General features: G+C 67.3%; 62 protein-coding genes and 1 tRNA gene (2 of these 63 only partly in view). 30 read left to right on the forward strand and 33 right to left on the reverse strand.

The genetic code is table 11. From position 1 onward, the window contains the following. Positions 1–297, forward strand: partial view of a TIGR00725 family protein gene (locus C5B91_RS06560; RefSeq protein ID WP_008093584.1) — the 3' portion only. The gene continues 153 nt to the left of window position 1, outside the view; 297 of the gene's 450 nt are visible here — the last part of the coding sequence; the start codon falls outside the window, past its left edge; it ends in the stop codon at positions 295–297. A gap of 18 nt (positions 298–315) precedes the next feature. Here C5B91_RS06560 and C5B91_RS06565 read toward each other — a convergent pair whose 3' ends face one another. The 3 genes from C5B91_RS06565 to dph2 form a co-directional block, all read right to left on the reverse strand. Next, on the reverse strand, positions 316–1,920 hold the full coding sequence (locus tag C5B91_RS06565; RefSeq protein WP_115819263.1) for a hypothetical protein: 1,605 nt from the start codon (positions 1,918–1,920) through the stop codon (positions 316–318). Between the two features lie 86 nt (positions 1,921–2,006). Continuing rightward, on the reverse strand, positions 2,007–2,570 hold the full coding sequence (locus tag C5B91_RS06570) for a hypothetical protein (RefSeq protein WP_115819264.1): 564 nt from the start codon (positions 2,568–2,570) through the stop codon (positions 2,007–2,009). Positions 2,571–2,726: 156 nt separating this feature from the next. Continuing rightward, positions 2,727–3,761 carry a diphthamide biosynthesis enzyme Dph2 gene (gene dph2, locus C5B91_RS06575; protein ID WP_004976731.1) on the reverse strand — a complete coding sequence of 345 codons (1,035 nt, stop codon included), beginning with the start codon at positions 3,759–3,761 and terminating at the stop codon, positions 2,727–2,729. A 165-nt stretch (positions 3,762–3,926) separates the two neighbouring features. Here dph2 and C5B91_RS06580 point away from each other — a divergent pair, with 165 nt between their 5' ends. The 4 genes from C5B91_RS06580 to C5B91_RS06595 all read left to right on the forward strand — a co-directional run bounded on the left by C5B91_RS06580 (position 3,927) and on the right by C5B91_RS06595 (position 6,367). Continuing rightward, positions 3,927–4,580, forward strand: a complete 654-nt coding sequence (locus C5B91_RS06580; RefSeq protein WP_008093591.1) for an alpha/beta hydrolase — start codon at positions 3,927–3,929, stop codon at positions 4,578–4,580. Between the two features lie 80 nt (positions 4,581–4,660). Further along, on the forward strand, positions 4,661–5,035 hold the full coding sequence (locus C5B91_RS06585; RefSeq protein ID WP_004976728.1) for a YlbF family regulator: 375 nt from the start codon (positions 4,661–4,663) through the stop codon (positions 5,033–5,035). 64 nt (positions 5,036–5,099) lie between these two features. Further along, complete coding sequence (locus tag C5B91_RS06590; protein ID WP_008093595.1) at positions 5,100–5,717, forward strand: division plane positioning ATPase MipZ; 618 nt, start codon at positions 5,100–5,102, stop codon at positions 5,715–5,717. 26 nt (positions 5,718–5,743) lie between these two features. Continuing rightward, on the forward strand, positions 5,744–6,367 hold the full coding sequence (locus C5B91_RS06595) for a hypothetical protein (RefSeq protein ID WP_008093597.1): 624 nt from the start codon (positions 5,744–5,746) through the stop codon (positions 6,365–6,367). 18 nt (positions 6,368–6,385) lie between these two features. On the opposite strand, the gene C5B91_RS06600 is transcribed toward C5B91_RS06595, so the two are convergent. Then, positions 6,386–6,652: a hypothetical protein gene (locus tag C5B91_RS06600; RefSeq protein ID WP_008093598.1), complete on the reverse strand. Its 267-nt coding sequence runs from the start codon at positions 6,650–6,652 to the stop codon at positions 6,386–6,388. 73 nt (positions 6,653–6,725) lie between these two features. Beyond that, positions 6,726–7,658, reverse strand: coding sequence for a peptidylprolyl isomerase (locus C5B91_RS06605; RefSeq protein ID WP_008093599.1), 933 nt, complete (start codon positions 7,656–7,658; stop codon positions 6,726–6,728). 155 nt (positions 7,659–7,813) lie between these two features. Here C5B91_RS06605 and C5B91_RS06610 point away from each other — a divergent pair, with 155 nt between their 5' ends. From C5B91_RS06610 to C5B91_RS06625, 4 genes are read left to right on the forward strand one after another with little or no spacing between them, the layout of a single operon-like run. Then, a complete protein-coding gene (locus C5B91_RS06610; protein WP_008093600.1) occupies positions 7,814–8,275 on the forward strand; it encodes a hypothetical protein in 462 nt (153 codons plus the stop codon). A 1-nt stretch (position 8,276) separates the two neighbouring features. Next, entirely contained in the window at positions 8,277–8,987 is a 711-nt protein-coding gene (locus tag C5B91_RS06615) for a hypothetical protein (RefSeq protein ID WP_115819265.1), read from the forward strand. After that, complete coding sequence (locus C5B91_RS06620; RefSeq protein WP_115819266.1) at positions 8,984–10,408, forward strand: hypothetical protein; 1,425 nt, start codon at positions 8,984–8,986, stop codon at positions 10,406–10,408. The genes C5B91_RS06615 and C5B91_RS06620 overlap by 4 nt, the downstream gene beginning before the upstream one ends. A gap of 20 nt (positions 10,409–10,428) precedes the next feature. Beyond that, positions 10,429–10,716 (forward strand): hypothetical protein, encoded by a 288-nt coding sequence (locus C5B91_RS06625; RefSeq protein ID WP_115819267.1) that lies wholly within the window; start codon positions 10,429–10,431, stop codon positions 10,714–10,716. 15 nt (positions 10,717–10,731) lie between these two features. On the opposite strand, the gene C5B91_RS06630 is transcribed toward C5B91_RS06625, so the two are convergent. The 6 genes from C5B91_RS06630 to C5B91_RS06660 form a co-directional block, all read right to left on the reverse strand. Further along, positions 10,732–10,944 (reverse strand): hypothetical protein, encoded by a 213-nt coding sequence (locus C5B91_RS06630; RefSeq protein WP_049968523.1) that lies wholly within the window; start codon positions 10,942–10,944, stop codon positions 10,732–10,734. 690 nt (positions 10,945–11,634) lie between these two features. Continuing rightward, the gene (locus tag C5B91_RS06640) at positions 11,635–11,868 is read right to left on the reverse strand and encodes a hypothetical protein (RefSeq protein WP_049968524.1); all 234 of its coding nucleotides are present in this window, start codon (positions 11,866–11,868) and stop codon (positions 11,635–11,637) included. Beyond that, positions 11,865–12,125 (reverse strand): cytochrome C oxidase subunit IV family protein, encoded by a 261-nt coding sequence (locus C5B91_RS06645; RefSeq protein ID WP_049968525.1) that lies wholly within the window; start codon positions 12,123–12,125, stop codon positions 11,865–11,867. The genes C5B91_RS06640 and C5B91_RS06645 overlap by 4 nt, the downstream gene beginning before the upstream one ends. 10 nt (positions 12,126–12,135) lie before the next feature. After that, positions 12,136–14,703, reverse strand: a complete 2,568-nt coding sequence (locus C5B91_RS06650; RefSeq protein ID WP_049968526.1) for a cbb3-type cytochrome c oxidase subunit I — start codon at positions 14,701–14,703, stop codon at positions 12,136–12,138. Beyond that, positions 14,700–15,476, reverse strand: a complete 777-nt coding sequence (gene coxB, locus C5B91_RS06655) for a cytochrome c oxidase subunit II (RefSeq protein ID WP_008093616.1) — start codon at positions 15,474–15,476, stop codon at positions 14,700–14,702. Before coxB ends, C5B91_RS06650 begins: the two co-directional genes overlap by 4 nt. A gap of 196 nt (positions 15,477–15,672) precedes the next feature. Continuing rightward, positions 15,673–16,188 carry a DUF6789 family protein gene (locus C5B91_RS06660; RefSeq protein ID WP_008093617.1) on the reverse strand — a complete coding sequence of 172 codons (516 nt, stop codon included), beginning with the start codon at positions 16,186–16,188 and terminating at the stop codon, positions 15,673–15,675. Positions 16,189–16,302: 114 nt separating this feature from the next. Here C5B91_RS06660 and cyaB point away from each other — a divergent pair, with 114 nt between their 5' ends. Together cyaB and C5B91_RS06670 are read left to right on the forward strand one after the other, a co-directional pair. Beyond that, positions 16,303–16,860 carry a class IV adenylate cyclase gene (gene cyaB / locus C5B91_RS06665; protein ID WP_008093618.1) on the forward strand — a complete coding sequence of 186 codons (558 nt, stop codon included), beginning with the start codon at positions 16,303–16,305 and terminating at the stop codon, positions 16,858–16,860. A gap of 127 nt (positions 16,861–16,987) precedes the next feature. Beyond that, positions 16,988–18,196, forward strand: coding sequence for a methionine adenosyltransferase (locus C5B91_RS06670; protein WP_008093619.1), 1,209 nt, complete (start codon positions 16,988–16,990; stop codon positions 18,194–18,196). A gap of 59 nt (positions 18,197–18,255) precedes the next feature. On the opposite strand, the gene ppk1 is transcribed toward C5B91_RS06670, so the two are convergent. Next, on the reverse strand, positions 18,256–20,733 hold the full coding sequence (gene ppk1 / locus C5B91_RS06675; RefSeq protein ID WP_115819268.1) for a polyphosphate kinase 1: 2,478 nt from the start codon (positions 20,731–20,733) through the stop codon (positions 18,256–18,258). Positions 20,734–20,987: 254 nt separating this feature from the next. On the opposite strand from ppk1, the gene thiI reads away from it, so the two are divergent. From thiI to C5B91_RS06690, 3 genes are all read left to right on the forward strand, one after another. After that, positions 20,988–22,163 carry a tRNA uracil 4-sulfurtransferase ThiI gene (gene thiI, locus C5B91_RS06680; RefSeq protein ID WP_115819269.1) on the forward strand — a complete coding sequence of 392 codons (1,176 nt, stop codon included), beginning with the start codon at positions 20,988–20,990 and terminating at the stop codon, positions 22,161–22,163. Between the two features lie 196 nt (positions 22,164–22,359). After that, positions 22,360–22,614 (forward strand): hypothetical protein, encoded by a 255-nt coding sequence (locus tag C5B91_RS06685; protein WP_008093625.1) that lies wholly within the window; start codon positions 22,360–22,362, stop codon positions 22,612–22,614. A gap of 42 nt (positions 22,615–22,656) precedes the next feature. Further along, positions 22,657–23,109: a DUF5804 family protein gene (locus tag C5B91_RS06690; RefSeq protein ID WP_008093626.1), complete on the forward strand. Its 453-nt coding sequence runs from the start codon at positions 22,657–22,659 to the stop codon at positions 23,107–23,109. A gap of 21 nt (positions 23,110–23,130) precedes the next feature. Here the strand turns inward: C5B91_RS06690 and C5B91_RS06695 are convergent, their stop codons facing one another. Further along, complete coding sequence (locus tag C5B91_RS06695; RefSeq protein ID WP_049968529.1) at positions 23,131–24,051, reverse strand: PLP-dependent cysteine synthase family protein; 921 nt, start codon at positions 24,049–24,051, stop codon at positions 23,131–23,133. 171 nt (positions 24,052–24,222) lie between these two features. Between C5B91_RS06695 and C5B91_RS06700 the strand changes: the two genes are divergently transcribed. Continuing rightward, positions 24,223–24,603 carry a thioredoxin family protein gene (locus C5B91_RS06700; protein WP_115819270.1) on the forward strand — a complete coding sequence of 127 codons (381 nt, stop codon included), beginning with the start codon at positions 24,223–24,225 and terminating at the stop codon, positions 24,601–24,603. A gap of 153 nt (positions 24,604–24,756) precedes the next feature. Then, positions 24,757–25,527: a hypothetical protein gene (locus C5B91_RS06705; RefSeq protein ID WP_049968531.1), complete on the forward strand. Its 771-nt coding sequence runs from the start codon at positions 24,757–24,759 to the stop codon at positions 25,525–25,527. A gap of 15 nt (positions 25,528–25,542) precedes the next feature. On the opposite strand, the gene C5B91_RS06710 is transcribed toward C5B91_RS06705, so the two are convergent. Further along, positions 25,543–27,672 carry a thioredoxin domain-containing protein gene (locus tag C5B91_RS06710; RefSeq protein ID WP_115819271.1) on the reverse strand — a complete coding sequence of 710 codons (2,130 nt, stop codon included), beginning with the start codon at positions 27,670–27,672 and terminating at the stop codon, positions 25,543–25,545. A gap of 177 nt (positions 27,673–27,849) precedes the next feature. Here C5B91_RS06710 and purD point away from each other — a divergent pair, with 177 nt between their 5' ends. Next, entirely contained in the window at positions 27,850–29,136 is a 1,287-nt protein-coding gene (gene purD / locus C5B91_RS06715) for a phosphoribosylamine--glycine ligase (RefSeq protein WP_004976657.1), read from the forward strand. Positions 29,137–29,226: 90 nt separating this feature from the next. Continuing rightward, on the forward strand, positions 29,227–29,769 hold the full coding sequence (locus C5B91_RS06720; RefSeq protein WP_049968533.1) for a DapH/DapD/GlmU-related protein: 543 nt from the start codon (positions 29,227–29,229) through the stop codon (positions 29,767–29,769). 30 nt (positions 29,770–29,799) lie between these two features. Here C5B91_RS06720 and C5B91_RS06725 read toward each other — a convergent pair whose 3' ends face one another. The 5 genes from C5B91_RS06725 to C5B91_RS06745 form a co-directional block, all read right to left on the reverse strand. Continuing rightward, the gene (locus tag C5B91_RS06725) at positions 29,800–30,831 is read right to left on the reverse strand and encodes a sensor histidine kinase (protein ID WP_049913452.1); all 1,032 of its coding nucleotides are present in this window, start codon (positions 30,829–30,831) and stop codon (positions 29,800–29,802) included. Between the two features lie 119 nt (positions 30,832–30,950). Beyond that, on the reverse strand, positions 30,951–31,568 hold the full coding sequence (locus C5B91_RS06730) for a hypothetical protein (RefSeq protein ID WP_115819272.1): 618 nt from the start codon (positions 31,566–31,568) through the stop codon (positions 30,951–30,953). A 202-nt stretch (positions 31,569–31,770) separates the two neighbouring features. After that, entirely contained in the window at positions 31,771–32,667 is an 897-nt protein-coding gene (locus C5B91_RS06735) for a mechanosensitive ion channel family protein (protein ID WP_008093641.1), read from the reverse strand. Between the two features lies 1 nt (position 32,668). Then, the gene (gene dacZ / locus C5B91_RS06740) at positions 32,669–33,478 is read right to left on the reverse strand and encodes a diadenylate cyclase (RefSeq protein ID WP_008093643.1); all 810 of its coding nucleotides are present in this window, start codon (positions 33,476–33,478) and stop codon (positions 32,669–32,671) included. 116 nt (positions 33,479–33,594) lie between these two features. Next, positions 33,595–33,957: a group 1 truncated hemoglobin gene (locus C5B91_RS06745; RefSeq protein WP_049968535.1), complete on the reverse strand. Its 363-nt coding sequence runs from the start codon at positions 33,955–33,957 to the stop codon at positions 33,595–33,597. 428 nt (positions 33,958–34,385) lie between these two features. On the opposite strand from C5B91_RS06745, the gene C5B91_RS06750 reads away from it, so the two are divergent. Continuing rightward, the gene (locus C5B91_RS06750; RefSeq protein WP_008093646.1) at positions 34,386–34,586 is read left to right on the forward strand and encodes a hypothetical protein; all 201 of its coding nucleotides are present in this window, start codon (positions 34,386–34,388) and stop codon (positions 34,584–34,586) included. Positions 34,587–34,799: 213 nt separating this feature from the next. Here C5B91_RS06750 and C5B91_RS06755 read toward each other — a convergent pair. Beyond that, positions 34,800–34,882 (reverse strand) — tRNA-Leu (locus C5B91_RS06755). Positions 34,883–34,988: 106 nt separating this feature from the next. On the opposite strand from C5B91_RS06755, the gene C5B91_RS06760 reads away from it, so the two are divergent. Further along, positions 34,989–35,297, forward strand: coding sequence for a transcription factor tfiib repeat-containing protein (locus C5B91_RS06760; protein ID WP_004976640.1), 309 nt, complete (start codon positions 34,989–34,991; stop codon positions 35,295–35,297). 4 nt (positions 35,298–35,301) lie between these two features. Here C5B91_RS06760 and C5B91_RS06765 read toward each other — a convergent pair whose 3' ends face one another. From C5B91_RS06765 to C5B91_RS06790, 6 genes are all read right to left on the reverse strand, one after another. Next, positions 35,302–35,508, reverse strand: coding sequence for a hypothetical protein (locus C5B91_RS06765; RefSeq protein WP_008093647.1), 207 nt, complete (start codon positions 35,506–35,508; stop codon positions 35,302–35,304). Positions 35,509–35,537: 29 nt separating this feature from the next. Beyond that, the gene (locus C5B91_RS06770; protein ID WP_008093648.1) at positions 35,538–36,038 is read right to left on the reverse strand and encodes a phosphopantetheine adenylyltransferase; all 501 of its coding nucleotides are present in this window, start codon (positions 36,036–36,038) and stop codon (positions 35,538–35,540) included. A gap of 122 nt (positions 36,039–36,160) precedes the next feature. Continuing rightward, positions 36,161–36,625, reverse strand: a complete 465-nt coding sequence (locus tag C5B91_RS06775) for a winged helix-turn-helix domain-containing protein (protein WP_004976627.1) — start codon at positions 36,623–36,625, stop codon at positions 36,161–36,163. A 67-nt stretch (positions 36,626–36,692) separates the two neighbouring features. Next, positions 36,693–37,769, reverse strand: coding sequence for a glutamate--cysteine ligase (locus C5B91_RS06780; protein WP_115819273.1), 1,077 nt, complete (start codon positions 37,767–37,769; stop codon positions 36,693–36,695). A gap of 157 nt (positions 37,770–37,926) precedes the next feature. Continuing rightward, a complete protein-coding gene (locus C5B91_RS06785) occupies positions 37,927–38,589 on the reverse strand; it encodes a fibrillarin-like rRNA/tRNA 2'-O-methyltransferase (protein ID WP_115819274.1) in 663 nt (220 codons plus the stop codon). Then, on the reverse strand, positions 38,586–39,428 hold the full coding sequence (locus C5B91_RS06790) for an NOP5/NOP56 family protein (protein ID WP_008093651.1): 843 nt from the start codon (positions 39,426–39,428) through the stop codon (positions 38,586–38,588). Before C5B91_RS06790 ends, C5B91_RS06785 begins: the two co-directional genes overlap by 4 nt. Positions 39,429–39,540: 112 nt before the next feature. Between C5B91_RS06790 and C5B91_RS23070 the strand changes: the two genes are divergently transcribed. The 8 genes from C5B91_RS23070 (at position 39,541) to C5B91_RS06825 (ending at position 43,920) form a co-directional block, all read left to right on the forward strand. Then, positions 39,541–39,675 (forward strand): rubrerythrin-like domain-containing protein, encoded by a 135-nt coding sequence (locus C5B91_RS23070; protein WP_115819275.1) that lies wholly within the window; start codon positions 39,541–39,543, stop codon positions 39,673–39,675. After that, on the forward strand, positions 39,672–40,094 hold the full coding sequence (locus C5B91_RS06800) for a hypothetical protein (RefSeq protein WP_049968538.1): 423 nt from the start codon (positions 39,672–39,674) through the stop codon (positions 40,092–40,094). Before C5B91_RS23070 ends, C5B91_RS06800 begins: the two co-directional genes overlap by 4 nt. 38 nt (positions 40,095–40,132) lie before the next feature. Beyond that, positions 40,133–40,504 carry a hypothetical protein gene (locus tag C5B91_RS06805; protein WP_049968539.1) on the forward strand — a complete coding sequence of 124 codons (372 nt, stop codon included), beginning with the start codon at positions 40,133–40,135 and terminating at the stop codon, positions 40,502–40,504. 117 nt (positions 40,505–40,621) lie between these two features. After that, a complete protein-coding gene (locus C5B91_RS06810; protein WP_008093654.1) occupies positions 40,622–41,248 on the forward strand; it encodes a DUF6517 family protein in 627 nt (208 codons plus the stop codon). A 47-nt stretch (positions 41,249–41,295) separates the two neighbouring features. Then, positions 41,296–41,451 (forward strand): hypothetical protein, encoded by a 156-nt coding sequence (locus C5B91_RS22340; protein ID WP_004976613.1) that lies wholly within the window; start codon positions 41,296–41,298, stop codon positions 41,449–41,451. Then, on the forward strand, positions 41,448–42,431 hold the full coding sequence (corA, locus tag C5B91_RS06815) for a magnesium/cobalt transporter CorA (RefSeq protein ID WP_008093655.1): 984 nt from the start codon (positions 41,448–41,450) through the stop codon (positions 42,429–42,431). The genes C5B91_RS22340 and corA overlap by 4 nt, the downstream gene beginning before the upstream one ends. 222 nt (positions 42,432–42,653) lie before the next feature. After that, positions 42,654–43,652, forward strand: a complete 999-nt coding sequence (locus C5B91_RS06820; protein ID WP_008093657.1) for a transcription initiation factor IIB family protein — start codon at positions 42,654–42,656, stop codon at positions 43,650–43,652. An 88-nt stretch (positions 43,653–43,740) separates the two neighbouring features. Further along, entirely contained in the window at positions 43,741–43,920 is a 180-nt protein-coding gene (locus C5B91_RS06825; protein ID WP_004976607.1) for a hypothetical protein, read from the forward strand. Between the two features lie 57 nt (positions 43,921–43,977). Here the strand turns inward: C5B91_RS06825 and C5B91_RS06830 are convergent, their stop codons facing one another. Then, a complete protein-coding gene (locus C5B91_RS06830) occupies positions 43,978–44,385 on the reverse strand; it encodes a translation initiation factor IF-2 subunit beta (protein WP_008093659.1) in 408 nt (135 codons plus the stop codon). 267 nt (positions 44,386–44,652) lie between these two features. On the opposite strand from C5B91_RS06830, the gene C5B91_RS06835 reads away from it, so the two are divergent. After that, the gene (locus tag C5B91_RS06835; RefSeq protein WP_008093660.1) at positions 44,653–44,889 is read left to right on the forward strand and encodes a UPF0058 family protein; all 237 of its coding nucleotides are present in this window, start codon (positions 44,653–44,655) and stop codon (positions 44,887–44,889) included. A 213-nt stretch (positions 44,890–45,102) separates the two neighbouring features. Here the strand turns inward: C5B91_RS06835 and C5B91_RS06840 are convergent, their stop codons facing one another. The 4 genes from C5B91_RS06840 to malQ all read right to left on the reverse strand — a co-directional run bounded on the left by C5B91_RS06840 (position 45,103) and on the right by malQ (position 49,144). Continuing rightward, positions 45,103–45,540, reverse strand: a complete 438-nt coding sequence (locus C5B91_RS06840; protein ID WP_115819276.1) for a DUF555 domain-containing protein — start codon at positions 45,538–45,540, stop codon at positions 45,103–45,105. Between the two features lie 62 nt (positions 45,541–45,602). Beyond that, the gene (locus tag C5B91_RS06845; RefSeq protein ID WP_008093662.1) at positions 45,603–46,517 is read right to left on the reverse strand and encodes a DNA-3-methyladenine glycosylase; all 915 of its coding nucleotides are present in this window, start codon (positions 46,515–46,517) and stop codon (positions 45,603–45,605) included. 128 nt (positions 46,518–46,645) lie between these two features. Further along, complete coding sequence (locus C5B91_RS06850) at positions 46,646–47,590, reverse strand: mechanosensitive ion channel family protein (RefSeq protein ID WP_008093663.1); 945 nt, start codon at positions 47,588–47,590, stop codon at positions 46,646–46,648. Between the two features lie 63 nt (positions 47,591–47,653). After that, positions 47,654–49,144 (reverse strand): 4-alpha-glucanotransferase, encoded by a 1,491-nt coding sequence (gene malQ / locus C5B91_RS06855; protein WP_049913455.1) that lies wholly within the window; start codon positions 49,142–49,144, stop codon positions 47,654–47,656. Positions 49,145–49,352: 208 nt separating this feature from the next. Between malQ and thrS the strand changes: the two genes are divergently transcribed. Further along, complete coding sequence (gene thrS, locus C5B91_RS06860) at positions 49,353–51,284, forward strand: threonine--tRNA ligase (protein WP_049968541.1); 1,932 nt, start codon at positions 49,353–49,355, stop codon at positions 51,282–51,284. 14 nt (positions 51,285–51,298) lie between these two features. On the opposite strand, the gene C5B91_RS06865 is transcribed toward thrS, so the two are convergent. Next, positions 51,299–52,738, reverse strand: a complete 1,440-nt coding sequence (locus tag C5B91_RS06865; RefSeq protein ID WP_115819277.1) for an alpha/beta hydrolase family protein — start codon at positions 52,736–52,738, stop codon at positions 51,299–51,301. A 170-nt stretch (positions 52,739–52,908) separates the two neighbouring features. Beyond that, positions 52,909–52,954, reverse strand: partial view of a pyridoxamine 5'-phosphate oxidase family protein gene (locus C5B91_RS06870; RefSeq protein WP_115819278.1) — the 3' end only. Its footprint extends 452 nt past the window's final position; the window shows 46 of its 498 coding nt (coding positions 453–498); its start codon lies off the right edge, out of view; its stop codon occupies positions 52,909–52,911.

Here is a 52,954-nt window from a genome sequence, read left to right on the forward strand (position 1 = left end):
GCCGGCGGCACGACCATCGGCGTCCTCCCGGGCGAGGACCGTGACGAGGCAAACCCCTACGTCGATATCGCCGTCGCGACCGGTCTCGGCCACGCGAGAAACGCGCTCGTCGCCATGAACGGAGACGCCGTCATCGCCATCGACGGCGGCGGCGGAACCCTCTCGGAAATCGGCTACGCCAACGTCTTCGACCGCCCCACGGCCGGGCTCAGAACCCAGCAGGTCGGCTCGCTCGGCGGGTTCGAACCGTGCGACTCGCCGGAGGATGCCGTGGCGTTCATCGAAGACGCGGTCTGAGAGCCCGGTCGCGCCGCGCTACGCGTCCGCGACGCCCTCGTCGCGTTCGACGCAATCGCGGAGCAGGTCGTCGACGACGCTCTCTCGGAACGACTCCCAGTCGGTCGTCGACGTCCAGAGCCGACCCGCGTCCGTGGGTTCGAGCGCGTCGCGGCCGCGTTCGCGCTCGCGCGTCGTGACGAACCCGTTCGCGGTGAGTCCCTCGACGGCCACGTCGAGGCGCGGGGCGAGCGCGTTCGAGAGCCGCTTTTCGAATCGGTCGCCGGTCACGCTATCCCGAGCGACGCCCACGCAGAACGAATCGAAGGCCGACCACGTCTCCTCGTCGCGCGCGCCGGCGACGATACCGTGGTGTTCGGCGCGCTCGCGGAGTTCGGCGGCGACCGCGCGACGCGTCCGCTGGCGGGAGCGCGGCGGTCCGCCGGCGAGGACAGACAGAATTGTGGCTTCGAGGTCGCCCAGCGGCGAGAGCGCGTGGCCGTCGAGTTCGAGGGTTGACTCGCCCGTCGCGTGGCCCGCCTCGTCGAGTTCCGAGAGGCTCGTCGCGGCCTCGGCGGCCCGTTCGGTGAGGGCCGCCGTCCGCTCGGCGACCGGGCCGGCGGCGGCCGAGAGCTGCGCCCGGGCGTCCAGATAGGCGTCGAGGTGCGCCTCGAAGCGGTCGAGCGACGCGAACAGCTCGATGGTCGCCCGGTCTTCGAACTTCCCGAAGCGCGCCTCACAGCTCGTTCGGAAGCGGGCGACCAGTTCGCTGGGGTTCTCCTCGACCGCCGCGAGCAGGCGGCTCTCGTCGTCGAGCCACGCGTCGAGCGCATCGAGCACTGCGTTCGGGTCGCGCGTGTCCTCGGGGTCCGGACGGGGTGCCTCGGACTCGACGAGGTCCGCGAGCTGCTCGCGAGCGCGCCCGACGTAGGAACTCATCGCGCCGAGCGGCGAGTCACCGTTGGAGCGCGCCCCGCGAGCGCCCGCGGTTCGGCCGGCGCGGGAGTTCGGACGTGACCGTCGGGACTCGCCGCTGGCCTCGGCGAGCGCGTCCCGCAGGTCCGACAGGGCGATTCGGAGCTGTCGGGCGACGGCGGCGGCCGCGGGGCCGTCGGCGACGCGGCGGAACTCGTCGAACGCGTCGGACGCGGCCTCGACGTCGGAAACGAGAGTCCGGAGGTCGTCGATGGCGGCGAGGTCGGGACGGTCGGTCGCGGGGACGGTCAGAAGCGAGACGGTCCCGCGTTCGAGCTCGCCGCCGTCGACGAGGGCGGTTCGCGCGGCGTAGAAGGCGGCGGCGACCTGCGGGGGCGCGCCGGCGAGGTTCACCCGCACGTCGCCGTCCACGGCGGCCTCGCGGAGCAGGTCGGTCGTCGCGGCGTACAGCTCCGCGAAAGAGCCGGTGAAGGGGAGCCGTGCTTCGTCGAGCGTTCCCCGACCGGCGAGCCGTTCGCTGACGACTTTCGCGGCGTGTGCGCTCGCTCGCGGCGCGCCGGGCGCGCAGTCGTCCGGGTCGCGACCCTGCTCGGGGTCGGCCTCGTCGCGGACCAGACGAACCCGGTCGGCGTCGACGTCGCCTGCTTCGAGCGGGGTGACGACCCGCTGCACGTCGAGTCCGAGGACGGAGAGGTGGGTCGTCGGCATCTGTCTGACCCATTCGCTACCGGTACCCTCAATGTTGTGGTGGCTCCTGAGAGCCGCCTGTCAGAATCAGAAGCGCCGGCGCGGCGTCAGACCCACGAGCGGATGAGGTTGCGCCCGACGACGCCGAGCCCGAGCGTGTCGACGACGAACAGGATGACGCCGCCGATGATGGGGACGAGCGACAGGACCGCCGCGATGAGCGCGCCGACCGCGACCGAGACGCCGAGCGGGGGCGACCCGCCGGAGGCGGTGCCAGTCACGAGCGAGCCGAGGAGGACGGTCGCGAGCGCACCGCCGACGATGCCGAGGAGGATGAACGCGAGGAACCCCGGAATCGCCACGAGGAGGCCGATGATGGTGATTGCGAGGAGGACGAGGACGATGAGGCCGCCGATGCCGATGCCGAGGCCCCAGAGGAACGACCCGCCGGGGTCGTCCCGAATCTCGGCGATGGCGTCTCTGGTGTACGCCGGGGCCGCGGCGACGAGGATGCCGCCGACGACGAGGTCGATGAAGAAGCTCACGCCAGCACGGAACACCGGCGAAAGCTGCTGTGCGGACTCGAGATTCTGCGCGGCGGCGGTTCCCGCGAGCGCGAGGACGCCGAGCAGGCTCAGGAGGGCGGTTCGTGACGTTCGTGGAGGGACCATACGTATCCGTGGAATGGCGACCCGTATAGGTATTCTGGACGGACTGTCAGGAGATCGGACACGTCCGAAGCGAGGTGGAAGAGTCGAAACAGGACGCTCGTCTCGGCGGCGTCGCGAGAGCCACGCGGGGGCGGGGCGCTCACCGGGAGTCTCGGGCTACCAGGTGCCGTGGAACGTGTCGAACTCCAGAGAGTCGAGCGGTTCGTCGCCGACGGCGATGCGGTACTCCTGCGGCGTCAGCATCGGCTTGTGGAACCGCGGGCCGTCGTCGGTTGTGATGCGCGGACAGCCGGTGTTGACGAACGCGTCCATATCGAAGTTCCGGAGCCTGTCGGGCGTCACCTCGTCCATCGTGATGAGGTAGGCGTTCTCGTTGTCCTCCAGAATCTTCTCGGCGATTTCCATGCGACCCTGGCCGATTTTCGTACAGAAGATGACGCCCCACTTCTCGGCGTCCATCGCCTTGTGGACCGAGGCGTACCGCTGTTTCATGAACTTCCGCGTGTCGGCGATGGTGACGACGTTGTTCACGGGGTCGGCGATGACGACATTCTTGTCGGGGTGTTCCATCGCGAGGCCGAGCGGGTGGAACTTGCCGCCGCCGACGTAGAGCACGTCGTCCGCCGGGATGTCCGCGGAGGCGTAGTTGCAGCCGAGGACCTGTCCCTCGTAGGTGAGGCGGTCGTCGCCCTTGCGGGTCTGGACGGTGTAGCCGCGCTCTTCGAGCCAGTCGCACATGTCCTCGAAGCGGTTCATGTGCTGGGCGGTGGTGACGAGACCGACCTCGTCGCCCTCGATGTCGTCGAGCGCGTCCTCCATGATGGGGAAGGGGTCGACGTTGGAGAACAGCGGGACGTAGATGATTTTGTCCGACTCCTTCATCGGCGAGTGGCCGAAGTGGACGAACACGTCGGTCCGCCGCATGAGGTAGGTGTCGAGGTCGCACGCGCCGTAACACGGCTGGCCGGAGAGCATGAACGTCACGTCGTCGTCGCAGAGCTGTCGGAGGTCGTCGGCGACCGCCGGGCCGCGGCGCTTCAGTCCCTCGGGGAACTGGAGGCCGACGCGCTTGGCGTCGCGCTCCTCGATGGCTTCGACGATCTGTTCGAGCTCGTAGTCCCACTCCCGGTCGTGCTTGAGCGACATCCCGGTGTTTCGAAGGTCTCCCTCCGAGGTGGCGTCCTGACTCATTGCCCCATCGTTGCGGACGGAGCCGTTTAACCACCGCGCTTCCCCACGAATGAGCGTCACACACCCGCACGCACGCTGAATCGAACCGCGGCGTCGACGGCGGCGTCACCCGGTTACCCCGTTGTCACTCGGGGATTCAAGACTCGACGCGGCCTACCGCCGTCCATGTCCGACATCCCCCTCGAACACGTCCACGTCGAACCGTCGGAACCGGGCGACGGCCCGGCTCCCGCCGTCGTCCTGCTCCACGGCCGCGGCTCGAACGAACAGGACCTCCTCTCTATCGCACAGGAGTTCCCCGACCACGTCCACGTCGTGAGTCTCCGCGCGCCCGACCGCCTGCAGGGCGGCTACACGTGGTACGAACTCGACCTCTCAGAGGGCGGCCTCCACCAGAGCCAGCCCCACGCCGAGCAGTTCGAGCGCTCGCGAAACCTCGTCCGCGAGGCTATCGCCGGGGCGGTCGAGGCGTACGACATCGACCCCGACCGAATCGGCCTCCTCGGGTTCAGCCAGGGCGCGATTACCAGCCTCTCGCTCCTCCTCGACGACCCCGACGACTACGCGTGGGTCGTCGCGCTCCACGGCTACCTCGCGGATTCCCACGCCGACCTCGAACCCGACGGCATCGCCGGCAAGCCGGTGTTCGTCGGCGGCGGATCGATGGATCAAATCATCCCGTCCTCGCGGGTCGAACGCGCGGCCGAGCGCCTCCGCGAGCTCGGCGTGGACGTGACCGCGAACCTCTACGGCGCGCCCCACGGCGTCAGCCCGGACGAACTGCAGGACGTGGTCGCGTTCGTCGAGTCCCACGTCTGAGCCCTCCGCGGGGGCGACCGCTCGCCCCCTCTCCTTCCCCGTTCGGCAGGTTGAAACCGCTCGCACCCCAACGCGCGGCTATGAGCACGCAGACGACGCGGCTCGAAGAACTCGGGCGCGAACTCGGCGAGGCCATCGCCGACCATCCGAAGTACGAAGCCTACGAGGAGGCGAAGGCCGCCGTCGAAGCCGACGACGACGTGCAGGAACTCATCACGGAGTTCAACCAGCTCCGCGAGGAGTTCAACGTGGCCCGACAGATGGGCGAAGCGACCCAGGAGGGGCTCCGGAAGGTCCAAGCGGCCCAAGAAGAACTCCACTCCGAGCCCGTGATGGAGGAGTACCTCCTCGCGCAGGCCGAACTCGTCGGCGAGTTGGAGAAGATTAACGAGGCCATCTCGGAGCCGCTTGCGGTCGACTTCGGCGGCGAGGCCGGCGGCTGCTGTAACGACTGAGGCCAACTCGACGCGGCTCGTTTTCGCCGCAGGTTCAAGTACCAAGCCGGGGCCAGCCCCGGCTATGTTGGCAATCGCGGGCGGCAAGGGCGGCAGCGGCAAGACCACCACGACCCTCGGACTGGCGAGCGCGCTCGACGGCCCGGTGCTCGCCGTCGACGCCGACAGGGACATGCCGAACCTCCACGCGATGGCCGGCGTGGAGCGCCGAGTGGACGCCGTCTCGGGCAAATCGGTGTGCGAACCCTCGGTTCGGTCGCATCCGACCGACTCGACCGTTTCCGTGCTCCCGGCACCCACCGGAACCGACGACGAGGCCTTCGAGCGGTGGCTTCGGACCGCCGCGGACGACGAACGTCGCGCGGTCGTCGACTGCCCAGCGGGTGCTGGTCCCGACGCCGCCGTCCCGCTCCGCGTCGCCGACGCCGTGGTCATCGTGTCGCCGCTGTGCGCGCCGGCGCTCCGCGACGCCGCCAAGACGGCCGCGATGGCGCGGGCGCTCGGCACCCCCGTCGTCGGGTGTGTCATCTCGCGGTCACGAATGGCTCCAGAGGCGGTGTCCGACCTCGTGGGCGCGCCGGTGCTCGGGACCGTTCCGGAGGAGTCGTCGCCAGTTCTCACCCGTCCGACAGTTCGGGCCGCGTACCGTCGAATCGCCGACAGGATACCGGGGAAGAAGTAATATGAGCGACTTCCTTACACTGGGGTATGTCTCGACTGGCGACGGGAATCGACGTGCTCGACCGCCAACTCGGCGGGGGCATTCCCGCGGGGAGCATCGTTCTCCTCGCCGCCGACCCGGCCAGCCAGTCCGAACTGTTCTTACACGAACTGACGACCACGCGGGGGACGCTGTGGCTGACGACGATTCGTTCGGCCGAGGCCGTCACCGACGCGCTCGAACGGAACTCCGGTCCGACCGGAAACCCCACCGTGCGCGACGTGGGCGGCGACGCGCCGCTCGACACGGCGAGCAGTCTGGTCCGCGACCTCCCGGAGGGCGCGAACCTCGTCATCGACGTGGTGGACGTACTCGAACGAAGCGAGGGCGCTCGCTACCGGAAGTTCCTCAACGACCTGCAGACGCACATGGTCAACACCCGCGGACTGACCGTCCTCCACGGGCTGAAAGGCGAGTCGGTCCCGGACAACCGTGACCTGACCGAACACATGGCCGACGTGGTGTTCGACTTGGACACGAAGATAGACGGCTCGGAAATCGTCAACCGGCTCGCAGTCCCCAAGTTCCGCGGCGGCCGCGCGCTCAACGAAACCATCAAGCTCCGGCTGGCGGAGCGCGTCACCGTCGACACCAGCCGCGACATCGCCTGAGCGAGCTCGAGTCGCCGCTCAGAGCGCGAAGAACCCGAACGTGCCGAGCGTGACGGCCGCGATGAGCGACATCCACGTCCGGGCGGACAGCGCCGCGCCACGGGAAAAGACGTAGGCGAAGTACGGTGCGAGCGGGGAGAGACGGTAGACGAACGGCACCTCGATTCCGGCGCCGTACTTGAGCGAGAGCGTCAATGCGACGGTACAGAGCCCGGCGACAAGTGCGACTTTCACGTCTGTGAGGTCGCGGAACTCGGCCGTCGCGTCGTCGTCTGACGAAGCCATAGCTACGAGGCGGTCGGAAGGCGAGTATCAAGAAGCCGCCGATTCGCCGAGACGGCGAGGGCGGCGGACTCGCTTACTCTTCGTCGGCGTCGAGTTCTGCGGCGAGTTCGTCGGCGTCGATGTCGACGTCCTCGATGGCCTCTTCGATGTCGGCGCCGCCCGCGCCGCCCATCATACCGCCGAGGCCGCCCATGCCGCCCATGCCGCCCTCGATGGTCTCCTGAACGATGACGCGGTCGATGTCCAGCCGCTGCATGATGTCCTGCGCAATCTGCTGCTTGGAGAACATCCACTGCTGGTTCATCGTCATCTGGGGCGTCGCCTCGATGTAGAGCGTGTCCTTCTCGACGGTGACGGTCTCCGTCTCGGGCTCGGCGTCCTCATCCTCGTCGTCGTCGGACTCGACGACCTGCTCCTCTTCGACCTCGTCCGTCTGAATCCAGACTTCGGGGGCCTGCTGGAGGTACATGCCGAGGAGGCCGGAGGCCTGCTCCTCGCGGTCGTCGACGAGTTCGAGCACTTCGTACTCGTATTCGAGGTCCTCGCCGGCGAGGGGGTGGTTGAAGTTGACGCGGGCGCGACCGCCGATGATGGTCTCCAGACGGCCCTGGTCGCCGTCGATGGTGACCTGTGCGCCGGGGTAGCGGTCGTCCTCGTCGATCTTGTTGGCGCTGACCGTGCGCACTTCGTCCTCGTCGTACTCGCCGAAGGCGTCGGCCGACGGAATCTCGACGGTGCCTTCATCGCCTGCCTCGGCACCGATGAGAGCGTCGTCAACCTCGGGGAAGACGTGACCGGCACCGACGATGACGACGCGGGGCTCGAACTCGTAGCCCTCGACGTCGATCTCGGCCTCTTCGGCCACTTCTTTGTCCGTCGTGTCGACGACGTCGCCGTCCTCGATCGTTCGCACCGTGTACGCGAGGCGGACGAAGTCGCCGTCCTGAATACCGGACTCGACCTCTTCATCGACCTGCTCGGCCTCCGCCTGCTGTTCGTCGCTCATACACGCTACGTGACTCGTGCGACCCTTAAGAATCACGTTTCGCCGCCGCGACGCGTTCGAGGCGGCCGACACCCGGGAACTCGACCCCGAGGGCCGCTGTGGGGTCGAATCGCTTATATCATTGTCAATAGTTATAGAAAACGAGGCGTGTTCACATGGCACAGACTGGCTTGTTCCTCGGGTTCGTCCTCGGCGTCGTACTGCTGGCGCTCACCGTGTTTCTGACCGGTCGCGGCTGGCGACACTACTCCGTCACGAACGTACCGGTGCCGACCGGCGGCCGGTCGTCGGGAGGCACGAGCGAGAGCACCGCCCGTCGCTGGGCGGACGACCCGACGGTCCTGTCGCTCGTGTTTCTCCTCGCGGCGCTCGGCTTCGGCGCGGTGGCGGTCCTCTTCGTCGGCGGAAGCGCCATCCCCGAGAGCGTGACGAGCGCCGCGGGGCCGGTCCTCGTCGCCGGGACGCTCACCGTCGTCGTCGCGTACCTCTTCTACGGGACGTACCACGCCGCGCGGGGGCGCGGACTGACGCGGTCGCAGGCGACGCTCCTCGGGTCGTGGGTGCTCGGCCTGCTGTTCGTCGTCGGCGTCGCGCTCAGGCTGGTGGGCCTCCTCTGAGATGGCGACCTCGTACGCGGGGCGGCTCGACCCCCGACACGTGCCCCGGTTGTGGTGGCTCGCGACGCTCTGCTGGGCCGAGGCGCTCGCCCTCGGGGCGTACTTCTACGCCGCGCCGGAACGCGTCGAGAGTCTCCGGTACCTGTTCTACCCGTTCGTCTGGATAACCGTCGGCGCGGCGGCCGTTCTCTGGACCGACCCACCGCGGGCGAGCGGCCGGGCGCGGCTCGTCGCCGGCGCGGTCGCCGTCGCCTACTTCTTCGTCCTCGCGTCGCTGGCCGGGTTGGTGTCCGTTGACTTCGCCGCGCTCCTCGGCGGGAGCCACGGACACGCCGCGACCGCGCACCACCCGACCGGCTGGCAGTTCTCGCTCGCCGCGCCGGGGTGGGGGCCGCGGGTCGGCTACGCCGGCGAGGTCGTCTCCGCGACGTTCGTCCCGTACCGCGTCGCCGGCTACCTCGCGCTCGCGTACCTCGTCTACGCCGCCGTCCTCGACGCGGCGAAGAGCGCGCTCTCCGGGGCGCTCGGGCTCGTCTCGTGCGTCGGCTGTACCTTCCCGCTCGTCGGCGGTCTCGTTGCGGGCGCGGCCGGCGGCACCGGCGTCGTGAGCGCGCTCCGGGCGCTCTCGGTCGACATCTCGACGCTGGTGTTCGTCGCCGCCGCGGCCCTGCTCGCGTTCGGACCGTCGCTTGCGGAGCGGGCGCGACGATGAGCGAGCGCGACGGCCCTGGGGTCGGTGTCGCGGGTCGACGCGGTGCCGTCTGGACAGTCGCGCTGGCGGTCGCGTCGCTCATCTTTTCGGCTCCCGCGCTCGCGCACGCCGGCTCGCTGGCCGGGTCGCTCCGCTCGGTTCCGGCCCCGTTCTGGCTCGTCGTCGTCTCCGGCGGCGGCGTCGTCTGCGTCTCGTTTCTGCTGTCGGCGTTCGTCACCGACGACGAGACGCTCAACGCCTTCGAGCGGGTCGGCGTCCGAATCGGAGGACTCGCCGGGGGCGTCCCAACCGCGGCGGTCGCATTCAAACTACTCGGCGTCGCCGTGCTCGTCCTCGTCGTCGCCTTCGGGCTGTTCGGGCCGCCCGTCGGCATCGCCAACCTCGGCGTCCTGCTCGTCTGGGTCGGCTGGTGGGCCGGATTCACGATGGTCACCTACCTCGTCGGGAACGCGTGGCCGCTGGTGAACCCGTGGCGGACGCTCGGCGCGGCGCTTCGAGGTCGATTCGGGGAGACGTGGGGGCTGCCGCGGTCGTACCCCAACCGACTCGGGTCGTGGCCGAGCGTGGCCGGCCTGCTCGGACTCGTCTGGCTGGAGGTCGTCAGCCCGCTCGCGGCGGACCCGCAGGCGCTCGCGACCGTAGTCGTCGCGTACAGCCTGCTTACTGTCGGCGGCGCGGTCGTCTACGGCGACGCGTGGTTCCGCCGAGCCGACCCCGTCGCTCGGGTGTTCCGGCTGTACGGCCTGCTCGCTCCGGTCCAGCGGGGCGACGACGGCGGCCTCTCGGTTTCGGTTCCCGGCGCGGGGCTGGCGCGTACCCGCGAGCGACTGGGAGCCGACGACGTGGCGTTCGTCGTCGCGCTCCTCTGGGTGACGACGTTCGACGGCCTCGTCGTCACCGTCGCGTGGGCCCGCGTCCTCAACGCCGCGGGCCCGGCCCCCGCGTGGCTCGCGAACCTCGTCGGAATCGTCGCGGGCTACCTCGTCTTCCTCGGCGGCTACCGACTGGCGGCGCGGGCCGCCCGCCGAACCGCCGACACGTACGTGACCGTCGGCTTCGTCGCCGGTTGGTTCGCGCCCGCGTTGGTCCCCATCGCCGCCGGCTACCACCTCGCGCACTTCCTCGGCTACGTCGTCGGACTCGCGCCCGCGCTGGTCGCGGTCGCGGCCTCGCCGCTGTCGCCGCCTGCGAACCCCTCGGTGCTGGCCGTTCCGGCGTGGTTCGGCGGCCTCCAGTTGGCGTTCGTCGTCCTCGGTCACCTGCTTTCGGTGTGGGTGGCCCACGCCCGCGCGTTCGACCTCTTTCCGGGTCGCCTACAACCGCTCCGGAGCGAGTACCCCTTCGTCGCCGTCACGGTCTGCTACACGATGGCGAGCCTGTGGGTCGTCGCCCAACCGACGGTCGGAGGTGTTGCAGGGTGAGTCGCAGAGTGAGTCGCGGCATGGGTCGCAGAGAATCGGTCGTCGTCCCCGAAACCACCGTTCCCGACGACGAGACCGCGGCGGCGACGTGTCCCTACTGTGACCGCCCGTTCCGACGGGAACGGCTCCGAGACCTCCACGTCGGCGACGCCCACGAAGGGCTGAGCGACGACGAAACCGCGGCGTACGAGGCCGCGGTCGAGGCAGCGGACGAAGACCTGTTCGTCTATCACCTGAAGGTCGCGGGCGCACTCGGCGTGGTCTTCACGGCGCTGTTCCTGCTCGCGGTCGTCGGTTTCAGCCTGTGACGGGGCGCGAGTGGGTCAGGCGTGGTCGCCGCTGCCGTGTTCTCCCTCGTTGGGGTCGGGAAGGCGCATCACGACGCCGGTGAGCACGCCGACGCCCGCCAGCGCGACGACGCCGCCGACCACGACGAACGATTCGCTCGCGCCGACGGCCTCGGAGACGAGGAGGACCGTGAGACCGAGAACGACGGCCCCGAAGGCGGCCACGAGTGCGACAGTAGTCCGATTCATGTGTACTGTTACCACACCGAAGTCAAAGAAGGTACGTGCAAGGCGGCGGAGGTAAAGAGACGCTGTTGGAGTCCTCAGTTACTGATAGTTTTCTGCGGCCGTGCTGAATACAGAGCGCGAATCGGTCAGAGCCATCGACACCGTTCGGCACAGATATGAAAATCCCTGCTGCAGGTGGGAGAATGCAGTCCGTATTTATCCTTCGCGGGAAACTACACGCCCGATGCCCTCCATCATCGACCAAACTGTGTTCAGTGAGCCGTCTGGAAGGACACAGGCGTTCGTATTGTTTGCTAGCTCGCTCGTTATGTTAAGTATCTATATCTACTATAATATTCTACGCGGTGTTCCCGACATCAGTTCGCTTGTTATGGCGGTTGGATTCGCTCTGTCTGGACTTGCTGAGTCCCTCCCAACGGAGCGCCGACACATGGCAGGCGGATTGCGTGTCGTCGCGATTCTCGTGTTGATTGGGTTACTCAGTCTCACTATCTTCGCTCCCGAAGTAATTCTCGGGCCACAGTAGGGCTCCGTGTTCACTTTGAACACGTACTGACACGCTGGTTTGTTTTCCTCAGTGTGAAAGAAATGAAGCTGATGTGCTGAACTCACCCTCTGTCTGTGTCACACGGGTTCTATCAGTTTCTAACGAGTTCGACAGAGCCACAGAAAGAGACGAATAGCGCCCAGTCAGGCCGCGTTCTCGCCGGTCGTTGCGGCGGCGACGACGAGCGCGAAGACGGCCACCGCGAGCGCGAGGCCGGGGCCGACGACGAGCGGGTCGGTGAGTCTGCCGGGGGTGACGCGGGTCATCATGACGGTCACGCCGACGCCGACGGGGACCGAAAACAGAAGCGCGTAGCCGACCGCGACGAGGGTTTCGCGGGAGCGCCAGCGGGGGTGGGAGTCGGCTCGCACGGTCACAGGAGCGAGTACGACGCCGCGAGCGTGAGCGCCAGCGCGGCCACGAGGCCGATGCCGACCAGATACGTCAGCGAGCGCGGCTCGAACCGGAGGTGCTGGAAGTACGCCGCGACCAGCACCGCCTTCGCGGCCGACAGGACCATGATGACGCCGAAGGCCAGCCAGTAACTCAGCCCGGCGAACTCGACCAGCACCTGGACGGTCGCCGAGACGAACAACACCACGTAAATCACCGTGTAGAGTTTCGTTGATACCATTGCTGTCACCTCACAGGATGTAGAACAGCGGGAACAGGAACAGCCAGACGATGTCGACGAAGTGCCAGTAGAGGCCGAAGTACTCCACCGAGCGGCTGTCTTCGAGGTACGCGCCCCGCCAGGCGCGCGCGGTCAGGTACAGTGCGACGACGAGCCCCGCGATGACGTGAGCGGCGTGGAGGCCCGTCGTGAGGAAGAACGTCGAGGCGCGGACGTTCGTCGAGAGCCACAGCCCCTCGTGGAACAGGTGCTGCCACTCCAGCCCCTTGTTGACGAGGAAGCCGATGCCGAGGACGAACGTGGCCCCGAGGCTCGTCACGAGGCCCCACTTGTGTTTCTTCTCGGCCGCGACGAGCGCGAGTACGACCGTGAAACTGCTCGTGAGCAGGATGTAGGTGTTCACGAGCCCCGGAATCGGGTCGGACGGAATCGGCTCCCAGCCGGTCCAGCCGAAGGCGACCCGGGTGAACACGTAGGCCCCGAGGAAGCCCCCGAACAGCACCACGTCGGATGCGAGGAATATCCACATCCCGACCTTGCCGTTGTCGATGCCGGCGAAGGGCCACGCCTCGCCCTCCTCGAAGACCGGCCCGCGGAACGGTTCGAGCCCCATGGCGACGAGCGACCCGAGGGTGACGACGCCGCCCGCGACCGTCGTGGTCGCGTAGGCGGCCCCGACCATCCCCTCGGGGAACGCGGCGTCTTGGAGCGGCGAGAGGCCGAGGAGGACGAGGAACGCGCCGGCCGAGAGGACGAACGGCCAGATGCTCGCGTGACTCGGACCCTCGACTTCGGTCGCATCGGCAGTCGGCAGTTCCGCGTCCGCCGTGACCGCTCTCGTCGCCGACGCGGTGACGCCGCCGTCGGAGACGGCCGCACCGGTCGGCCCGCCGGAACGCTCCTCGCTCGGCGCGACCTCGCCGTCGTCGATGAATTCGAGGTGACCGTCGCGGTAGGTCGGCGTCCCGTCGAAGTTCTCAAGCGGCGGCGGCGACGGGACGGCCCACTCGGCTGTGGTCGCGTACTCCCACGGGTTGTCGGGCGCGGGGTCGCCGACGAAGGCGCTCTTGAACAGGTTGTAGAACATGATGAGGAACGACAGCCCGAGAACGAACCCACCGACGGTAGCGAGCTGGTGCCACGGCGCGAGTTCGGGCGCGTAGTCGAACACGCGACGGGGCGTCTCCCACGCGACGAAAAGCGGGAAGTACAGCAGGTTGAAGCCGACGAAGTAGACGGCGAAGTGGAGTTTGCCGAGGAACTCGTCGTACATCCGGCCGGTCATCTTCGGGAACCAGTAGTAGAGGCCGCCGACGAGGGCCGTCACCCCGCCGACCATCACGTAGTGGAAGTGGGCGACGACCCAGTAGGTGCCGCGGAACTCGTAGTCGAGGACGACCGCGCCGAGGAAGACGCCGGTGATGCCGCCGATGATGAACAACAGGAGCGCCCCGAAGACGAACAGGAACGGCGTCGTGAAGCGTATCTTCCCCTTCAGCATCGTGTAGATGAGCGCGAACACCATCAGGTCGAACGGCAGGGAGATGCCGATGGTGGTGATCATGAACAAGGTCTTGACTTGGAGGTTGATGCTCGTCAGGAACATGTGGTGCATCCAGACGGCGAAGCTCTGGATGGCGACGAGCACCATCGCGAGGATGAACCACTTGCGGCCGACGATGCGGCGGCCGGTGAACGTCTGGAACACCTCCGCCATGACGCCGAGCGCCGGGAAGAAGACGATGTACACCTCGGGGTGGCCGAAGAACCAAAACAGGTGCGTCCACAGGAGCGCCCCCGCCGGCGACTCCATGGCGAAGTAGGTCGTCCCGAGCAGGCGGTCCGACGAGAGCACCAAGAGCGCCGCCAGAAGCGCCGCGAAGGCGAACAGCATCATCCACGCCGTCAGGAGAATCGTCCAGCTAAACAGCGGGACGTTCCGAAGCGTCAGCCCCTCGGCGCGCATTCGGTGCATCGTCGTCAGGAAGTTGACCGACGAGACGGTGACCGAGGCGACGAACAGCACGAGCGCCAAGACGGCCGTCGACGCCCCCACGTCCGGCGTGAACGTCGGGACGTTCAGCGGGGCGTACATCGTCCACCCGCCGGAAAACGTCCCTCCTTGGAAGAACGAGACGCCGAACAGGATGCCCGAAAACAGATAGAGCCAGTACGACAGCGCGTTGAGCCGCGGGAACGCGAGGTCCTTCGCGCCGAGTTGGAGCGGGACGACGTAGTTGGCGAAGCCGAACGCGAACGGCGAGAGGAACCAGAACACCATCAACAGCCCGTGGGCCGAGACGGCCTGATTGTACGCGACAGGCGCGAGAATCCCCTCGCCGAGCGCCCGCGGGGCGAGCAGTTGGATGCGCATCAGCCACGCGAGGACGCCGCCGAGCACGAGGAAGAAAAGCGACGTGACGATGTAGAGGATGCCGACGTCCTTGTGGTTCGTCGTGACGAACCAGCGCTTGATGCTCCCCGTGCCGGGGAAGTCGTGACCGTGGTCGTCGCCGCCGCGGGCGACCTCGTGGCCCCCGTCGGCCGCGGCGTCCCCTCCGGGAGACGCGTCGCTCATGGGACCACCGCCGGCCGGAGACTCGATTTCGCGGCGACCGATTCATCAGTGCTCGACTCGCTCGCGGTCGCGTTATCCGCGGTCGTGTTCGCGTACCACGCCTCGTACTCGTCGGGTGGCATCACGACGACCTCGGCGGACATGTAGGAGTGGCCCGCCCCGCAGAGTTCGTAACACTGGGCGGTGTAGGTTCCGGGCTCGTCGGCGGTGAACCACGTCTCGGTCTCCTGACCGGGGATGGCGTCGGACTTGACGCGTAACTCCGTGATGCCGAAGTTGTGGAACACGTCCGCGGTGGTAATCGTCAGTTGGACGGGCCGGTCAGCGGGGACCCGGAGCACGCCGTCGGTGGTGTGGCCGTTCGGATAGGTAAAGCGCCAGCCGAACTGGTAGCCCTCGACCTCGACGTCGAGCGACTCGGCGTCGGAGGGGCCCTCCTCGACGTACAGGAGCGTCAGGTACGTCCACGAGACCAGCGAGACGACGATTATCATGCTCATGAAAAACGAAGTGAACAGCTTTCGCCCGCCGCCGCTCCCCGACGGGAGTTCCCCGAGGACGAGGCGGTCCTCGTCGTCGATGTGACCGTTTCCGGAGCCGGAGCGATACTTGTACGCGTTGTAGAGCATGTACCCCACGACGACGACCCCGACGAGCGTCCCCAAGAGCAGGAACACCTCGAAGATGCTTTCGAAGACGAACGTGCGCGTCCCTCGCGGGACTAACCCCGACTGGAGCGGGAACGCGGCCGCCGGTACGAGTTCCGTGACCATTGATAACACCACCCAAATAGTATAATTAACGTTCGTGATGATTATTGTTTCGGAGAAGTCAGTGGTGACCGGCCTCGAGCGGACGTTTCCGGTCGCTCACGGGGAAAGGCAGTAAGAACAAAACAGGTGGAGTTCGGTGCGCGGTCGACAGCGGGCGACGACAGCCCACGATGACCCGACCGCCGGTGACGCCCGTTCAGACCTCGTGTTGCGGGATTCCCGCGAACAGGTCGAGGAGGTAGCCGAGCGAGAGGCCGTACACCCAGTGGGCCAGAAGCGAGAACACGAGGAACGAGAGGATGACGAACGCGTCGGCCTGCGGCCAAAACGCCGGGACGAACCCGACCCAGTAGAGCGTCGCGAACGACACGCCGCGGAGGTACTCCGGCGACTCCGGCGGGAGGAACGCCCCGACGACGACGAACGTCACCGGGAGGACGATGACCCCGCCGATGCCGAAGAGGAAGGCCCCGAGAGCGAGCGTCGGTTCGTAGCCGAAGAACGCCGCCATCCCGGCGAATCGCGTAATCGGCTCGGTCGTGAAGAGACCGAGCAGTTCGGGGATGGCGACGAGGACGGGCAGCATCAACACCGTCCCGACGAACCCGCTCGCCATCGCAGTGAGGATGACGCGACCCGTGATTTCGTAGTCGGCGGCCTCGCCGACGCGCTGTTCTACTGCGGTGGCCGGGTTCGGCGTCTCTTGGCTCATACTCCCGTCGTACTACGCGGTCTTGCATGATAAAAGGTAACAAATACCTCGATACTGAGGGGTCGCCGCCGCGAGTCACCGAGGTTTTTGCCCCCCGGACGCGCCGGTCGAAGCATGTACGAAGTCGAGGTCAAGGTCCGCGCGGACCACGACGCGGTTCGCGAGCGACTCGACGCGACCGAAGCCGAGCAGGTCAACCGCGTCGCCCAGACGGACACCTACTACGACGCCCCGCACAGGGACTTCGCCGAGACCGACGAGGCGCTTCGACTCCGGCGCGAGTCGCGCTACGAGGGCGGCGACCTCGCCGACGAGGAGACCGTCGTCACCTACAAGGGACCGCTCGTCGACGAGTCGTCGAAGACCCGCCGGGAGTACGAGACGGGCGTCGAGGACGGCGAGACGATGGACGCCATCTGCGAGGCCGTCGGCTTCGACCCCGCCGCGACCGTCGAGAAGGACCGCGAGCGGTTCGCCCTCGACGGCTACACCGTCTCGCTCGATTCGGTGGCGGGACTCGGCGAGTTCGTGGAAGTCGAAGTCGAGGTCGAATCCGGCCTCGACGACGCCCGCGAGGGGGCGTTCGCCGTCCTCCGCGACCTCGGTCTCGACCCCGACGACCAGATTCGGACCTCCTACCTCGGGATGCTGCTGGGCGCGCCCGAGGAGTAGTCGGGTCGTCGGCTCCCGCAGGCGTCCGTTCTCTCGGCAGATACTGCCCGAGCATACTCTCAGGTAATACGAGTGTGGCCAAAGGTTTCCGCAAGTTATAGAACCGCCCGCCGGGTACGTCCCGCCAATGAGCGACCGAAATATCCGCCTCGAATCCGCCGACAAGCGCGCGGTCGAGGACCAGGAGGTCGAAATCGTCGAGCGAAAGGGCATCGGGCACCCTGACTCCATCTCCGACGGTATCGCCGAGAGCGTCTCCCGCGCCCTCTCGAACCTCTATCTCGACCGCGTCGGTAAGGTGCTTCACTACAACACCGACGAGACCCAGCTCGTCGCCGGCACGGCCGCGCCCGCCTTCGGCGGCGGCGAGGTCATCGAACCCATCTATCTCCTCATCGTCGGCCGCGCCACGAAGGAGTACGACGGCGAGAAGATTCCCGTCGATTCGACGGCGCTCCGGGCCGCCCGCGAGTACCTCAACGAGAACATCCCCGGGCTCGACGTGGGCACGGACATCATCGTCGACGTGAAGCTCGGCGAGGGCTCCGGCGACCTCCAGGACGTGTTCGGCGAGGAGACCCAACAGGTCCCCATGGCGAACGACACGAGCTTCGGCGTCGGCCACGCCCCCCTGACCGAGACGGAACAGATCGTCCTCGAAGCCGAGCGCGCCCTCAACGGCGCGGCCTACGGCGACGACCACCCCGAACTCGGACAGGACATCAAGCTCATGGGCAAGCGCGAGGGCGACGTCATCGACGTGACCGTCGCCGCCGCCATGGTCGACAAACACATCGAGGACATCGACGACTACGTCGCCGCCGTCGACGGCGTCCGCGAGTTCGTCTCCGACCTCGCCACCGACTACACCGACCGCGAGGTCAACGTCGAGGTCAACACCGCCGACGACTACGAGGAAGGCTCTATCTACCTCACCACGACCGGCACGTCCGCCGAACAGGGCGACGACGGCTCCGTCGGCCGCGGCAACCGCGCCAACGGCCTCATCACGCCGAACCGCCCGATGAGCATGGAAGCGACCTCCGGCAAGAACCCCGTCAACCACATCGGGAAGATTTACAACCTGCTTTCGACCCACATCGCCGAGACGGTCGTCGCCGAGGTCGACGGCATCCGCGACCTGCAGGTCCGCCTGCTCTCGCAGATCGGCCGCCCCATCGACGAGCCGCACGTCGCCGACGCGAAAGTCATCACGGACGAGGGCGTCACCGTCGCCGACATCGAAGACGAGGTCGTCGCCATCGTCGACCGCGAACTCGCGAACGTGACCGACATCACCCGTCGGACCATCGAAGGCGAACTCAGCACGTTCTGAGGCGGCGACTCACAGGGGCGCGAAAACAGGACACCGCTTCGCCCGCGAGGGCGGTGCGATTATTCCTCGCCGTAGTACTTCTCGACCAGTCGCGCGGCCGCCTCGGCCGTCTTCCGGTAGTCGCGGTCGCCGTCCGGCGTCCGAACCGCGTACTCGTAGTGCCGACTGCTCGGCACGTACCACTTCTCGGGGAAGTCGTCGAGGACGTGCTGCGGGTCGCCGTTCTTCGCCGCGCCCGCGCCCGCCTCGACGACGGGTTCGGTGTCCTCGCCCTCATCCTCGTCCGCATCCTCAGTCGCCGCGCCGTCTCGGGGAGCCATCACCGACGGGTCGGACTCCACGAGGAGCGTCTCGGGCACGTCGGGGTGGGACGCCGAGATACCGCGGTGGACGCCGGGCGTGTTCGACGCCGCGAGCGTCTGCTCCATCAGAATCTTCTGCATGCTAATCTCGTGGCCGTCGCCCGGGTCGCGCTGGTCGTAGGTGCCGTCGGCGTGCATCTCCCACGCCTTCCGGTTGTCGGCGAAGCCGAGTTCCAGGATGAACCGCAACTGCTCGCGGATATCGGTGTCCTCGACGGGCGCGACGGCCTCGACGCGCTTGTCGAGGTTGCGGGTCATCCAGTCGGCGGAGCCGATGTAGTAGTCCGGGTCGCCCGCGTTCTCGAAGTAGAAGATGCGGGAGTGTTCGAGGAAGCGGTCCACGACGCTCCGGACCGTGACGGTCTCCGAGACGCCCTCCAGACCGGGGCGGAGCCGACAGATGTCGCGGACGAGCAGGTCGATGTCGACGCCCGCCATCGAGGCCTCGTACAGTTCCTCGACGATGCCGGGGTCTTCGAGCGCGTTCATCTTGGCGACGATGCGGGCGTCGCGGCCGGCGCGGGCGTGTTCGGCCTCCCGGCGGATGCACTTCGTGAACTCGTTTCGCATCGTCACGGGCGCGATGAGGAGCTTCCGGAACTCCTCGTCCAACGAGGGGCCGGTGAAGAAGTTGAACACCTTCACGAGGTCCTGTCCGATGTCGCGGTCGGCGGTGAGGACGCCGAGGTCGACGTAGCCCTTCGCGGTCCCGGAGTGGTAGTTGCCGGTGGCGACGTGGGAGTAGAGGCGGACGCCGTCTTCCTCCTCGCGGACGACGAGCGCCGTCTTCGTGTGCGTCTTCAGCCCGATGGTGCCGTAGGCGACGTGGATGCCTTCCTCTTCGAGGCGGCGGACCCATTCGAGGTTGTTCTGCTCGTCGAACCGCGCTTTGAGTTCGACCATCGCCGCGACCTGCTTGCCGTTGTCGGCGGCGTCGATGAGCGCCTCGATGATTTTCGAGTCCGACGCCGTCCGGTAGATTGCGGCCTTGATGGCCAGCACGTTGGGGTCGTTGGCGGCCTCGTCGAGGAACTCTTGGACGGTGTCGCCGAACGAGTGGTACGGATGGTGCAACAGCACGTCCTTGCGGCGAATCTCGTCGAAGATGGTATCGCCGTCCTCGGCGGCTGTCTCGGGGGGAGACGCGCCCGAGCCGATGCCCGCGTCGGTCGCGTCGAGGTCCGAAAACCGCGGGTGCGGCTGCGGCGTCCACGACTCCAGCGAGAGGTCCGGGCGGTCGAGGTCCGTGAGGTCCATCAGCTCGCGGTAGTCGAGCGGCCCGCGGAGTTCGAACACCTCGCGGTCGTCGAGGTCCAACTGCTCGACGAGGAGGTCCCGCGCGGCGTCGGGCACGTCGGCCTCGATTTCGAGGCGGACGACGGTGGCGAAGCGGCGCTGTTCGAGCACCTCCTCTATCATGTCGATGAGGTCCTCCGCGACCTCCTCGTTCCGGCGAACCTCGGCGTTCCGGGTCAGCTTGAACACCGCGGTGTCGACGACCTCGACGTTCGGGAACAGGAGGTCGAGGTTGGCGCGGATGACCTCCTCTAAGAGGACGTACCGAAGCTCGTCGCCGTCGGTCTCGACTTCGACGAGTCGCGGGCGGTTCTGCGGAATCTTCACGCGCGTGAACGTCTGGTCGCCGTCGTCGTCGCGGGTGACGACCGCGAGCGAAAGCGAGAGGTTCGAGATGAACGGGAAGGGGTGCGCCGGGTCGAACGACAGCGGGGTGAGCGTCGGCAACACCGAGAGTTCGAAGTAGTCGCGCATCTCCGCCCGCTGGTCGGGCGTCAGCTCGTCGTAGTCGCAGACGCGGATTCCCGCGTCGGCGAGCGCCGGCCGAATCTCCTCGCGGTAGCACGCCGCCTGTCGCTCGAACATGGGGCGGGCCTTGTCGATGGCCTCCTCCCACTGCTCGCGGGGCGTCCGGCCGTCGGTCGTCCGCTCCGTCACGCCGGCGTCTATCTGCTGTTTCAGCCCGCCGACGCGCTTCATGAAGAACTCGTCTAAGTTCTTCGTGAAGATGGAGAGAAAGCGGACCCGTTCGAGAAGCGGGTTCCGTTCGTCGAGCGCTTCGTTGAGCACGCGGGACTGGAACTCCAGTTCGCTCAGCTCGCGGTTAAGATAGTACTGCGGGGCTGCGAGGTCGATATCGGCTGGCGACTCGTCGGTCATTGGCATCGAATGGGCATCGAAGTGGCGGCAGTTGTTCGTCGAGAGCGGCCGCGGGGCGGTCGGCGGTTGTACGAGAGGGAAACGGGGTGAAATCTATTAAGGGGTTTATATTGTTTCGCCGTCTGTCTACGGTTCAGTAAATTGTACTATGTACAGATATATAACACTAATAGCGACGGAGGGAGTCGCGTCGAGTCGGGCGCGGACGCCCCGCGAAACGAGACGCTGAAGGGTTCCCGCGGAGAACGTCGACCGTGAATCAGACGGCGCACGTCGTCCTCGTCGGCTACGGCGAGGTGGGCACGAAGAGTTCGAGCGTCCGGGCGAAGATGGAGGCTAAACTGCGGACGAACCTCCAAGCGGTCCTCGACGACCGCTCGCTCTCGGGCCGCGTCGAGCGGGAGTGGTCCCGCCTGCTCGTCCGCGACGCGGCCGACGCCGACGCCGTCGCGGCCGCCTGCGCCGAGGTGCCGGGCGTCGTCTGGGCGCGGCCCTGCGTCGCCTGCGACCCCACTCTCGACGACATCGTCACGGTCTGCCGAACCCTCGCGTCCGACCACCCCGACGGGGCGAGCTTCGCCGTCGACGCCGACCGCGTCGGCGACGCCGACCAACACGAGTTCACCAGTTCCGACCTCGAACGCGAGGCCGGGAGCGCCGTCGTCGACGCGACCGGCGCGCCCGTCGACCTCGACGACCCCGACCGAACCTACCGAATCGAGTGCCGCGAGGAGACGGCCTATCTCTCCGTGCGGCGGTTCGACGGGCCCGGCGGACTCCCGCTCGGGACGCAGGGGCGAGCCGTCTCCCTCGTCTCCGGCGGCATCGACTCGCCGGTGGCGACGTGGGAGCTGATGCGCCGCGGCTGCGAAATCGTCCCCGTCTACGTCGACCTGGGCGACTACGGCGGTGCGGACCACCGCGCGCGAGCCATCGAGACGGTGCGGACCATCGCCCGCCGCGCCCCGAACACGGACATGCGGGTCCACGTCGTCCCCGCCGGCGACGTGGTCGAGCGGCTGATGGAGACCGTCGAGGACACCCGGATGCTCTCGCTTCGGCGCGCGATGCTCGCCGTCGCCGCCGAGGTCGCCACCGACGAGCACGCCCACTCAATCGTGACCGGGGAGTCGCTCGGTCAGAAGTCGAGCCAGACCGGCGAGAACCTCGCCGTCACCGAGGCCGCGGTCGACTACCCCGTCCACCGCCCGCTTTTGACCCGCGACAAGACCGATATCGTCGCGGCCGCCCGCGACCTCGGCACCTACGACGACTCGACGCTCCCGGTCGGTTGCGAGCGCGTCGCCCCAAGTTTCCCCGAGACGAACGCCTCGCTGTCGGCCGTCGAGGCCGCGGAGCCCGACGGCCTGTTCGACCTCGCGGTCGAGGCCGCCCGCGAGCGGGTCGTCGTGTCGCCCGACGGCGAGTGAGCGCGGGAGCGCGGAGTGGAGGCCGAGCGCACATTCTGAACCCGGTTGTCACCAGCCTCACCGAGACACGATACCGACGCACACACGGACCGTGCAAACGACCAACATAGTCACGATTCTTCAAACGTTTAGATTCGTTTCGAATGAACAATTGCACAAAAATGGCTTTATTTACCGTGAGCGCTAGGGTTCTCTCATGTCGAAAACATCGCATCCCGGTCACGGCCATCCCGGCCCCGAGTGGCGCGTCAGCCACCGGGCGTCGCGGACCGACTGGAGCGACACCGTCGAACGGTGCGCGGCCTGCCGCGCCCGCGTCGACATGAGCGAAGCCCACTACCAGGTCCTCCTCGAGCGAGACATCGATCAGCCCGGTAAGATAACCCTCGAACGCGAGCGCGTCGTCTTTTGCGACGAGTCCTGCGCCGCCGAGTGGGAATCGACCGCCTGAGTACCGGAACCGCTTTACCGAGTCCGGACCCTCCCTCTCGACGTGACGCAGGTCTGTATCGTCGGCGCGGAGGACGTCCACCTCCAGTACGAACTGCTGTCGCGCGACACCGCCCGCGCGGCGCTTTCGACCTACGACATCGCAGAACCGTTCGACAACTCGCTTTCGGTCGATACGGTCAGTCTCGGCGCAGCCGTCTCGCTTCTCAACGATCTCAACTGGTATCTCGTCCGGTTCGCCGACTTCTCGCTGGTCCGCGAGCCCTCCGTCTCGGCCGACGAGTGGCTCTCTCGCGACCTCGCCCGACAGATTCGAGACGGGAAGGTCCAGCCGGAAGACACCGGCGACCACCTCGCCATCTACGGCGTCGAAGACGGTCGCCTCGTCGAGCCGATGTACGTGACGCGCGTCGACGGCTCGGTTCCCGACTACGACCTCAGAGACGTGGAGCGGACGCTCGTCGTCAGAGTCGCGGAAGACGAGTTCGGTCGGTGAGAGCCGGCCGTCGAGAGACCGCTATTCCTCGGCGTCGAACATCCCGGTCGACATGTAGCGCTCGCCGGAGTCCCAGAAGACCGTCACGACGAGCGGTCGGTCTTCCTCGTCCGCGTCGGGGTCAGCGAGTCGCTCGGCGACGCGCTTGGCCGCGAGGAGCGACGCGCCCGACGACTGACCGACGAGGATGCCTTCCTCGCGGGCGAGGCGGCGACACTCGGCCTCGGCCTCGGCGAGTTCGACGATTTCCACGTCGTCGATGAGGTCGGTGTCGAGGTTGGGGCTGACGAAGCCCGGCCCCATCCCCTGGAAGTCGTTGTTTCCGACCTCGTGGCCCGAGAGGACGGCGCTCTCGGCGGGTTCGACGCCGACGACGCGCATCGAGGGGAACTCCTCGACGAGGCGGCGGCCGTTGCCCGAAATCGTGCCGCCGGTGCCGATGCCGGCGACGAGGGCGTCGATGCGGCGGTCGCCCACCTGTTCGAGAATCTCCTCGGCGGTCGTTCGGTAGTGCGCCTCCGGGTTCGCCGGGTTCTCGAACTGCCGGAGCTGGTACATGCCCTCGGCTTCGAGTTCGTCGGCGCGGTCCTTCGCGGCGGAGATATCGCCCTCGACGAGTTCGATGGTCGCCCCGTAGGCGCGCATGATTTCGCGGCGCTCGGGCGACATCGAGTCCGGCATGACGATAGTCAGGTCGTAGCCCTTCGCCGCCGCGACGACGGCGAGTCCGATACCGGTGTTCCCGGACGTGGGTTCGACGAGGTGGTCGCCCGGCGAGATGTCGCCCGCCTCCTCGGCCGCCTCGACCATCGCCAGCGCGGGGCGGTCCTTCGCCGACCCGCCCGGGTTCTTCGACTCTATCTTCGCCGCGATTGTCGACCCCTCGGGAGAGTCGACGCGGACCAGCGGCGACCCGATAGCGTCGAGGATACTGTCGTCCATCGACCCTCCGTTGACGGTGCGACACTAAACGACTGGCGGAGGCGGACGATACGGCCACCGTCTCGGGGGCGAACGGGACCGTCCACCGAACCGTCGCGCCACCGCCGAGCGCGGGCGGCGAGCCCCGCCGCGAGCGCACCCGTTAAATCCGCTCGCCCGGTACACCGGCGCATGGCCGAAGCCGAGACGCTCGAAACGATGCAACCGAACCCCGCGTGGGACGCGGCCTCTTACCCCGACGTGGTCGACGCCCTCGCGGCCGAAGAGTACACGTTCAAGGTCTGGGGCGGCGACTGGTGCGGCGACTGCCGCGGACAGCTTCCCGACTTCGCGGCGGCCCTCGACGCCGCCGGCGTCCCCGCCGAGCGAATCGACCACTACCCCGTCGAAAAGGCCGACGACGGCTCGAAAGTCGGCCCGCTCGTCGAGGAGTACGACATCGAACTCATCCCGACGGTCGTCGTCGAACTCGACGGCGAAGAGGTCGCCCGCTTCGTGGAGGAAGCGGACGTTCCGATTGCGGTCTACCTCGCGGACCAGCTCTCGAACTGAGCGCCGGCTCCGATTGTTCGTTTTCTCGAACCCACCCAATTCGCCCACGCAGTCGAATCCCCCGAGTCAATCGAATCCCGCCGAAACCGTGATAGGACACCCGCGGGTACGGCGATGCGATGCGACGAGCGCAGCTGTCTCGGGAGTCAACAGATGTCTGAGAAGCGCAGCGGAGACCGCGGTGAGCGCCCGGACAACGGGGAAGAATCACGGCGCTATCACCTCGACAGCGACGACTACCGCCGCGACCTCGTCCCGGTGTTCGCCGAGGCCGTCCCCGTCGCAAGCGCGGTTCGGGCGGAACTCGACGAGAGATGCCTCAACGGGGAGTACGGAGAAGACGGCATCGAGCGATGCTCCAGTGCGCTCGCGGCAGTCGACGCGCTCGACCCCGAGCGCCCGGACGGCGGAACCCGCGTCTTCTCTCTCGACCGCGACGGCGAGGATGCGCTGTTCGCGCTTCTCGACGCCGCGACGACGATGGTCGGAGAGCACTTCGTGTTTCGCCTCGCGCTCCTCGACGACCGCGGCGACGACCTGCTCACGACGATTCCCCACGAGTCGATGCTCTGGGGCGAGTCGCCGCCGCTCCCCGAGGCGGTCGTGGCGTCGATTCAGGAACTGCTCGCCGACCGGGTCGGTGTGTTCGTGGCGTCGCTGGTCCACGAGCGCTGGGAGACCGACGACCACGCCTACCGCTTCGACACCACGGCAATCGTGCAATCGACGCTGGACGGGCGGCGGAGTCGGACCCACTGTTCCGCGCTCTCGGCGCGGCGTCTCGACATCGTCGACGAAACGACGCTCGTCTTCGACACGCCGACGGGTGAGAAAGTCGTCCCGTGCGTGACCCGCGAGCGCGCCGAGCGAGTCGCAAAAACGGTTCGGTCGTTGCGGCGGCGGTACGACGGAACGCGGCTCTGAGTCGGAAGCGCCGTCTCAGTCGTCTTCGGCCGCACCTGCGGGTTCGCCCGCCGTGAACCACGCCAGCGCCTCGTCGAGGTCGTGGGTCGGCGCGGAGCAGGTGAAGTTCTCGCAGGCGTAGACGGTGGGTTCGCCGTCGGCCATCTCGCGGCCGGCCCAGATTGGCGGGGCCTCGTCAAGTCCGAGTTCGTCCAGCCACGCGTCGAGTTCCTCGTCGGTGCCGGGGCGACGGGAGACGACGAGGCCGGGGAGGTACCGCGAGGCGAGCGTCTCGCGCCACTCGTCGGAGACCTCGTCGGCCGCGATGGTGAGTTCGGGGACGCCGCTGGCGGCCTTCTCGGCGGCGAGCGCGAGCGAGACGTGTTCGAGCGGACTGCCGCGGACGCGGTTGGCGAACGAGCCGAGGACCGCGTCCGCGACGTCGCCGAAGTCGGCGTCCGGCGCGAACTGTTCGAGGTCCAAGAACAGCGACGTGGCGACGCCGAGGCTCGACGGCGTGGACTGGTCGGTCGGCTCCTGCGGCCGGGTGACGAGCGACTCGCCGCTCTCGGGGGTGAAGTAGAGCGTGCCCGCGTCGGCGTCGTAGAACTCGCGGCGGGTCGCCCGCGCGAGGTCGAGCGCGAACGAGAGCGGGGCGAGGTCGCCGGTGGCCTGATAGAGGTCGAACGCGCCGCGCGCGAGGAAGGCGTAGTCTTCGAGGTAGCCGTCGCCTTTCACCTCGCCGTTCATCACGCGCCGCGAGAGCGTCTCGGTCTCGTCGTCCCAGAGGCGCTCGCGCACGAAGTCGAGGGCGCGGCGGGCGTCGGAAGCGAGCGAGTCGTCTTCGAGGACGACCGACCCCTGCGCGAACGCCGAAATCATCAGGCCGTTCCAGCCGGCGAGCACCTTCTCGTCGCGGGCGGGGCGCTCGCGCCCCTCCCGGGCGGCGAACAGGGCTTTCCGGGCCTTTTCGAGGCGGTCTTCCACCTCGGGTTCGTCGAGGTCGTACTCGTCGGCGAGTTCGGCGGTCGTCGCCGAGACGTTCAGGACGGTCGTCTTGTTCTCGAAGTTGCCGCCGGGCGTGACGCCGTAGCGGTCGCAAAAGAGGTCGGCGTCGAGTTCGGGGAGGAGGTCGCGCACGTCGTCGGGCGTCCAGACGTAGAAGGTGCCCTCCTCGCCGCCGGACTGGGCGTCGAGGGTGGCGAAGAAGCCGCCGTCGTCGTGGGTGAGTTCGCGGCGGACGAACTCGAACGTCTCGGCGGCGACGGTCGCATAGGACTCGTTGCCGGTGAGTCGGGCGGCGTCGAGGTACCGCGAGGCGAGGCCGGCCTGGTCGTACAACATCTTCTCGAAGTGCGGGACAGTCCACTCGCGGTCGACGCAGTAGCGGTGGAAGCCGCCGCCGAGGTGGTCGCGGAGGCCGCCGTTGGCCATCGCGTCGAGGCTCTGCCGCGCCACGTCGAGCGCTTCGCGGCGACCGGAGACGGCGTAGCCGCGGAGTAGAGCGTCGATACGTCCGGGTTGGGGGAACTTCGGCCCGTCGCCACCGAAGCCGCCGTGGTCGCGGTCCGCACCGCGGAGAGCCGCCTGCACAGTGCTGTCGAGGACGTCCGAGCCGGGGGCTTCGCCGGGTACGTCGGGCGTCTCCTCCAGTCGGTCGGTGATGGCGCTCGTCCACTGCTCGGCGCGGTTTGCTATCTCGTCGCGGTCGGTCCGCCACGACTCGGCGAAACTCTCGACGAGGTCGCGGAAGCCGGGCGCGCCGCGGCGGGGCTCCGGCGGGAAGTACGTGCCGACGAAGAAGGGCTTGCCCTCGGGCGTGAGCCAGACGGAAAGCGGCCAGCCGCCGCCGCCGGTGACGAGCTGACAGATGGTCTGGTAGATGCGGTCGAGGTCGGGGCGCTCCTCGCGGTCGACTTTCACCGGGACGAAGTGCTCGTTGAGCACCTCGGCGATGTCGGGGTCCGAGAAGCTCTCGTCGGCCATGACGTGACACCAGTGGCACGCCGAGTAGCCGACCGAGAGGAAGATGGGCTTGTCCGCCTCGCGGGCGGCGTCGAGCGCCGTCTCGTCCCACGGTTGCCAGTTGACCGGATTGTCCGCGTGCTGGCGGAGGTACGGGCTCTGCTCCTCGTCGAGTCGGTTGCGTCCCACCGGGTCGGACATGCGTCGCAGTCGGCGCTCCGGGAACTAAAGCGGCGTGGAGACGGCCGACGCGGCCGACTCGGGGTGCGGGTGGGACAGCGGGTCTCCCTCGTTGGCGACCGTGAATAACCACAATCGTGCCTATTTCGCCGCCGATAAAGAGCAATCTTTACACTCCCGTGCGCAGGGTATGCGACCATGAGCGAGACCGTCCTTCTCGTCGGCGGCGGCGGCCGCGAGCACGCGATTGCCCGCGCGCTGGCCCCCGACTGCGACCTGTACGCCTGCGCCAGCAACCGAAACCCCGGCATCGCCGCCCTCGCCGAGGACTTCGAGACGATTTCGGAGACCGCCGCCGAGGACATCGTCGCCTACGCCGAGTCGGTCGGCGCGACGCTCGCGGTCGTCGGCCCCGAGTCCGGCCTTGCGGCGGGCGTCTCCGACGCCCTCGACGACGCCGGCGTCTACACGTTCGGCCCGCAGGCGGCCGAAGCGCGCATCGAGACGGACAAGGCGTTCCAGCGGCAGTTCATGCGCGACGAGGAGATTCCGGGCAACCCCGACTTCGCCACCTTCGACGACATGGAGGCCGCCTGCGACTACATCGACGACTACGACGGCGACCTCGCGGTCAAGCCCGCGGGCCTCACCGGCGGCAAGGGCGTGAAGGTCATCGGCGACCAGGTGACGCCCGAGGAGGCGAAGGCGTACCTCCGTGACTCGGACTACGAGCGCGTCGTCCTCGAAGAGCGCCTCGTCGGCGAGGAGTTCACGATTCAGGCGTTCGTCGCCAACGGCGAGTTCCGCGTCAGCCCCGCCGTGCAGGATCACAAGCGCGCCTACGAGGGCGACGAGGGGCCGAACACCGGCGGCATGGGAAGCTACACCGACGTGACGCCGTCCCTGCCGTTCATGGCCGACGGCGACTACGAGGCCGCCGTCGAGGTCATCGAGGCCGTCGTCGAGGCGCTCCCCGACTACAAGGGTATCCTCTACGGCCAGTTCATGCTCACGACCGAGGGCCCGAAGGTCATCGAGTTCAACGCCCGCTTCGGCGACCCCGAGGCGATGAACACCCTGCCGGTCCTCGAAACGCCCTTCATCGACGTACTCACGGCCGCCCGCGAGGGCGAATCACTACCCGAACTCGACTTCGCCGAGGCCGCGACGGTCTGTAAGTACGCCGTCCCCGAGGGCTACCCGACGGACCCCGAAGCCGGCGCGGAAATCACGGTCGAAGTGGACGAGGACGCCGGCGCGCTGCTGTTCTACGCGAGCGTCGACGACCGCGAGGACGGCCTCTACACGACGACCTCCCGGTCGTTCGCCGTGGTCGGCGTCGCCGACAGCATCGCCGAAGCGGAGGAGCTCGCGGAGGATGCGCTCGCCGACGCCGGCGAGGGCTTCCACATCCGCCACGACATCGGCACGGCGGCGCTCGTCCAGCGCCGCATCGACCACATGGCCGAACTCCGCGGCGAGTAAGCGGCAACCGACCCGGCGAGACCGATGTTCTAGTTCTCTCGTCGCCGCCGCGGCGAGGGCGCTTTTACCTCCGCGGCCCAATCGACGGACGTGACCGACGACGATGCCGCACCGGCGGACAGCGACGCCCGCCGACACGACCGAATCCAGCACCACCCGACGCCCGGCCCGCGGAACTCGCTGCAGTACTGGACCGACGCCAAGCCCGTCTGGCGCGTGATGCTCAACTACGTGTTCGTCCTCGTCGCCCGCATCGCGCCGTCGCTCCGGGTCAGAAACTGGGCGCTCCGGCGCATCGGCGTCACCGTCGGGGCGGGCGTCTCGTGGGGCCTCGAAGCGACCCCCGACGTGTTCTGGCCGGAACTCATCACCATCGAAGACGACGCAATCATCGGCTACGACTCGGTCATCCTCTGTCACGAGTTCCTGCAGGACGAGTACCGGACCGGCGAGGTCGTCGTCGGCGAGCGCGCCATGATAGGCGCGAAGGCGACCATCCTGCCGGGCGTCCGCATCGGCGAAGGCGCGCAGGTCGCGGCGAACTCGCTCGTCACGCGTGACGTGCCCGCGGGAGAGACGGTCGCCGGCGTGCCCGCGAGACCCATGTCCGGCGACGAGACTGACGGAGCGTAATCGGTCGTCGTCGCGGCCCGCGGCCCGCGGTCAGTCGTCCACCGTGGACTGTTCCTGCAGACGGACGCAGAAGACCGCGCCCTCGCCGTCCTCGCGGTCTTCGACCCAGATGGTGCCGTTGTACGACGAGATGACGTTGTCGGCGAAAAAGAGGCTGATACCCGTGCCGTGGTGCAGTTGGTCGTACTCCTCGCGGCCGAAGATGAGGTCCCGGTGCTCCTCGGGGACCCCCGGGCCGTTGTCGGCGACGCGGACGATGACGAAGCCGCCGTCGCGGTCGGCCGAGACTTCGACCCGCGGCGTCTCCTTGTCGTTGTGCATGACCGCGTTTTCGAGCAGACACTCGATGGCCTCGCCGAGGAGGTCGTCGCCGATGACCTCGACCTCGGGGAACGACCCGAACTCGAACTCGGCGTCCGGGAACTCTATCATGGCGTCGACGATTTTGTTGTTCAACACCACGTCGAGGCGGACCGGGTGGTTGGACACGTCGTGGGAGCGTTCGAGGTGCTCGCGGAGGTCGCGGGCGCGCTCGGACTTGTGGACGATTTCGAGGACCTTCTCCTGGACGAGGTCGAGTTCCTCCAGCGCCTGCTCGTCGTCGATTCGGCTGGCGACCTGCTGGGTGTAGCCGTAGACGACGTTGAGTTCGTTCCGGAGGTCGTGCCGGAGGAGGCGGTTGAGCACCTCCGAGGCGTTCTCGTAGCGGCGCTGTTTGGTCGTGTCGACGAAGAAGGCGAGAAACCCCTCCACGTCGCCGTCGACGACCATCGGGCTGGCGAACCCCTGTCCGTAGACGACCTGCTGGTCTTTCCGCCGCGCCATGAACTCCCCGGACCACGTCTCGCCGGCGATCATCTGCTCGACGATTTCGTAGTATATCTCCTCGTCGGCGGCGATGAGTCCGACCGACTCGCCGACGATGTCGTCGTAGTCGTAGCCGAGGAACTCCAATCCGGCGTCGTTAATGTCACGAAAAGCGAAATTCGTATCCGCAATCAACATGGGGATATCCGCACTTCGGAAAGCCTCGCGATACAGTTCCGGGTCGGTATCCTCCATGTTCGGTCTGCAGAGATAATTCTACCACCAATACTTATTTTCGGCGGTCGTTTCACCACCGAAAATGTATCAGTTGTATTTCACTAACGGTGTTCGTTTATGCCTGGTTTATGACCTCTTTATGACTCATCTCTGAGGTCGAACAGCCGTTGGTAATAGTGTGCGACGATGTCGATTGCGGAAGAAACATCTCGCTCGGGGCTCTCTCGGACCCACTCGTCGTGACGGGTGACGCCGACGACGAAATACTGTGCAAGGTTATCGACGGTTTCGCCGTCGGCCGAGGGGGCCATCCGTGCGACTTTGATGCGGTGGGCCCGCCGAGCGACGGTCTCCCAGCCGTCGACCTCCTGTCCGTGGAGTCGCCAAAATCGGGTGTGGAGCGTCGCGTATTCCGGGTTTATGTCGAGTTCGTCACAGACGGTACCGAGGAGTTCTCGAACGTCCCGCCACCGCGGGTCGTCGTTTATCGCGTCCGGCTCGGAGTCGTCGGGAACGGACGAGACGAACGCTCCGGAAGGGACGTCGTGTTCGAAGCAGGCCTCGAAGGCGTCTCGGTTTTCGATTTCGTCCTGGAGGAAGAGCGCGCGCATGAACAGTTCGCCGGCGCGCTCGGCGCGCTCGGCGGGAACGTCGGGAAACTCGGCGACGAACGCCTCGGACATATGATGTACCGCACGCTCCGCGGCGGTCATCGCGGCGTCGAAGTCGCAGCTGAGAAGATGTGTCTCCCGCATATCCTGAAAGTGAAACCCTCGAAGTAGCGTCTCTGCAACCTCAAACGCTCGGGTTGAGGGGGCAGTAACGTCGAGGGTGGGGAGGTTCTCCGTCATCGTCTTCAGGGGGAGCCGATATGAGACAATCTTCGGACCACTTCTAAACTGTTATGGTAACGGTATGACAAAATTTCCGAAAACATCAGTCGTCGAGATTGTTTACCTATCGAACACGGCCGACGCCCTTGTCGAGGACACGGGCATTCGGGATGACGAACTCAGTGTCCTCGGATTCGACGTGGGTGACGAACATATCGAGTTCCTGAACGACGCCGCTGACCTCGCCGACGACGATTTCATCGCCGATGCTGTACGGTTGGGTGAAAAGGAGGTACGTCCCCGCCGCGCCCGAGCGGAGTAGGTCGCGGAACGCGACGGCACTGAGCACGATGAGCCCCAGCATGTACGACGCGAGGAGGACGATGAGCGCGAGCGTGGCGACGCCGACCTGCGAGAGCGCGACCAGCGTGGCGAGAAAGAAGACGGTGTATTTGGCGAGCGACGGGAGGACGTTCACCTGCGGGAGTTTGACCGCGCGGAACCGCTCGGCGACGAGGAGTTCGACCTTGTCGCCGACGACGACGCCGATGATGAGGACCAAGATGGCGATGAACAGTTGCGGCAGGATGGCGATAACGAGCCCCCAGAAGCGGTCTGCGTAGTTGACCCCGGCGAACGAGAGAGCGGCGAAGACGCTGATGCCGAGGACGAAATACCGCGTCAGCCACGACAGGATTTCGACCGTCGATGTCTCGAAGTCGCGGGCGGTCCGCTCGAAGGCGGTTCCCTCGATGGCCTCGGGGACGCCGACGCTGATGAGGAGTCGACGGACGAGCGTCCCCGCGACGTACGCGAGCACCAACCCGAGAAACAGGATAGCGAGCACGCCGAGAAACCGGAGCCCGACTATCCGGACGATGTCGTCGACGGCGCCGCCGACCGTCTGAAGCGGGGCGGCAGACTCGAACGTGAATACGGGCGCGGACGCGGATGCTGCTGTGGACGCTGGCTCGGGACCGGCCGACGAGTGGACGAGGGACGCCGAAACGGGCCCCGGCATCTCAGTACGCCTCCGGGTCGATTTCGAGAATCATCTTGCCGCCTTTGAACGCCCGGACGAGTCCGTCGGACTCCGAGAGAACGATGGCGGTGGCGTTGGTGTCGCGGGTGATGGCGCCGCCGGCCATGTGCCGCGCGCCCAGCCCCTTCGGGATGTCGACGCCCTCCGCCGAGGGTTCGAGGTAGCGGTACGCCGAGACGATTTTCCCCGAGTCGGAGATGACGAACGCGCCGTCGAGCCGCGAGAACTCCTTGAGCATCACGTTGACGATGGGGTCGCCGACGTAGACGTGGGACTTCTCGAAGGGGTTGTACGAAAGCGGCCGCGACTTGTTCATCACCTTCCCCGCGTCGCCGACGATGAACAACGCGCCGACGGGTTCGCCCTTCTGCCCCTTCTTACCCAGTTCGATGGCTACCTCGAACACGTCGCGGATGACGCCAGGGTCCGCCCGGGAGTTCGCAAAGAGGTCGTAGATTCCCGACCGCATGTTCTCCTCGACGCGAACCCGGACGAGCGAGTCGAGGTCGCCGCCGAAGACACCGACGTTGCAGGCGATGGTATCTCCCGCTTCGACGATACTCTGTTCCATCGCGCCCTCGACGCCAAAGCGGATGCGGTCCTTGACGTTCTGGAACTGGAGGGGCAGCTCCACGAACGTCTCGGCTTCGACCGTGTTCTCCGGCGCGATGACCACCGTCGGAACGTCCGTCTCAGCGAACTGCTCGTAGTGGGAGTGACTCGGCGTGAACAGAAACAGCCCATCGACGTCCGCCACGAGGTCGCCCAATAACTCGGATAACGCCGCCATTGGTGGAGAGACACACCGGGTGAGAAAAAGGGTTGTGTCGCGTCTGACGCGTGGCGTGCGCGATTCGGCCGGTCGAAACCGGCGACTGATTCTCCCCGAATGGAGCCGAACGGAGCTTACTGCCCCAGAATCGGGGCTCTGAGCGCGGCGACTTCGTCGAGAATCGCATCGGCGTCTTCCGGGGCGACGCCGTTTTCGTCGAGCGCGGCCGCGAGGTGTTCGGCGATGGCGTCGAAGTCCTCGCCCGAGAGGTCGAGGTGGTCGTGGGCCGCCCGCATGTCGGCCCCGTCGTACTCGACGGGACCGCCCGCGACGGCGCTGATGAACTTGACCTGATGGGCGCGCTGTTCGACCATGTCGATGTCGTCGAAGTAGTGCGCGACCGAGTCGTCGGCGAGGACGCGGTCGTAGAAGTCCGAGACGACTGCTTCGACGGCCTCGTGGCCGCCGAGGCGAGCGTAGAGTGACTGCGCAGGCATTCGTCGGGGAGTTGGACGGCTCGGTGGTAATATTTCCTCCGAACGTATTCGGGGTGTTTAAGCGTGGAGTACGGGACTGCGGCGGGATGAGAGGGCGTTCTGTTTGAATCCCCCGCGTGTGGGTGGCCCCACAAGAGGTTTGACAGCCTGTTGTGATGTTGGTGATTAGAGAGATGCGTAACTCGACCTCTGTCGTGCTAACGGCTCTTCTGATTATTCTCGCGGGGTGCTCGGGAATCGGAGCCCGCGACACGACGACAGCCGAAACGACGTCTCCGTCCGCGGCGACCACACAGTCTCCGACTGAGTCGACCTCGACGCCCGAGCGGACGGGGGCGCTCACCGACCGGACACCCAAGACCCGACTGTCACTCTATCCAGAGGCCGGGTTTACAGGGCGCGTTGCTGTCGCAGTCGGCGGTGAAGAGGTGTTCAATGAGACGCTCTCCGACGACGGTGGAAACGGCGGCCTCGACCTGACCGACCAGTTGCAGCCGACCCGCCAGACGGTCTCCGTCGCGGTGAACGGAACGGTGCAGTGGGAACGGCCGGTCGGTACCACGGAGTCGTTCGAACTCACCGTCCTTGAAAACGGGAGTATCGAGGTCCGCGAGCACACAATTCGATGACGAAGGCTCGGGCCCCGGAGTGGCGGTCTATCTGCTGTTTTCGAACTCCCCACTCCCCCCACTCGCCACGGTCTCAACGCTATCAGCGACGACGAGTTTCAACAGAAAGCGCGCGGGACAGGGTTCGAACCGGACCGAGACTCGCCGCGCTCGTCTCGTAGGGGTCGAACCCTTCTGCTTGCATACACGTCTCTCACGGTGTTCGAGACGGTATGCGCGGGACAGGGTTCGAACCTGCGAAGGTCTACACCACAGCGTCCTAAGCGCTGCGCCTTTGGCCACTTGGCTACCCGCGCGCAGTCGGACGACGCTCGCCCTTCGACCGCACATTTCCCGCACCGATATATAAACGTCACGAGGGCTCGCCGCGGGGATTATGCTCCCGCGGCCGCAACGACGACCATGTACAGCGCCCGAGACCAGCGAGACAATCAGGAGTGGCTGGCCCGCATCGACGCCGCCGCCGACGGCCTCGAACTCGGTAGCGAGGCCCGCTCGTACGCCTCGGACATGTTTCTCACGCAGTTGCCCGACGAGGACCGCTCGAAGAAGGCCGTCGCCGCCGCCAGCCTCTACGCCGGCGCGCTCATCGCCGGCGAGGAGCGCTCGCAGACCGCCGTCGCCGAGGCCATGGATGTGTCGCGGCTCAGCATCCAACAGCGCTGGAAGGACCTCCTGCGGGAGGCCGGCTTCCGACCTCCGAGTTGGTAGCCGGTCACTCCGAGGAGCGCGTCGGTGCCATCCGCCGGGTCAAGACCGCGTAGGTCACCGCGACGGCGAGGATCCCGGCGACGAGGCCGGCCGGGATACCGACGAAGAGCGAGAAGAAAATCCACCGAGCGGCCAGCTCGGTGACGGCGATGCCGACGAGGACCGCGGCGACGACGCCGACGGCGAAGCTGGCGAAAAGCGGGTGTCGCATGGGCGACGATACGACCGTGAGCGTGAAAACTATTCGTCGCTCGGGGGCGTCCGACCGCGACCCTCGCGGTCGGGCGTGAGGTTGCCGTGGCGGTCTATCTCCCCGGAGACGATGCGGGTCGAGGAGATGCGCTCGCCGTCTTCGGCGGGGACGTGCTCGACGACCTCGATACGGAGGGGTTTGAGACCTTTCTCCTCTCGAATCTCGTTGACGCGCTCGCCGCCGCCCCGCGTCTCGGGCGAGACGATGAGGACGTCGAAGCCCTCCTCGGTCGCGATGCCGGTCGGTTTGTCGAGTTCGCGGACCTCGAACTCGCGGTCGTACTCCTCGGCGAGCGGTCGGAGTTCGGCTTCGAGGTCGGCCTTGCGGTCGTCGAAGGGCCGGACGTAGCGGTCGACGTGTCGCGTCTTCGGTGCGAGTTCGTCGCTCGTGAGTCCGACCGTGACATCACCCAATTCGAACGCTCGCTCGAACAGCGCGAGGTGTCCATCGTGGACAGGGTCGAACGTCCCGCCCAGCGCGACGTGCATACTCTCGCGGTGGGTGCGGCGCGACTTAAGCGGGTCGGGTTAGCCTAACGGACGAGCACCCGCGGCGAGCGAAGGGCCCCCGAAATCGAGCGAGTCACCGCAGCAGCCGGCAGACTGCGGAGCTACTCCTCGCGGACCGTAATCGTGACCGGTTCGGTCTCGTCGGTGCGGTCGGTACCGAGGTGGCGGTCGAGGTTGAACACGGCGTTCAACTGCTCTTGCACCTGTCCGGAGACGCCCTTCACGAGGTCGCTCGGCGCGATTGCGACGTACTCGTAGGGGTTGTTGCCCGCGCCGGAACTCTTCCGCTTGCGGCGCTCGACCGTCTCGTCGTCGGTGAGTTCGGCCAGCGCCTCCCGAACCGTACTGGGGTAGAGGCCGGTCCCCTCCGCGACTTCCTCGCTCGTCGAGTGGGGGTGCTGTCGGAGGTAGACGTAGATTCGCGCGCGGGTCTCCGTGTCGAGAATCCACGCGAGCAGGTCTACCAACCCATCGTCGAACTCGGAGACGGCGCAGTCGGCCGCGCCGCCCGAGTGTTCTTCGTCCGTCGACTCCGCGCTCCCCTCTGTGCTCTGGTCCGCAGACATTTGTGCTACGGCAAAGGTCAAAACTGGGGCGCTAAAAAATGTTTCCTGTCGGTCGTCGGCGTGCGACTCAGTCCAGCGTCAAGTGTTCGCACAGGGCGTCGAGCCCGGACTCCCCGTGAATCCGTCGCTGGACGGCGGTGCCGGATTCGGCGTCGAGAAGCGACCGGAGGCCGTCGACGCCGAGGCGGTCGGACTCGCTTTCGACGAACGATTCGAGGCTCACGACGCCCTCGGAATCCGGGGCGACGAAGTCGGTGTCTCGCCCGTAGCGGGTCGCGCGCCACTTGTTCTCGTCGAGGAGTTCCCGGCGGACCGTCGTTCCCGATTCGCCGGACTCGTAGCGGTCGGCGAGGTCCAAGACGAGCGCGTGGACGTACTCGACGAAGTCGGCGACGCGCTCGGGGTCGGTCTGGGCGTCGGGGGTGCGAATTTCGACCGTCCCGTGGCCCGTGTGGGGGCGCACGTCGTACCAGAGTTCGCCTCGGTCGTCTATCGAGCCGTACTCGACCATCCGGCGCTCGAAGCGCAGGAAGTCCTCGAAGTCGTCGAAGGCGGTCGGCATGCCGGTGTTCGGGAGGTTCTCGAACACCTTGGCGCGGGCGGAGGCGAGGCCGGTGTCGAAGCCGTTCCAGAAGGGGGAGTTCGCGGAGAGCGCGAGCAGGGGCGCGAGGTACCAGCGGAGTTCGTTGGCGACCCAGACGGCCTTGTCGGCGTCGTCGACGCCGACGTGGACGTGCAGGCCGGCGGTCGTATTCCGGTGTTGCGGGTACTGAATCCGGTCGAGTTGCGCCTGATACCGGGGCTTCGTCGCGTGGTCGAGTTCGCGCCACTTGGCGGCGGGGTGGAGCCCAGCCGCGGCGATGCGGTAGCCGTGGTCAGCGGCGTGGTCGACGAGCGCCTCGCGGACCGTCTCGACGGCCGCGCCGGCCTCGTCGGGGGCCTCGATGAGCGGCGTCTGCGTCTCGATAGTGAACTTGAACAGCTCGTGGTCGAGTCGTCCGGCGAGCGGTTCCGGAGGCTCCGGTCCGTAGACTAAGTCGTCGATACCCGAGGTGGGGCGGCCGTCGGCATCGACGATGTAGAATTCCTCTTCGACGCCGAGCGTCCCCATTCGGTCGAAGGCGTCCGCCGACCCTAGTTCCATCGCAACGGCGTAAGTTGCGCCGAATTAAAAACACCGTGGGAGCCGGCGAACGCGTCGCACGACCGCGGGCAAGCGAATCGGACGATAGTGACGGGCGAAAATCAGGTCTCTCGGAACGGTCGTCAGACGGAGCGATGACGGTGACGCCGCCGCCCGTCTACTTCGGCCGGGCGACGATTCCGAGGTGGTCGGCGTGGAAGCGGTCGAGACGGGCTGTGTCGAGGATTTCGTAAGCGGATTCCAGTTCGGCGACCACGTCGTCGAACACGTCGTCCGGCTCGGCGGTCACGTCCTCGCTCCGCGCCTTGACGGCCATCAGGAGCCGACCGTCGTCCGCGAGGAACTGTCGGTTGCGGACGGCGACGGTCGCCTGCCCGCGGGTCGCCACGTCCATGACGAGGCAATCGATGCCGGATTCGACCACGTGCGCGTAGGATTCGGGGTCGCGCGCGTCCTTCAGGAGCGGGAAGAGATTGGTGCGGTCCTCGGCGACGCCGACGAGGTCGCGGACGGGGCGCGGCGCGAACTCCACGGCGTAGGTCGGCCCGGCGAAGTCGGCGACGTGCGAGACGGTCGTTCCCGAGGCGGCCCCGAGGTAGAGGACCGACTCGTCGCCGACGAGACCCGTGTCCATCCCGAGTTCGAGCATCGCGCCGAGCTTCGAGCGCCCGGCGTCCCACGCGCGCCAGCCGTCGGCGTCCACGGGTTCGCCGTAGACCTGCGCACCCCGGGTCGAGAGGCGCTCGCGGCCGCCGAACGTCCGGCGCTCGACGCCTTCGGGGAGGTCGGCATTGGCACTGGCGGCGGGATCGTCGCTCATTCGTCGGCCTCCTCGTCGGCGCGGGCGCGAATCGTCGCCATCCGGTCGGCGAGTTCGGCGTGCAGGTCCGGCCGGTAGTCGCCCGAGTAGTGGTCGATGCGCGCGGCGATAGAGAGCTTCCCGGCGAGCGCGCGGGCGGCCGACCCGCGGTCCTGCGGGCGCGTCCCGCGGACGTACTCGTGAGTGAAGATGACGCCGTGTTTGGGCGACGTGGCGCGGCCCTTCAGGTGCGCGAAGAGGGCGTCTTCGGCCCCGAGTACTTGGACCGTTCCGCTCGGTTTCTTGGCGAGGCTTTCGAGGCCGCCCGCAAGCGCGATGAGCCGCGCCGCGAGGACCGGGCCGGCCATCTCGGCGAGGTTCGGCGCGGTCGTGGGCGCGCGCTCTTCGATGAACGCCCGGAGGTCGTCGCGCTCGTCGAGCAGGTCCACCGCGCGGGTTGCGTAGGAGACGACGCGCTCTTCGGCGGCGGTCTTCGGGTCGCGGGCGGCGATGTCGCGGACGCCGTCGAGGCCGCGCGGGACGGTCTCGTAGAGCGTGCCGGCCCACTCGACGACCCGCTCGGCGAGTTCGTTCGCGGTCCGTTCGGCGTCGTCCATCGCGCGCACGGCGTGGGCGAGTTGCACGTCGTCGGCGCGCTCGCGCTCCGCGACGGCCTCGCTGGCGGCGGCGAGCGTCGCCGAGCGGAGTTTGGCGTAGTAGTCGGTCTCGTCGGCGGCGAACCCGGCGTCGACGGCCTCGGCCGGCCAGTCGGCGGGGGCGGAGGCGCGGCCCGTTCGGACTCGCGTCGCCCCGGATTCGGGGTCGTCGGGGTCCGCGCCGGCGAACCATGCGTCTGTCATACTGGCGGATTGCGCCCCGTTCGGGTAAAAGGACACGGACCCGCGGGCGCGGTTCGGTGCTCATGGTACGCCGTGGTAAGTTTTAACACACCATGTCTCGTACGAATGCTCGATGGAACGCGCTTCGTACGTCTGTCGTGAGTGTCAAACGACCGTGAGCGCCGCGTCGTACCGCTCGACTTGTCCGGAGTGTAGCGGCGAACTGCGGCCTAGGTCCGTGACGAGCCGCCGACGCGCCGGAGATTGAACGACGCGCGCGGGTCGTCCGACCCGAGCGCCGTCCGCTCGCTCGCAGTCACGACCGACGACCTCGTGACCGCCCTCGAGGCGAACCGCCGGGGCGACGACCCCGTCGTCCTCCGCGTCACCCCGCCGTTCTACGGGCGGATGCGGGCGCGAATTCACCGAACCGGCGGCGAAGCCTCGGACTACGCCGACCCCGAGCCGATACACCTCGACCCGCGGGTCTTCGTCGGCGACGACGCCCCCGCGTACCCCGAACCCGACGAGACGCGGCCGGAGCCGTACGAGGTCGAAGCTCACCACGAGCGCCACACGGAGACGGTCCGAGCGTGGCGCTCTGCCGTCCGCGACCACCTCCGCGAGGCCGTCGCGCTCCCGACGGACGACGGTCCCCACGAGGTCGACGTCAAGTACCTCGGCTGAGCGAACCACTTTTTCCCCGCGGGGCACACCGTAGCGACATGAGCACCGACGAGTACCGCCGCGGGACGGCGGTCGAGCGCGAGCGTCAGCAGAAACAGCGCCCGGCGCGCGGCCGCTACCGCGGGGTGTTGCCGGTCATCTACGCCATCGGGTTCGTCATGTTCACCGGCGTCTCGCTGTACATCGGGCCGGAGCCGGCGTTCGCAGTCTACCTCGTCACCCACGTCTTCTACGCGGGACTCGTCCGCGCCGACATCAAGTCGCTCCGCGGGCAGGGCATCGACTGGGGCGCGTCGCGGCACCTCTGGTTCGGCGCGGCGTTCGCGCTCCCGTTCGTCGCGCCCGCCTACTACCTCTACAGCGGCCGCGTGATTCGCCGCGAAAACGAGTCGCGGAACCTCGATGACTGAGGCAGAAACCCGCGGACTGCTCCGCGAGGCCGAGCCGAGGGTGCGGCGGCCCGGCCACCGAACTTATGCCCGGCGAGGGGAAATGGCGGGGCAATGACTTCCAGACGCGTAGTCGCGGTGCTCGCGCTCGCCGCGCTCGTGCTCACCAGCGGCTGTATCGGCTTTCTGACGGGCGAGGAGACGCTGACGTTCGAATCCGAACCGGCCACGACGGACGCGACCGTCGCCGAGAACGCCGGCTACGAGACGAACGGGACCGAGACGTTCGCGGTGAATCGCACGCTCTCGTTCGGCGGGCAGGAGCGTAAAATCGCCGCCAGCAACCACATCACGACGTACGAGAAGACGCTGGACCTCGGCTTCTTCGGCGAGGCCAAACTCGGCTCGTTCAGCGTCATCTCGACGCCCGCGGTCGAGGTCGCCGGCCAGCCCCGGAACCCCATCGGCGACTACTCGAACGACGACCTCATCCGCCTCGTCGACAACCGGTATCAGGGCCTCAGCGACGTCCAGCAGGTCAGTTCGCGGAACGTCCAGATGCTCGGCGAGACGACTAACGTCACGAAGTACAGCGCCACCGCGCGGTTCGGCGGGCAGGAAGTCGACGTGTACGTCCACGTGACGAAAGTCCAGCACAACGAGGACTTCGTCATCGCAATCGGGCTGTACCCCCAACAGCTCGACGGCGAGGAGGAGAACGTCCTCGAACTGATTCGGTCGGTCGAACACCCGTCTGAAGCGTAAGCCGCCTCGGGCGAGCCTTTTTCTCGTCGCCGCGGGTCGATGGTTTCATGACTCGCGTACGGACCGCAGGTATCGCGGTGACGGCGCTCGGCGTCGTCGGCTACGGCGTCGGGTCGCTCGTTGCCTACCCGGGCCGGGCGTTCTCGGTGACGGCCGTCATGGTCGGCATCACGCTCTGGGCCATCGGGGGTGACGTGCGGTGATTTCAGCGCTCGTCTACGGCGACGACGGCGTGTCGGCCTACGAGGAGACCGCGTTGGACGCCGCGCGCGACGCCGACGGGACCACGTGGGTTCGCACGACCGCCGCGGAGGAGTTCGAGCGCGTCGCCGAGGCGTTCGGCGTCCACCCGCTTTCGGTCGAGGACGTTCGGAACGACGCCCGCCCGAAGGCCGAGGAGTACGACGAGTACACGTTCGTCGTCGTCCGGGTGGCGACGCTCCGCGCCGGCGAACAGGTGTTCGAAGAGGAGGTCCAGACCAGACCCGTGGGGCTCTGCTTCGGCGACGACTGGCTCGTGACGCTGACGCGCCGGGAACTGGAACCGATAAACTACGTATGGAACGCCATCGAGCGGGAGGAGCCCCGGATGCTCCGGTTCGGGCCGGACTTCGTGGCCTACCGCGTCATCGACCGCATCGTCGACGAGTACTTCGGGCTGTTGGACGAGGTCGGCGAGGAGATAGAACTCATCGAGGACATCATCCTCGAGGGTCCCGACCCGGAGGTGCTCGAGGGGCTGAACGCGGTCCGGCGCGACCTGCTGTCGTTCCGGAAAACCGTGTGGCCGACGCGGGAGGCCGTCGGCGTGCTCGCGCGCGGCGACCCCGACTACGTCCGCGAGTCGACGGAAAAGTACTACCGCGACGTGTACGACCACCTCGTCGAGTTGGTCGACCTCACGGAGACGTACCGCGACCTCGCGCGCGGCGCGCGGGACATCTACCTCAACACGCTCTCGCAGTCGACGAACGAGGTGATGAAGACGCTCACCGTCGTCGCCACCATCATCCTCCCACTCACGCTCGTCGTCGGCATCTACGGTATGAACTTCGACCCCGGCGCGTCGGCGTTCAACATGCCCGAACTCGGCTGGGCCTACGGCTACCCGGCGACGATGCTCGGCATGGCGCTCGTCTCCGCCGTCCTGCTCGTCTACTTCCGACGGGAGAGCTGGCTCTAAGCGACGAAAGAGATATACTACCCGATTGCTCACGTCTGGCGCTCGGTTCGCGTCGGCGAGATGGCGACAAATCCCCCCACATCGTGCGATTGACCCGCATAACCTCGGCGAAAGGTTTATATGCTTTTCGGACTTACTGATGGTAAGGCCAGTCCAAGCCGGATTATTCTTTCGTCTTCTGTGGTCTTCCCGGCCGAGACGTATCCGCGCCTTCCACCCACCATGAGCGACACCACAACCACCCGAACCTACAGTACCGACGCAAAGGCCAGGGACGTCCGTCCCCGCGAGTCGGAGCGAGACGAAAAACAGCAGGACGAAGCGCAGGTCTGCCCCGAGTGTAGCGGCCACCTCGTCACCGACGAGGAACACGGCGAGACGATTTGCGAGGAGTGCGGCCTCGTCGTCGAGGAAACCGTGGTCGACCGCGGCCCCGAGTGGCGCGCGTTCGACTCCGCCGAGCGCGACAGCAAGTCCCGCGTCGGCGCGCCGACGACGAAGATGATGCACGACAAGGGGCTGTCGACCAACATCGGCTGGCAGAACAAGGACGCCTACGGCAAGTCCCTCTCGCCGCGCCAGCGCGAGCAGATGCAGCGGCTCCGCACGTGGAACGAGCGGTTCCGCACCCGCGACTCGAAGGAGCGCAACCTCAAGCAGGCGCTCGGTGAAATCGACCGCATGGCCTCGGCCCTCGGTCTCCCGGAGAACGTCCGCGAGACCGCCTCGGTCATCTACCGCCGCGCGCTCAACGACGACCTGCTCCCCGGCCGCTCCATCGAGGGCGTCGCCACCGCGGCGCTGTACGCGTCGGCCCGGATGGCGGGCACTCCCCGCTCGCTCGACGAACTGGAGAAGGTCTCGCGCGTCGATAAGATGGAACTCACCCGGACGTACCGCTACGTCGTCCGCGAGCTGAAGCTCGAAATCAAGCCCGCAGACCCCGAGCAGTACGTCCCGCGGTTCGCCAGCGAACTCGGCCTCTCCGACGAGGCCGAGCGGCAGGCCCGCCAGCTCCTCCGCGACGCGAAGGAGACGGGTATCCACTCCGGCAAGTCGCCGGTCGGTCTCGCCGCCGCCGCCGTCTACGCCGCCGCCCTCCTCACCAACGAGAAGGTGACCCAAAGCGAGGTCTCGACGGTCGCAGACATCTCCGAAGTCACCATCCGCAACCGCTACAAGGAGCTGCTCGAAGTCCAAGACGGTACCCTGTTCGCGTAACCGCTCGGTGGGCTCGGTGGCCCGCACTTTTCTCGGTCGTGCTAAACCGTAACAACATTTATCCGCACCCCCGAAGCATATACGGGGTATGGTTGAAGCGTTCGTCCGACTCTTGTGCCCCGAATGTGGAAAGGACTGGGAGACGAATCCGACCGATCTCCCCGCTCACCGCGACAACTACTCGTGTCAGGGATGCGGCGCGACGCGGCGCACGGCCGAGTTCATGCGGACGGAGCGCGACCTCCAGACGCTCAAACAGTTCGAGTAGCGAGGAGCGAGAGAGGGTCGCCTCACGACCGGGGCGGTCCCGGCTGGCGTCCGTTTTTTAGATGTCGGGAATCGACGAGAGCGCGCCGCACGCGTCGCACTTCAGCACGTCGGCACCTTGTTGCGTGACGAACTTCGTGTCCGGCGACCCGCACTCGCTGCACAGGACGAACGACTCGACGTACTCGTCGAGCGCGTCGGCGATGCGGCGCTGGCGGAACTCGCCGGTGAACCGCGCGCGACCTCTGTCGTCGATTTGGGCGCTCGTTCCCAACTCCGTCTGGAAGAACTTCAGGACGTGCGTCGCCTCGCGCGCGAGGCGGTCGTGGGTCGCCGCGAAGTTCTCGTAGACCGTGACGTTCCCCTCCTGGCGGACCGTCGGCTCCGGAACGCTGAAGCGGTCGCCGCCTTCCGCGACGTCCGGCGACTCCGAGAGCGCGCGGTCCAGTTGGTCGTCGTAGTCCATGCGCGACAGTACGCGTACGCCGGGGTAAAATTCTCACGACCCCCGGCGCGCGCGACCGGCGCTCGGCGCGCGCCCTACATAGCTATATAAACCACTCGTGAGATTCCGCCGACGCTCGCTATCGAGGGGGCGAAACAACAAACGAATTGAAAACGTTCGAACACGAAATTTCCGCTGAGACCCCCATAATCGGCGGTTTAAGGGAGTCGGATGCTAACGTGACTCAAGATAATACTATATCCCTCCGGTCTCAAGCCGTGGTTGCTCATGAAGAAGCAGGAACTCATCCACCTGCACGGTCTGCTCGCAGAAGTCCACACCCAGATTGAGGCCTGGGAGGACGAGGAAATCAGTCTCGTCGAGTACAACGAACTCGGCGTACGACCGACATCCATCCACAAGTCCAAGACGGACCACAAAGCAGCCGTGTTTAAACTGGCGAAGGGAATCACCGGAGCGATGCACGAGGCCGAACCAGAGCCGCTCGCACCGCAAGCCGACTGAACCGAGAAAAGAAACGCGTTCTCCTCTACGACCCTACATCCGAGAGCGACCGCGCCGCTCTCTCGCGCGACGACGCTCCCGAGCGACCGCCGTGCCGAACCGATGGATGAGTTCCGCTCGCGGGCAGAAATAGCGTTTTGACGGAGGTGGGTCGTCGTCACGGGCTTTCGATGGCGCTGAGACGTCCCCTCCGCGACGACGATAGGCCGTGCTTCAGCGGTCGTCGACGAGGTCGTCGAAGTCGACGAGCGCGTCGTCGTCCGAAGCGCCGGTCTCGGCGCGGGTGTCCCCCTCGCCGTCCGTCTCGACCGAATCGTCGTCGACTCGTTCGACCGACAGCACCTTCAGCGGGATATTTTCGAGGCGTTGGCCGATCTCCTTGCGGGCGATGCGCGAGGCGTGTTCCTCCTGTTCGACGTTGAAGACGGTCATCTCCAGTTCGAGGGCGACGAGCGCCTCGTCCGCGGCGATGAACGCGGGGGGGAGTTCCTCGCCGCCGGGCGAGCTCCGAGAGCCCATGTTAATCTCGACGTACTTCAGGTCGGGATTGAGCATCTCGCCGGTCTTCGAGATGGCGATTCGGACCGCCTCGTCGACGGTTTCCACGTCGTACACCGGGACCGCGGCCTCGACGACGACTCTGCAGTCCATGGTTACGATGAGGTTGTGTGCCGAAGGGTATCAACCTTCTTGCCACTCCGTCTCCCGCCCGCTCACTCCCCGCCAGAGCGGAGGTAGTGGAAGACGTACGTCTGGGTGTAGCCGGCGTAGCGACCGCCGAGGCGCTCGCGAATGGCCCGCGAGGTGTCGGCGTAGTTCCCCCGGTCGCAGTCGGGGTAGTGCTCCTCGATGGCCGACCGAATCCACGTGTCGAGCGGGACGGCTTCGAGGTAGTCGAGCGAAAACAGCAGGACGCAGTCCGCGACCTTGTCGCCGACGCCGACGAACGTCGTCAGGAAGTCGCGGGCGTCCTCGTAGTCGCGGCCGCGGGCCTCGGCGGGCGTCGCCTCGCCCGTGGCGACCATCTCGGCCGTCCGCCGGACGTAGGGCGCGCGATAGCCGAGGCTGAGGTCGCGGAGTTCGTCTTCGGTGGCCTCGGCCAGACGCTCGGGCGTCGGGTACGCGAAGTACGTCTCGCCGTCGAACTCGACCCGCTCGCCGTAGGACTCTCTGAGCCGCGACTGCATCCCGAAGATGCGCGAGACGCGCATCTGCGCCGAGCAGATGAACGAGACGAGACAGCCGAACGGCGGGTCTCGGACGAGTCGCATGCCCGGGTACGCCTCGTAGGCCCGCCGGACGAGCGGTTCGTCGGGCATCTCCGAGACGATGGCGTCGAGGTCGTCGTCGAGGCGAAGCAGGTGGGTGAGAAGCGGGACGGCGTCGAGGTTCGACTCCCACTCCAGCGCGCCGTCGGTCTGGCGGACCCTGACGACGGCGGACTCGTCGGAGACGCCGTCGAGCGGCGGGACGACCGTCTGGTACCACGCGTCGCCGCCGTGGGCCGCGTCGCGCTCGTACATCCGGCCGTCGGGGCGGTCCCAGAGGTACGACTGGCCGCTCTCCAGCGTCGATTGGAGGTCGAACGCTCCGTCGAGGCTCGCGAGGTCGATGACACCCGTCTCCATCGCTTCGACGTTGGGCGCGGGGGATTTGCGGGTTTCGATGCCGGCGGACGAGACGGGACGACGGGTCGAGACGGCGACAAATCGAGACGGGGCGGCGGCGAGGCGGGTCACGGCGACCCACGTCGCGCTCAGCGGTTGCGGCTCACCGGGAAGCTGACGCGGTCCGGGTGGTCGCCCAGTCGGTCGAGAATGCGCTCGTAGAGCCGGTTTTTGACGCGCTGGGCGCGAGTCGGCGGGACGAGCACGCGGAGTCGGAAGACGACCCACGACTCCTCCTGTGCGACGTTGACGGTCGGGCCGCCGGCCACGTCGAGGTCCAGCGGCGACTCGGCGAGCCTGGCCCGGTAGCGTTTCATCGCGGCGTCCATGTCGTCGCCGAGTTCCTCGTCGGCCACGTCCAAGAGGAGTTGGCGGACGAACGGGAGGTCCGTCTCGTAGGACACCTGCACGGGTACCTCGGTCCAGACGCGGTCGAACAGCGCGCCGTAGTTGACGACCTCGGACGAGAGGACGAGCGAGTTCGGGACGGTGACGGTCCGACCGGACGGCTGGTTCGACGCGAGGGTGCCGCCGGTCTCCCAGAGCGTCGTGACGAGGAAGTCAACCTCGGCCACGTCGCCGGAGACCGAGCCGATGTTGACGCGGTCGCCGACCGCGTACGGTCGCTTCGCGAGGATGTAGAACCAGCCGATGAAGGAGAGAATCGGCTGTTGGAGCGCGAAGGTGACGGCGAAGCCGATGACGCCGAACGAGACCAACAGGCCGAGCCACTGCTCCGTGAACGCCCCGAGGACGCCGACGAGCGCGACCCCGCCGAGCGTGAGTCGGAGGACGTTCCGAACGTCGTGGGCCCGGCGGCGGTCGGCGATGCGCCCGACGAAGAACGCGGCGAGAAACCGGTAGACGCCGTAGGCGACGAGCGCGACCGCGGCGGCGGACAGCCCCTTCGAGAGGAGCAAGTCGGCGTTGGGCACGTCGAAGTCCGAAAGGGGGGTCGTCGCGCGGACGAGCGCCGAGAGAACCGCGGCGATGAGCCCGGCGGCGAACGCGCCGAGGCCGAGGCGGCGAGACATACCGTTGCCGTCGGGTGGGCGACTGAAAAAGGTGTAGTCGAACCGAGGCGAGGGGCGGCGGCCTCAGTTGCGGATGTGGAGGTCCGTGAGGTTCGCGAGGCGGTCGGCGACGCCGTCGTCGAGGCCCTTGCGGGTGACGCGCCACTCCCAGTTGCCGGTCTGCGTGCCGGGGGTGTTGAAGCGGGTCTCGGAGCCGAGACCGAGGAGGTCCTGCGTCGTCGTGAACGCGAGGACGGACGCGGAGTTCCAGACGGCGTCGATGATGGACCAGTGAATCTCCGAGCCGTCCGCGCCGATGTTGTAGTGGAGGCAGTCGCGGGTGCGGTCGTCGAGGTCGCGGTAGTAGCCGACGAACGTGTCGGTGTCGTGGGTCGAGGTGTAGGCGACCGAGTTCTCCGGGTAGTGCATCGGCTGGTACATGTCGCCCTCGCTGCACCAGTCGGCGTACTGCGGGACGCGCATGCCGGGGAAGGCGAACCGGTCGCGGAGGTCGACCAGCGAGGCGTCGAGGAAGCCGAGGTCCTCGACGATGAAGGGGAGGTCGCCCAGTTCGCGCTCGACCGTCTCGAAGAAGTCGTGGCCGGGGGCGTCGCGCCACTCGCCGTCGCCGGGGTCGTCGGAGTCGGCGTCGATGGCCCAGAACTCGTCGAACCCCTTGAAGTGGTCGATGCGGGTCACGTCCACGAGGTCGAACAGGCGGCGGAGGCGGTCGAGCCACCAGCCGTAGCCGTTCTCGCGGAGCGTCTCCCAGTCGTACAGCGGGTTGCCCCAGCGCTGGCCGGAGTCGTTCGGGTTCGGCGGGACGCCGGCGACCACGGCCGGTTCGTTCGATTCGGTGAGGTCGAATGCCTCCGGGGCGGCCCACACGTCGGCGCTGTCGAGGGCGACGTAGATGGGGAGGTCGCCGACGAGGGTGACGCCCTTCTCGTCGGCGTAGTCGGCGAGGGCGCGCCACTGCTCGTCGAAGCAGAACTGGACGAACTCGCGGTAGCGAATCTCGTCGGCGTACTCCTCGCGGGCGTCGGCGAGCGCGTCGGGGTCGCGGGTCTTCAACTCGGTCGGCCAGTCTATCCACGCTCGTTGGAACTCGTCTTTCAGGGCGGCGAACAGCGCGTAATCTTCGAGCCAGCCGGCCTCGCGCTCGCGGAAGGCGTCGAGGGCGGCGCGGTCGTCCTCGGCGGCCTCGGCCTCGAAGCGGTCGAAGGCGGTGCGGAGCCGCGAGCGCTTGTACTCGCCGACGCGTTCGTAATCGACGGCGTGAGGGTCGAAGTCGGGAACGGGTTCGAGGTCGTCGTCGGTGAGCCATCCGCGCTCTACGAGGTCCGTGAGGTCGATGAGAAGCGGATTGCCGGCGAACGAGGAGGACGATTGATACGGCGAGTTCGCCATGGCCGGCTCGGTCGGCCCGAGGGGGCAGAACTGCCACATCGACTGTTCGGCGTCGGAGAGGAAGTCAACGAAGGCGCGCGCGCCGTCGCCAAGGTCGCCGATGCCGTGGGGCCCCGGGACCGAGGTGACGTGCATGAACACCCCGCTCTGTCGAGAAAGTCGCATACCCACAGGGTCCGCGTGCGACCCAATTGGTACTTTGGGTCGAAACGGCGGGACCGAAGGCGAGGCGGCGAGCGCGTCGACGGGGACACGTCGGACCGTCGACCCCACCCTCTGTCGTGCTAGCAACCCGCACGAAATCGGTCGCGAGCGGGCGTCGCTCGCGCTCGTCTCAACAACACTTATTCTCCCCCGTCCGTTCCGTGCGCGTATGAGTGATATCGCTGTCATCCTCCCCGACGGGACGGAACTCTCCGTCGAGGAGGGTGCGACGGTGCGAGACGCCGCGTTCGCAATCGGCCCCGGCCTCGGCAAGGACACCGTCGCCGGCGTCGTCGATGGCGAACTCGTGGACAAGGAGACGCCGCTCCACGACGGCGCGGACCTCGTCATCGTCACCGACCAGTCCGACGAGTATCTCGACGTGCTCCGCCACTCGGCGGCCCACGTCTTCGCGCAGGCCCTCCAGCGGCTCCACCCCGAGGCCAAACTGACCATCGGCCCGTGGACGGACGACGGCTTCTACTACGACGTGACGAGCGTCGACCTCGAACAGGAGGAACTCGAAGCCATCGAAGACGAGATGCGCGACATCATCGAGGAGGACCTCGACATCGAGCGCGCCCTCGTCGACCGCGAGGAGGCCCTCGAAAAGTACGCCGACAACCCCTACAAGCGCGACATCCTCGAAACGGAGGCCGCCGGCGACGACGAACTGTCGTTCTACCAGCAGGGCGAGTTCGAGGACCTCTGTAAGGGCCCGCACGTCGAATCGACGGGCGAAATCGGCGCGGTCAAGCTCCTGAACATCTCCGCGGCCTACTGGCGCGGCGACGAGGAAAACGACACGCTGACGCGGGTCTACGGCACGGCGTTCGAGTCCGAGTCCGACCTCGAAGCGTTCCTCGACATGCGCGAGGAGGCCAAGGAGCGCGACCACCGGAAGCTCGGACAGGAACTCAACCTGTTCGCCATCGACGAGACGACGGGGCCGGGCCTGCCGCTGTACCAGCCGAACGGCAAGCGCATCCTCGACGAACTCGCGGACTACGCGAAACAGCTCAACCTCGACGCGGGCTACGACCCCGTCGAGACGCCCCACCTGTTCCGGACGGAGCTGTGGAAGAAGTCGGGCCACTACGAGAACTACGTCGACGACATGTTCCTCCTCGACGTGAACGACGAGGAGTACGGCCTGAAGCCGATGAACTGCCCCGGCCACGCGACCATCTTCGACCAGCAGTCGTGGTCCTACCGCGACCTGCCGGTGCGCTACTTCGAAGACGGGAAGGTCTACCGCAAAGAACAGCGCGGCGAGCTATCGGGGCTCTCTCGCGTCTGGTCGTTCACCATCGACGACGGCCACCTGTTCGTCCGCCCCGACCAGATAGAAGACGAGATCAACCTCATCATCGACAACATCCTGTCGGTGTTCGACACGTTCGGACTGGACGCCGAGGTCGCGCTCGCCACGCGCCCCGAGAAGTCCGTCGGAAGCGACGAAATCTGGGAGCAGGCCGAGACGCAACTCCGCGCCGTCTTAGACGACAGCGGCATCGACTACGGCATCGAGGCCGGCGACGGCGCGTTCTACGGCCCGAAAATCGACTTCGCGTTCAAGGACGCCCTCGGTCGCAAGTGGGACGGCCCGACGGTCCAACTCGACTTCAACATGCCCGACCGCTTCGACCTCACCTACACGGGCGAGGACAACGAGGACCACCAGCCGGTGATGATTCACCGCGCGCTCTACGGCAGCTACGAGCGCTTCTTCATGGTGCTCATCGAGCACTTCAACGGCAAGTTCCCGTTCTGGCTCGCGCCCGAGCAGGTCCGCATCCTGCCCATCTCGGACGACCAGATGGGCTACGCGAAGCAGCTCCAGTACGAACTCGGTGACTTCCGGGTCGACATCGAGGACCGCTCGTGGACGCTCGGCCGGAAGATTCGCGAGGCCCAGACCGACCGCGTCCCGTACATGGTCATCGTCGGCGGCGACGAGGAAGAAGACGGGACCATCTCCGTCCGCGACCGCAAGGAACGCGAGGCCAAGGACGTGAGCGTCGAGGCGTTCCGGGACCACCTCCGGAGCGAGTACGACGAAAAGCGCCCCGAACCCGACTTCCTCGCCGACGCGGAGTGAGGAACGCGACCGACTCAGGCAGTAACTGATTCTCTGTTCCGGCGGTTCCGCGCCGCCGCGTCCAACTCTCGCCGGACCGTCGTTCGGAACGACTCGTCTCTGATGAGGTTCGCGAGCACGCCGAAATGTCCGCAGTCCCACTCGCGGCGGTTCGGCCTCGGGACGCCCCACTCGTCGAGGAGCGCGCGAGCCGTGGACGCGGGGGCCATCTCGTCGCGAGCCCCGACGAACGGGAAGACGCGTTCGGGCGCGAGACACGGGTCTTTGGGCGGGTTCAACAGCGGCGCGAACTCGTGGAGCGCCTCGCCGGCCCAGCCTGCCGCGTCGAGGGCGGCGTCGATGTCGAGCAGTTTCGTGAGTCCCCCCGCGAGGAGCGTCTGGTCGATTGCGCCGGGCATCCCCGCGGGGAACAGCAGGTCGGGGCGCATCGACTCGGGCCAGTCGCCGCACCGGCCCCCGACGTGGAGCGCGACGGTTCCGCCGAGGCTGACGCCGCCGACGCCGACGGCCGGCGCGCCCTCGGTCCGCGCCCAGTCGGTGAGGACGGCGGTCTCCAGCGCAGCCGCCGAGTAGAGCGTGAACAGGCCGACGGGCGCGCGGGCGATGTAGGGCTCGCCGCTGTATCGACCGAGTAGCTCGCGCCGGCCGTGCCACGGCGCGTCGGGGAGGACGACCCGGTACCCCTCGGGGGCGAGCGCGCGGGCGACGTACTCCTCTTCGGGCCAGTAGGTGAGTTGGTCGTCGAACATCCCCCAGCCGGAGTGGAAGACGAGCGTGGGCAGGTCGTCGGCGGCGTCGACGGGTTCGTACACCCGCGCAGACGCCCGGTCGCTGAGGTGCGGCGAGGGCGACCGGAAGCGAAGCAGATACTCGACGGTTCCCGGCCCTCGAACCGTCGCAGAACGCTCGACTCGAGGGAACTCCTCGGCCGCGCTGGACTCGGCGAAGCCGTACAGTCGCTCGGGTTCGGCGAGTTCGTGGTGCCAGCGGGTTCGCGCGTCCTCGGGCGAGGGCGTCTCGAACTTCACCGCCGGCACGAGGTGTTCCTTCGGGAGGAAGCCGAAGATGCCGGTCGGCTTGGCCCGCCGTTCCGACACCTCGCGGCGCTCGCGCTCGACGGCGACGCGCTCGTCGGGCGTCGACTCGTCGTCGCCCCAGAAGACGCTGTCCCAGCGCTCCATCGTCTCGTCGTACGCGCCGCGGAGGCGGGCGTACCGCGCGAGGGCGCGTTCGATTCGGTCGTGGAGGTGCGGTGCCGGCGGCGAACCGACCTCGCGGAGGTACGCTTCCGGCCCGTCCGAGAGCGCCACGTCGGCCGCGGCGCGAGCGCGGGCGACGCCGAACTCGCGGGGGAGCGAGCGAGTTTTGAACGCCTCGAACGGTCGCGAGGTCAGCAGTCGGCCGGCGGGCGAGGTCAGCAACCGGTGTACTGCCGGGGTTTCGAGATGGTCCATGCCGTGTGATACGAGTGACACGATAATGACCCTAGGCCCGCGTGTCGGAGCGTGAGAACGGGCGGAGTGGTACCGGGACCGGCCTCTCGAACTAATAAATTAAATAGCGCGATATGAAATCCGATTCGCGGGGAAAACAGACGAATCGAAGCGGAACGAGACGACGGCGCTCAGGCCGAGTCGAACCGCCACCGCGTCGCGTCGGCGGGAAAGCCG

It is taken from the genome of Haloferax sp. Atlit-10N (genome assembly GCF_003586325.1).
Taxonomy (GTDB): Archaea; Halobacteriota; Halobacteria; order Halobacteriales; family Haloferacaceae; genus Haloferax; species Haloferax prahovense.

What these genes read in the sequence shown, in the direction of transcription:
- C5B91_RS06660 (WP_008093617.1), bottom strand. Translation starts at nt 16,188, where the DNA reads ATGAGCCAAGAGACGCCGAACCCGGCCACCGCAGTAGAACAGCGCGTC.
- thrS (WP_049968541.1), top strand. Translation starts at nt 49,353, where the DNA reads ATGAGTGATATCGCTGTCATCCTCCCCGACGGGACGGAACTCTCCGTC.
- C5B91_RS06725 (WP_049913452.1), bottom strand. Translation starts at nt 30,831, where the DNA reads ATGGAGGATACCGACCCGGAACTGTATCGCGAGGCTTTCCGAAGTGCG.
- C5B91_RS06685 (WP_008093625.1), top strand. Translation starts at nt 22,360, where the DNA reads ATGTCGAAAACATCGCATCCCGGTCACGGCCATCCCGGCCCCGAGTGG.
- C5B91_RS06735 (WP_008093641.1), bottom strand. Translation starts at nt 32,667, where the DNA reads ATGCCGGGGCCCGTTTCGGCGTCCCTCGTCCACTCGTCGGCCGGTCCC.
- C5B91_RS06600 (WP_008093598.1), bottom strand. Translation starts at nt 6,652, where the DNA reads ATGGCTTCGTCAGACGACGACGCGACGGCCGAGTTCCGCGACCTCACA.
- C5B91_RS06850 (WP_008093663.1), bottom strand. Translation starts at nt 47,590, where the DNA reads ATGTCTCGCCGCCTCGGCCTCGGCGCGTTCGCCGCCGGGCTCATCGCC.
- C5B91_RS06670 (WP_008093619.1), top strand. Translation starts at nt 16,988, where the DNA reads ATGAGCGACCGAAATATCCGCCTCGAATCCGCCGACAAGCGCGCGGTC.
- ppk1 (WP_115819268.1), bottom strand. Translation starts at nt 20,733, where the DNA reads ATGACCGACGAGTCGCCAGCCGATATCGACCTCGCAGCCCCGCAGTAC.
- C5B91_RS06700 (WP_115819270.1), top strand. Translation starts at nt 24,223, where the DNA reads ATGGCCGAAGCCGAGACGCTCGAAACGATGCAACCGAACCCCGCGTGG.
- C5B91_RS06650 (WP_049968526.1), bottom strand. Translation starts at nt 14,703, where the DNA reads ATGAGCGACGCGTCTCCCGGAGGGGACGCCGCGGCCGACGGGGGCCAC.
- C5B91_RS06705 (WP_049968531.1), top strand. Translation starts at nt 24,757, where the DNA reads ATGTCTGAGAAGCGCAGCGGAGACCGCGGTGAGCGCCCGGACAACGGG.
- C5B91_RS06865 (WP_115819277.1), bottom strand. Translation starts at nt 52,738, where the DNA reads ATGGACCATCTCGAAACCCCGGCAGTACACCGGTTGCTGACCTCGCCC.
- C5B91_RS06570 (WP_115819264.1), bottom strand. Translation starts at nt 2,570, where the DNA reads ATGGTCCCTCCACGAACGTCACGAACCGCCCTCCTGAGCCTGCTCGGC.
- C5B91_RS06630 (WP_049968523.1), bottom strand. Translation starts at nt 10,944, where the DNA reads ATGAATCGGACTACTGTCGCACTCGTGGCCGCCTTCGGGGCCGTCGTT.
- C5B91_RS06730 (WP_115819272.1), bottom strand. Translation starts at nt 31,568, where the DNA reads ATGCGGGAGACACATCTTCTCAGCTGCGACTTCGACGCCGCGATGACC.
- C5B91_RS06760 (WP_004976640.1), top strand. Translation starts at nt 34,989, where the DNA reads ATGTACAGCGCCCGAGACCAGCGAGACAATCAGGAGTGGCTGGCCCGC.
- C5B91_RS06580 (WP_008093591.1), top strand. Translation starts at nt 3,927, where the DNA reads ATGTCCGACATCCCCCTCGAACACGTCCACGTCGAACCGTCGGAACCG.
- C5B91_RS06610 (WP_008093600.1), top strand. Translation starts at nt 7,814, where the DNA reads ATGGCACAGACTGGCTTGTTCCTCGGGTTCGTCCTCGGCGTCGTACTG.
- coxB (WP_008093616.1), bottom strand. Translation starts at nt 15,476, where the DNA reads ATGGTCACGGAACTCGTACCGGCGGCCGCGTTCCCGCTCCAGTCGGGG.
- C5B91_RS06770 (WP_008093648.1), bottom strand. Translation starts at nt 36,038, where the DNA reads ATGCACGTCGCGCTGGGCGGGACGTTCGACCCTGTCCACGATGGACAC.
- C5B91_RS06595 (WP_008093597.1), top strand. Translation starts at nt 5,744, where the DNA reads ATGTCTCGACTGGCGACGGGAATCGACGTGCTCGACCGCCAACTCGGC.
- C5B91_RS06615 (WP_115819265.1), top strand. Translation starts at nt 8,277, where the DNA reads ATGGCGACCTCGTACGCGGGGCGGCTCGACCCCCGACACGTGCCCCGG.
- C5B91_RS06585 (WP_004976728.1), top strand. Translation starts at nt 4,661, where the DNA reads ATGAGCACGCAGACGACGCGGCTCGAAGAACTCGGGCGCGAACTCGGC.
- C5B91_RS06790 (WP_008093651.1), bottom strand. Translation starts at nt 39,428, where the DNA reads ATGACAGACGCATGGTTCGCCGGCGCGGACCCCGACGACCCCGAATCC.
- purD (WP_004976657.1), top strand. Translation starts at nt 27,850, where the DNA reads ATGAGCGAGACCGTCCTTCTCGTCGGCGGCGGCGGCCGCGAGCACGCG.
- C5B91_RS06620 (WP_115819266.1), top strand. Translation starts at nt 8,984, where the DNA reads ATGAGCGAGCGCGACGGCCCTGGGGTCGGTGTCGCGGGTCGACGCGGT.
- C5B91_RS06565 (WP_115819263.1), bottom strand. Translation starts at nt 1,920, where the DNA reads ATGCCGACGACCCACCTCTCCGTCCTCGGACTCGACGTGCAGCGGGTC.
- C5B91_RS06825 (WP_004976607.1), top strand. Translation starts at nt 43,741, where the DNA reads ATGGTTGAAGCGTTCGTCCGACTCTTGTGCCCCGAATGTGGAAAGGAC.
- dph2 (WP_004976731.1), bottom strand. Translation starts at nt 3,761, where the DNA reads ATGAGTCAGGACGCCACCTCGGAGGGAGACCTTCGAAACACCGGGATG.
- C5B91_RS23070 (WP_115819275.1), top strand. Translation starts at nt 39,541, where the DNA reads ATGGAACGCGCTTCGTACGTCTGTCGTGAGTGTCAAACGACCGTGAGC.
- C5B91_RS06845 (WP_008093662.1), bottom strand. Translation starts at nt 46,517, where the DNA reads ATGGAGACGGGTGTCATCGACCTCGCGAGCCTCGACGGAGCGTTCGAC.
- C5B91_RS06625 (WP_115819267.1), top strand. Translation starts at nt 10,429, where the DNA reads ATGGGTCGCAGAGAATCGGTCGTCGTCCCCGAAACCACCGTTCCCGAC.
- cyaB (WP_008093618.1), top strand. Translation starts at nt 16,303, where the DNA reads ATGTACGAAGTCGAGGTCAAGGTCCGCGCGGACCACGACGCGGTTCGC.
- C5B91_RS06765 (WP_008093647.1), bottom strand. Translation starts at nt 35,508, where the DNA reads ATGCGACACCCGCTTTTCGCCAGCTTCGCCGTCGGCGTCGTCGCCGCG.
- C5B91_RS06840 (WP_115819276.1), bottom strand. Translation starts at nt 45,540, where the DNA reads ATGGACTGCAGAGTCGTCGTCGAGGCCGCGGTCCCGGTGTACGACGTG.
- C5B91_RS06605 (WP_008093599.1), bottom strand. Translation starts at nt 7,658, where the DNA reads ATGAGCGACGAACAGCAGGCGGAGGCCGAGCAGGTCGATGAAGAGGTC.
- malQ (WP_049913455.1), bottom strand. Translation starts at nt 49,144, where the DNA reads ATGCGACTTTCTCGACAGAGCGGGGTGTTCATGCACGTCACCTCGGTC.
- C5B91_RS06820 (WP_008093657.1), top strand. Translation starts at nt 42,654, where the DNA reads ATGAGCGACACCACAACCACCCGAACCTACAGTACCGACGCAAAGGCC.
- dacZ (WP_008093643.1), bottom strand. Translation starts at nt 33,478, where the DNA reads ATGGCGGCGTTATCCGAGTTATTGGGCGACCTCGTGGCGGACGTCGAT.
- C5B91_RS06775 (WP_004976627.1), bottom strand. Translation starts at nt 36,625, where the DNA reads ATGTCTGCGGACCAGAGCACAGAGGGGAGCGCGGAGTCGACGGACGAA.
- C5B91_RS06830 (WP_008093659.1), bottom strand. Translation starts at nt 44,385, where the DNA reads ATGGACTACGACGACCAACTGGACCGCGCGCTCTCGGAGTCGCCGGAC.
- C5B91_RS06710 (WP_115819271.1), bottom strand. Translation starts at nt 27,672, where the DNA reads ATGTCCGACCCGGTGGGACGCAACCGACTCGACGAGGAGCAGAGCCCG.
- C5B91_RS06835 (WP_008093660.1), top strand. Translation starts at nt 44,653, where the DNA reads ATGAAGAAGCAGGAACTCATCCACCTGCACGGTCTGCTCGCAGAAGTC.
- C5B91_RS22340 (WP_004976613.1), top strand. Translation starts at nt 41,296, where the DNA reads ATGACTCGCGTACGGACCGCAGGTATCGCGGTGACGGCGCTCGGCGTC.
- C5B91_RS06590 (WP_008093595.1), top strand. Translation starts at nt 5,100, where the DNA reads ATGTTGGCAATCGCGGGCGGCAAGGGCGGCAGCGGCAAGACCACCACG.
- C5B91_RS06780 (WP_115819273.1), bottom strand. Translation starts at nt 37,769, where the DNA reads ATGGAACTAGGGTCGGCGGACGCCTTCGACCGAATGGGGACGCTCGGC.
- C5B91_RS06695 (WP_049968529.1), bottom strand. Translation starts at nt 24,051, where the DNA reads ATGGACGACAGTATCCTCGACGCTATCGGGTCGCCGCTGGTCCGCGTC.
- C5B91_RS06745 (WP_049968535.1), bottom strand. Translation starts at nt 33,957, where the DNA reads ATGCCTGCGCAGTCACTCTACGCTCGCCTCGGCGGCCACGAGGCCGTC.
- C5B91_RS06805 (WP_049968539.1), top strand. Translation starts at nt 40,133, where the DNA reads ATGAGCACCGACGAGTACCGCCGCGGGACGGCGGTCGAGCGCGAGCGT.
- C5B91_RS06785 (WP_115819274.1), bottom strand. Translation starts at nt 38,589, where the DNA reads ATGAGCGACGATCCCGCCGCCAGTGCCAATGCCGACCTCCCCGAAGGC.
- C5B91_RS06645 (WP_049968525.1), bottom strand. Translation starts at nt 12,125, where the DNA reads ATGGTATCAACGAAACTCTACACGGTGATTTACGTGGTGTTGTTCGTC.